The organism is Campylobacter concisus, from assembly GCF_050447445.1.
GTDB lineage: Bacteria > Campylobacterota > Campylobacteria > Campylobacterales > Campylobacteraceae > Campylobacter_A > Campylobacter_A concisus_BI.
In genome coordinates this window covers 1730145-1785816 of sequence record NZ_JALMFW010000001.1, presented here as the reverse complement: position 1 = coordinate 1785816, position 55672 = coordinate 1730145, and the positions used below count along the sequence as shown (strand labels likewise).

At 35.2% G+C, this 55672-nt stretch carries 66 protein-coding genes and 2 tRNA genes (1 of these 68 running past the window's edge); 25 read left to right on the top strand and 43 right to left on the bottom strand.

Translation table 11 applies throughout. The annotated features are described in order from the left end of the window. Positions 1-52, bottom strand: the start of a protein-coding gene (locus tag MTT30_RS09270; RefSeq protein WP_149702392.1) for a hypothetical protein. 419 nt of this gene lie to the left of the window's left edge; only the first 52 of its 471 coding nucleotides appear in the window; its start codon is at positions 50-52; the stop codon falls past the left edge of the window. Between the two features lie 68 nt (positions 53-120). Between MTT30_RS09270 and MTT30_RS09265 the strand changes: the two genes are divergently transcribed. After that, positions 121-195 (top strand) — tRNA-Glu (locus MTT30_RS09265). A gap of 83 nt (positions 196-278) precedes the next feature. Here the strand turns inward: MTT30_RS09265 and MTT30_RS09260 are convergent. After that, a complete protein-coding gene (locus MTT30_RS09260) occupies positions 279-839 on the bottom strand; it encodes a manganese efflux pump MntP family protein (RefSeq protein WP_429801752.1) in 561 nt (186 codons plus the stop codon). Between the two features lie 107 nt (positions 840-946). On the opposite strand from MTT30_RS09260, the gene MTT30_RS09255 reads away from it, so the two are divergent. Continuing rightward, the gene (locus tag MTT30_RS09255; protein ID WP_429801751.1) at positions 947-1696 is read left to right on the top strand and encodes a DUF4197 domain-containing protein; all 750 of its coding nucleotides are present in this window, start codon (positions 947-949) and stop codon (positions 1694-1696) included. Further along, a complete protein-coding gene (locus tag MTT30_RS09250) occupies positions 1693-2574 on the top strand; it encodes a DMT family transporter (protein WP_429801750.1) in 882 nt (293 codons plus the stop codon). The genes MTT30_RS09255 and MTT30_RS09250 overlap by 4 nt, the downstream gene beginning before the upstream one ends. On the opposite strand, the gene MTT30_RS09245 is transcribed toward MTT30_RS09250, so the two are convergent. Further along, the gene (locus MTT30_RS09245; RefSeq protein ID WP_429801749.1) at positions 2571-3296 is read right to left on the bottom strand and encodes a class I SAM-dependent methyltransferase; all 726 of its coding nucleotides are present in this window, start codon (positions 3294-3296) and stop codon (positions 2571-2573) included. The genes MTT30_RS09250 and MTT30_RS09245 overlap by 4 nt on opposite strands. 47 nt (positions 3297-3343) lie before the next feature. Between MTT30_RS09245 and MTT30_RS09240 the strand changes: the two genes are divergently transcribed. Next, the gene (locus MTT30_RS09240) at positions 3344-3736 is read left to right on the top strand and encodes an acyl-CoA thioesterase (RefSeq protein WP_429801748.1); all 393 of its coding nucleotides are present in this window, start codon (positions 3344-3346) and stop codon (positions 3734-3736) included. On the opposite strand, the gene MTT30_RS09235 is transcribed toward MTT30_RS09240, so the two are convergent. Continuing rightward, positions 3727-4086, bottom strand: a complete 360-nt coding sequence (locus MTT30_RS09235) for a Fur family transcriptional regulator (RefSeq protein ID WP_072594097.1) — start codon at positions 4084-4086, stop codon at positions 3727-3729. The genes MTT30_RS09240 and MTT30_RS09235 overlap by 10 nt on opposite strands. A 147-nt stretch (positions 4087-4233) precedes the next feature. On the opposite strand from MTT30_RS09235, the gene MTT30_RS09230 reads away from it, so the two are divergent. Genes MTT30_RS09230 through MTT30_RS09215 form a run of 4 tightly spaced genes read left to right on the top strand, consistent with a single transcriptional unit; the run spans position 4234 to position 8277 of the window. Next, on the top strand, positions 4234-5178 hold the full coding sequence (locus MTT30_RS09230; RefSeq protein ID WP_429801747.1) for a metal ABC transporter solute-binding protein, Zn/Mn family: 945 nt from the start codon (positions 4234-4236) through the stop codon (positions 5176-5178). A gap of 3 nt (positions 5179-5181) precedes the next feature. Then, positions 5182-6687 (top strand): nickel/cobalt transporter, encoded by a 1506-nt coding sequence (locus tag MTT30_RS09225; RefSeq protein WP_429801746.1) that lies wholly within the window; start codon positions 5182-5184, stop codon positions 6685-6687. Further along, a complete protein-coding gene (locus tag MTT30_RS09220; protein WP_429801745.1) occupies positions 6684-7469 on the top strand; it encodes a metal ABC transporter ATP-binding protein in 786 nt (261 codons plus the stop codon). Before MTT30_RS09225 ends, MTT30_RS09220 begins: the two co-directional genes overlap by 4 nt. 1 nt (position 7470) lies before the next feature. After that, entirely contained in the window at positions 7471-8277 is an 807-nt protein-coding gene (locus tag MTT30_RS09215) for a metal ABC transporter permease (RefSeq protein WP_087577230.1), read from the top strand. On the opposite strand, the gene MTT30_RS09210 is transcribed toward MTT30_RS09215, so the two are convergent. Continuing rightward, positions 8258-9589 carry an MATE family efflux transporter gene (locus MTT30_RS09210; RefSeq protein WP_429801744.1) on the bottom strand — a complete coding sequence of 444 codons (1332 nt, stop codon included), beginning with the start codon at positions 9587-9589 and terminating at the stop codon, positions 8258-8260. The two genes, MTT30_RS09215 and MTT30_RS09210, sit on opposite strands and share 20 nt — an antisense overlap. 252 nt (positions 9590-9841) lie before the next feature. Next, entirely contained in the window at positions 9842-10288 is a 447-nt protein-coding gene (locus tag MTT30_RS09205; protein ID WP_429801743.1) for a type II secretion system protein, read from the bottom strand. 141 nt (positions 10289-10429) lie between these two features. Here MTT30_RS09205 and MTT30_RS09200 point away from each other — a divergent pair, with 141 nt between their 5' ends. Continuing rightward, positions 10430-11302 (top strand): cytochrome-c peroxidase, encoded by an 873-nt coding sequence (locus MTT30_RS09200; protein WP_072594031.1) that lies wholly within the window; start codon positions 10430-10432, stop codon positions 11300-11302. Continuing rightward, positions 11292-13712, top strand: a complete 2421-nt coding sequence (locus tag MTT30_RS09195) for a bifunctional diguanylate cyclase/phosphodiesterase (protein WP_429801742.1) — start codon at positions 11292-11294, stop codon at positions 13710-13712. Before MTT30_RS09200 ends, MTT30_RS09195 begins: the two co-directional genes overlap by 11 nt. 3 nt (positions 13713-13715) lie before the next feature. On the opposite strand, the gene MTT30_RS09190 is transcribed toward MTT30_RS09195, so the two are convergent. Further along, positions 13716-14474, bottom strand: a complete 759-nt coding sequence (locus MTT30_RS09190) for an exodeoxyribonuclease III (protein ID WP_429801741.1) — start codon at positions 14472-14474, stop codon at positions 13716-13718. Between the two features lie 53 nt (positions 14475-14527). Here MTT30_RS09190 and MTT30_RS09185 point away from each other — a divergent pair, with 53 nt between their 5' ends. Beyond that, positions 14528-14893: a diacylglycerol kinase gene (locus MTT30_RS09185; RefSeq protein ID WP_429801740.1), complete on the top strand. Its 366-nt coding sequence runs from the start codon at positions 14528-14530 to the stop codon at positions 14891-14893. Between the two features lies 1 nt (position 14894). After that, complete coding sequence (locus MTT30_RS09180; protein ID WP_072594035.1) at positions 14895-15122, top strand: replication/maintenance protein RepL; 228 nt, start codon at positions 14895-14897, stop codon at positions 15120-15122. Positions 15123-15149: 27 nt separating this feature from the next. Here MTT30_RS09180 and MTT30_RS09175 read toward each other — a convergent pair whose 3' ends face one another. The 4 genes from MTT30_RS09175 to rpsT form a co-directional block, all read right to left on the bottom strand. Continuing rightward, positions 15150-15278: a hypothetical protein gene (locus MTT30_RS09175; protein ID WP_429801739.1), complete on the bottom strand. Its 129-nt coding sequence runs from the start codon at positions 15276-15278 to the stop codon at positions 15150-15152. Between the two features lie 283 nt (positions 15279-15561). Further along, positions 15562-15981 (bottom strand): TOBE domain-containing protein, encoded by a 420-nt coding sequence (locus tag MTT30_RS09170; RefSeq protein ID WP_429801738.1) that lies wholly within the window; start codon positions 15979-15981, stop codon positions 15562-15564. Positions 15982-16251: 270 nt separating this feature from the next. Next, positions 16252-17319: a peptide chain release factor 1 gene (prfA, locus tag MTT30_RS09165; protein WP_429801737.1), complete on the bottom strand. Its 1068-nt coding sequence runs from the start codon at positions 17317-17319 to the stop codon at positions 16252-16254. Between the two features lie 15 nt (positions 17320-17334). Beyond that, complete coding sequence (gene rpsT, locus MTT30_RS09160; RefSeq protein WP_009295094.1) at positions 17335-17604, bottom strand: 30S ribosomal protein S20; 270 nt, start codon at positions 17602-17604, stop codon at positions 17335-17337. A 157-nt stretch (positions 17605-17761) separates the two neighbouring features. Between rpsT and glmM the strand changes: the two genes are divergently transcribed. From glmM to MTT30_RS09130, 6 genes are all read left to right on the top strand, one after another. Further along, a complete protein-coding gene (glmM, locus tag MTT30_RS09155; RefSeq protein WP_429801736.1) occupies positions 17762-19102 on the top strand; it encodes a phosphoglucosamine mutase in 1341 nt (446 codons plus the stop codon). Next, positions 19095-19547 carry a signal peptidase II gene (lspA, locus tag MTT30_RS09150; RefSeq protein WP_429801735.1) on the top strand — a complete coding sequence of 151 codons (453 nt, stop codon included), beginning with the start codon at positions 19095-19097 and terminating at the stop codon, positions 19545-19547. The genes glmM and lspA overlap by 8 nt, the downstream gene beginning before the upstream one ends. Then, positions 19537-19899 (top strand): NINE protein, encoded by a 363-nt coding sequence (locus tag MTT30_RS09145; RefSeq protein ID WP_429801734.1) that lies wholly within the window; start codon positions 19537-19539, stop codon positions 19897-19899. Before lspA ends, MTT30_RS09145 begins: the two co-directional genes overlap by 11 nt. A gap of 9 nt (positions 19900-19908) precedes the next feature. Continuing rightward, a complete protein-coding gene (locus MTT30_RS09140; protein WP_004317437.1) occupies positions 19909-20343 on the top strand; it encodes a CopD family protein in 435 nt (144 codons plus the stop codon). A 9-nt stretch (positions 20344-20352) separates the two neighbouring features. Further along, a complete protein-coding gene (locus MTT30_RS09135) occupies positions 20353-20898 on the top strand; it encodes a hypothetical protein (protein ID WP_429801733.1) in 546 nt (181 codons plus the stop codon). A 116-nt stretch (positions 20899-21014) separates the two neighbouring features. Further along, on the top strand, positions 21015-22454 hold the full coding sequence (locus tag MTT30_RS09130; RefSeq protein WP_429801732.1) for an acetyl-CoA carboxylase subunit A: 1440 nt from the start codon (positions 21015-21017) through the stop codon (positions 22452-22454). Positions 22455-22496: 42 nt separating this feature from the next. Here the strand turns inward: MTT30_RS09130 and MTT30_RS09125 are convergent, their stop codons facing one another. The 19 genes from MTT30_RS09125 to MTT30_RS09035 form a co-directional block, all read right to left on the bottom strand. Continuing rightward, positions 22497-22997, bottom strand: coding sequence for a hypothetical protein (locus tag MTT30_RS09125; RefSeq protein WP_429801731.1), 501 nt, complete (start codon positions 22995-22997; stop codon positions 22497-22499). 177 nt (positions 22998-23174) lie between these two features. Next, positions 23175-23513, bottom strand: a complete 339-nt coding sequence (locus tag MTT30_RS09120; protein ID WP_429801387.1) for a M15 family metallopeptidase — start codon at positions 23511-23513, stop codon at positions 23175-23177. Between the two features lies 1 nt (position 23514). Then, the gene (locus MTT30_RS09115) at positions 23515-23814 is read right to left on the bottom strand and encodes a hypothetical protein (RefSeq protein ID WP_085658463.1); all 300 of its coding nucleotides are present in this window, start codon (positions 23812-23814) and stop codon (positions 23515-23517) included. After that, complete coding sequence (locus tag MTT30_RS09110; RefSeq protein ID WP_429801730.1) at positions 23789-24046, bottom strand: hypothetical protein; 258 nt, start codon at positions 24044-24046, stop codon at positions 23789-23791. Before MTT30_RS09110 ends, MTT30_RS09115 begins: the two co-directional genes overlap by 26 nt. Further along, positions 24027-24413, bottom strand: coding sequence for a hypothetical protein (locus MTT30_RS09105; RefSeq protein WP_107697867.1), 387 nt, complete (start codon positions 24411-24413; stop codon positions 24027-24029). Before MTT30_RS09105 ends, MTT30_RS09110 begins: the two co-directional genes overlap by 20 nt. Then, the gene (locus MTT30_RS09100; protein WP_103588406.1) at positions 24413-24748 is read right to left on the bottom strand and encodes a hypothetical protein; all 336 of its coding nucleotides are present in this window, start codon (positions 24746-24748) and stop codon (positions 24413-24415) included. Before MTT30_RS09100 ends, MTT30_RS09105 begins: the two co-directional genes overlap by 1 nt. 10 nt (positions 24749-24758) lie before the next feature. After that, on the bottom strand, positions 24759-25106 hold the full coding sequence (locus MTT30_RS09095; protein ID WP_103592696.1) for a hypothetical protein: 348 nt from the start codon (positions 25104-25106) through the stop codon (positions 24759-24761). 418 nt (positions 25107-25524) lie between these two features. After that, on the bottom strand, positions 25525-25917 hold the full coding sequence (locus MTT30_RS09090) for a hypothetical protein (RefSeq protein WP_072594640.1): 393 nt from the start codon (positions 25915-25917) through the stop codon (positions 25525-25527). 53 nt (positions 25918-25970) lie between these two features. Continuing rightward, positions 25971-26330: a hypothetical protein gene (locus MTT30_RS09085; RefSeq protein ID WP_429801729.1), complete on the bottom strand. Its 360-nt coding sequence runs from the start codon at positions 26328-26330 to the stop codon at positions 25971-25973. Further along, positions 26293-27102: a hypothetical protein gene (locus tag MTT30_RS09080; protein WP_429801728.1), complete on the bottom strand. Its 810-nt coding sequence runs from the start codon at positions 27100-27102 to the stop codon at positions 26293-26295. The genes MTT30_RS09085 and MTT30_RS09080 overlap by 38 nt, the downstream gene beginning before the upstream one ends. Continuing rightward, the gene (locus MTT30_RS09075) at positions 27102-27299 is read right to left on the bottom strand and encodes a hypothetical protein (RefSeq protein ID WP_103577382.1); all 198 of its coding nucleotides are present in this window, start codon (positions 27297-27299) and stop codon (positions 27102-27104) included. Before MTT30_RS09075 ends, MTT30_RS09080 begins: the two co-directional genes overlap by 1 nt. Then, the gene (locus tag MTT30_RS09070) at positions 27289-28053 is read right to left on the bottom strand and encodes a hypothetical protein (RefSeq protein ID WP_072594636.1); all 765 of its coding nucleotides are present in this window, start codon (positions 28051-28053) and stop codon (positions 27289-27291) included. The genes MTT30_RS09075 and MTT30_RS09070 overlap by 11 nt, the downstream gene beginning before the upstream one ends. After that, the gene (locus tag MTT30_RS09065; protein WP_429801727.1) at positions 28053-29249 is read right to left on the bottom strand and encodes a hypothetical protein; all 1197 of its coding nucleotides are present in this window, start codon (positions 29247-29249) and stop codon (positions 28053-28055) included. The genes MTT30_RS09070 and MTT30_RS09065 overlap by 1 nt, the downstream gene beginning before the upstream one ends. An 18-nt stretch (positions 29250-29267) precedes the next feature. Continuing rightward, a complete protein-coding gene (locus tag MTT30_RS09060) occupies positions 29268-30104 on the bottom strand; it encodes a hypothetical protein (RefSeq protein ID WP_429801726.1) in 837 nt (278 codons plus the stop codon). Positions 30105-30118: 14 nt separating this feature from the next. Next, positions 30119-30418: a hypothetical protein gene (locus tag MTT30_RS09055; RefSeq protein ID WP_072594633.1), complete on the bottom strand. Its 300-nt coding sequence runs from the start codon at positions 30416-30418 to the stop codon at positions 30119-30121. After that, a complete protein-coding gene (locus tag MTT30_RS09050) occupies positions 30406-31836 on the bottom strand; it encodes a hypothetical protein (RefSeq protein ID WP_429801725.1) in 1431 nt (476 codons plus the stop codon). Before MTT30_RS09050 ends, MTT30_RS09055 begins: the two co-directional genes overlap by 13 nt. An 84-nt stretch (positions 31837-31920) precedes the next feature. Beyond that, positions 31921-32376, bottom strand: a complete 456-nt coding sequence (locus MTT30_RS09045; RefSeq protein WP_072594631.1) for a hypothetical protein — start codon at positions 32374-32376, stop codon at positions 31921-31923. Continuing rightward, a complete protein-coding gene (locus MTT30_RS09040) occupies positions 32349-32552 on the bottom strand; it encodes a MarR family transcriptional regulator (protein ID WP_072594630.1) in 204 nt (67 codons plus the stop codon). The genes MTT30_RS09045 and MTT30_RS09040 overlap by 28 nt, the downstream gene beginning before the upstream one ends. Next, positions 32552-33508, bottom strand: coding sequence for an IS110 family transposase (locus MTT30_RS09035; RefSeq protein WP_429801724.1), 957 nt, complete (start codon positions 33506-33508; stop codon positions 32552-32554). The genes MTT30_RS09040 and MTT30_RS09035 overlap by 1 nt, the downstream gene beginning before the upstream one ends. Positions 33509-33839: 331 nt before the next feature. On the opposite strand from MTT30_RS09035, the gene MTT30_RS09030 reads away from it, so the two are divergent. Both MTT30_RS09030 and gdhA read left to right on the top strand, forming a co-directional pair. Continuing rightward, complete coding sequence (locus MTT30_RS09030; protein ID WP_429801723.1) at positions 33840-34424, top strand: SMI1/KNR4 family protein; 585 nt, start codon at positions 33840-33842, stop codon at positions 34422-34424. Positions 34425-34622: 198 nt separating this feature from the next. Beyond that, positions 34623-35981 (top strand): NADP-specific glutamate dehydrogenase, encoded by a 1359-nt coding sequence (gdhA, locus tag MTT30_RS09025; RefSeq protein ID WP_429801722.1) that lies wholly within the window; start codon positions 34623-34625, stop codon positions 35979-35981. A gap of 835 nt (positions 35982-36816) precedes the next feature. On the opposite strand, the gene infC is transcribed toward gdhA, so the two are convergent. The 3 genes from infC to MTT30_RS09010 form a co-directional block, all read right to left on the bottom strand. Further along, the gene (infC, locus tag MTT30_RS09020) at positions 36817-37335 is read right to left on the bottom strand and encodes a translation initiation factor IF-3 (protein WP_087586816.1); all 519 of its coding nucleotides are present in this window, start codon (positions 37333-37335) and stop codon (positions 36817-36819) included. Continuing rightward, the gene (gene thrS / locus MTT30_RS09015) at positions 37332-39152 is read right to left on the bottom strand and encodes a threonine--tRNA ligase (RefSeq protein WP_429801721.1); all 1821 of its coding nucleotides are present in this window, start codon (positions 39150-39152) and stop codon (positions 37332-37334) included. Before thrS ends, infC begins: the two co-directional genes overlap by 4 nt. 333 nt (positions 39153-39485) lie before the next feature. Continuing rightward, entirely contained in the window at positions 39486-40052 is a 567-nt protein-coding gene (locus MTT30_RS09010; RefSeq protein WP_429801720.1) for a YbaK/EbsC family protein, read from the bottom strand. 63 nt (positions 40053-40115) lie between these two features. Between MTT30_RS09010 and ung the strand changes: the two genes are divergently transcribed. Beyond that, positions 40116-40802 carry a uracil-DNA glycosylase gene (gene ung / locus MTT30_RS09005; RefSeq protein WP_429801719.1) on the top strand — a complete coding sequence of 229 codons (687 nt, stop codon included), beginning with the start codon at positions 40116-40118 and terminating at the stop codon, positions 40800-40802. A 7-nt stretch (positions 40803-40809) separates the two neighbouring features. Here the strand turns inward: ung and MTT30_RS09000 are convergent, their stop codons facing one another. Beyond that, positions 40810-41103, bottom strand: coding sequence for a hypothetical protein (locus MTT30_RS09000; RefSeq protein WP_429801718.1), 294 nt, complete (start codon positions 41101-41103; stop codon positions 40810-40812). Between the two features lie 79 nt (positions 41104-41182). Here MTT30_RS09000 and MTT30_RS08995 point away from each other — a divergent pair, with 79 nt between their 5' ends. From MTT30_RS08995 to MTT30_RS08980, 4 genes are all read left to right on the top strand, one after another. Further along, a complete protein-coding gene (locus MTT30_RS08995; protein WP_429801717.1) occupies positions 41183-41713 on the top strand; it encodes a pyridoxamine 5'-phosphate oxidase family protein in 531 nt (176 codons plus the stop codon). 20 nt (positions 41714-41733) lie between these two features. Then, positions 41734-42900 carry a replication-associated recombination protein A gene (locus MTT30_RS08990; protein ID WP_429801829.1) on the top strand — a complete coding sequence of 389 codons (1167 nt, stop codon included), beginning with the start codon at positions 41734-41736 and terminating at the stop codon, positions 42898-42900. A gap of 66 nt (positions 42901-42966) precedes the next feature. Beyond that, complete coding sequence (locus tag MTT30_RS08985; RefSeq protein WP_429801716.1) at positions 42967-43617, top strand: hypothetical protein; 651 nt, start codon at positions 42967-42969, stop codon at positions 43615-43617. Between the two features lie 569 nt (positions 43618-44186). Next, positions 44187-45605: an alanine/glycine:cation symporter family protein gene (locus tag MTT30_RS08980; RefSeq protein WP_429801828.1), complete on the top strand. Its 1419-nt coding sequence runs from the start codon at positions 44187-44189 to the stop codon at positions 45603-45605. A gap of 74 nt (positions 45606-45679) precedes the next feature. On the opposite strand, the gene MTT30_RS08975 is transcribed toward MTT30_RS08980, so the two are convergent. The 9 genes from MTT30_RS08975 to MTT30_RS08935 all read right to left on the bottom strand — a co-directional run bounded on the left by MTT30_RS08975 (position 45680) and on the right by MTT30_RS08935 (position 55085). Then, positions 45680-45755, bottom strand: a tRNA-Val gene (locus MTT30_RS08975). Positions 45756-46328: 573 nt separating this feature from the next. Beyond that, positions 46329-47459, bottom strand: a complete 1131-nt coding sequence (locus MTT30_RS08970; RefSeq protein ID WP_429801715.1) for a glycosyltransferase family 4 protein — start codon at positions 47457-47459, stop codon at positions 46329-46331. Between the two features lie 21 nt (positions 47460-47480). Beyond that, positions 47481-48461, bottom strand: coding sequence for a glycosyltransferase family 2 protein (locus MTT30_RS08965; RefSeq protein WP_429801714.1), 981 nt, complete (start codon positions 48459-48461; stop codon positions 47481-47483). Positions 48462-48471: 10 nt separating this feature from the next. Further along, positions 48472-49224 (bottom strand): glycosyltransferase, encoded by a 753-nt coding sequence (locus MTT30_RS08960; RefSeq protein ID WP_429801713.1) that lies wholly within the window; start codon positions 49222-49224, stop codon positions 48472-48474. Positions 49225-49233: 9 nt separating this feature from the next. Continuing rightward, positions 49234-50376 (bottom strand): glycosyltransferase family 4 protein, encoded by a 1143-nt coding sequence (locus MTT30_RS08955; RefSeq protein WP_194168590.1) that lies wholly within the window; start codon positions 50374-50376, stop codon positions 49234-49236. Then, positions 50369-51286, bottom strand: a complete 918-nt coding sequence (locus MTT30_RS08950; protein WP_429801712.1) for an NAD-dependent epimerase/dehydratase family protein — start codon at positions 51284-51286, stop codon at positions 50369-50371. The genes MTT30_RS08955 and MTT30_RS08950 overlap by 8 nt, the downstream gene beginning before the upstream one ends. Then, the gene (locus tag MTT30_RS08945) at positions 51283-52902 is read right to left on the bottom strand and encodes a glycosyltransferase (protein ID WP_429801711.1); all 1620 of its coding nucleotides are present in this window, start codon (positions 52900-52902) and stop codon (positions 51283-51285) included. Before MTT30_RS08945 ends, MTT30_RS08950 begins: the two co-directional genes overlap by 4 nt. Then, entirely contained in the window at positions 52889-54748 is a 1860-nt protein-coding gene (gene asnB, locus MTT30_RS08940) for an asparagine synthase (glutamine-hydrolyzing) (protein ID WP_429801710.1), read from the bottom strand. Before asnB ends, MTT30_RS08945 begins: the two co-directional genes overlap by 14 nt. A gap of 94 nt (positions 54749-54842) precedes the next feature. After that, the gene (locus MTT30_RS08935; RefSeq protein WP_429801827.1) at positions 54843-55085 is read right to left on the bottom strand and encodes an FkbM family methyltransferase; all 243 of its coding nucleotides are present in this window, start codon (positions 55083-55085) and stop codon (positions 54843-54845) included. Positions 55086-55672: the final 587 nt, after the last annotated feature.

The following is a 55672-nucleotide window of genomic DNA, read 5'->3' as shown; positions in this document are numbered from 1 at the left end:
CGCAACCTGTAAAAATAAAAACAGACAACAAAGTAAATAAAAAATTTTTCAAAAATTTTTCCTTATTAATCTAAAATTAAGTATAAAAGAAATATAATCCCAATTTCATAACCGACATGTGGCCCATTCGTCTAGCGGTTAGGACATCGCCCTTTCACGGCGGTAACACGAGTTCGAGTCTCGTATGGGTCACCACTTCTAAAAATCAAAATCTTATCCATATAAGCTTTAAAATATAGTTAATCTTAAATATTATTTTTAATTGTTATTTTAAATTTTTATTGGACTGCGCCGTTCTCAATTAAATGCGTTATTAAAATTTTAAAACCTAGAAAAATTAATATCGCTCCGCCCAAAAAGAGTGCCTTTTTCTCTAAAATTTCACCCATAAATTTACCGATGTAAAAGGCAGCTAGGCTTAGTGAAAAGCAGACTATGCCGATGATGAGCGCACTCTCAAATACATTAACCGCTTCAAAGCTAAGCGTGACGCCAACGGCAAGTGCGTCGATGCTTGTGGCAAATGCACCTACAAAAATGGTCTTAATATCCATGCCCAAAGAGTCGCCAGCCTCGCTACTACAGGCCTCTTTTAGCATTTTAAAGCCAAGAAAACAGAGTATAAAAAAGGCGATGAAGTGATCGATAGAGCTTATAAATTTAGCAAAGCTAATGCCTAGAAAATAGCCAAGAAGCGGCATGAGAAACTGAAAAAATCCAAGCATGAAGGCTATAAATAAAATTTTGCCAAGGGCAAGGCTTTTATACCTTGCTCCGTTTGCCATATTTAGCGCTGCGCTATCCATGCTAAGAGCGAAGCTAAGAAGTAAAAGCTGCATAAATTCCCCTCAAAAAGGGTGAATTTTAGTGCAAAAATATTAAATTTATTTTAAGTGTTTAGATATTTTTTGTATGATTTTGCTTTAAATTTAAAAAAGGAGAGAAGATGAAAAGATCTCTTGTTATTCTTTGTGGCGCACTTGCTTTAAATTTACAAGCCGCAAGCATGGACGATATGATAAATAAAGGTGTCAAAATCGCCACTCACGCATCAAGCGGCGACTACAAAAGCATGGTTAGCGAGGCGCTAAATGCTGCTGTTAGTGAGCTTTCAAAAGAGGGCTTTATGAACAACACCACAGCTAAAATCCCGCTTCCAAAAAGCCTTGAGATGGCGTCAAATTTAGCCAAAAAAGTGGGTGGCGAGAAGTGGGCGCAGGACCTTAGCAAGTCGATAAACAACGCCGCAACTACGGCCGTGCCCAAGGCTGCTGAAATTTTTAACGAGAGTATAAAAAATATGAGCGAGTCAGACGTCAAAAAGCTCTTTAACGGCGGCAGCGACAGCGTTACGAAGTATTTGCAGCAAAGCTCCAGCCAAAAGCTAAAGGTGGCATTTGCGCCTATAATTGAGAAAATGATGAGCGATAATAGCTTTGCGACTGCCTATAATGGGCTAAATTCTTTCATCGGCAACTCAGCAAAAAACAACGAAACGATAAAATCAGTAAAAAACTTAGCTAAAAATTTAGGCGCAAGCGAATATGTGCCAGATGACGGCGAGGATCTAAACGCCTACATCACGAGAAAGACGCTAGATGGGCTATTTAACGTCATGAGCGAGAAGGAAAAGGGGCTAAGAAGTGGCTTTAGCCTAGATAGCGGTAAAAAGGTGCTAGACTCGATCTTTAAATGAGAAATTTGACCGCTCAAAACAAAGCCGACATCGCTCTTATCGTAGTTGCCGTTGTTTGGGGCGCTACGTTTTTACCCATGGCAAATGCGCTAAAGACAAATGGCGTCTTTGTCATGCTTTTTTGTCGGTTTTTTCTCTCGGCTATCTTTATGGGCTTTGTCGCGCTTAAATTTGCTAAGAAATTTGACAAAAAGAGCGTGATATATGGCGTTATCCTTGGCGCGGTGCTGTTTTTGTCATTTGCAACGCAGACTTACGCCCTAAAGCTCACATTTAGCTCGAGCGTCGCCTTTATCACGGGGCTTGAGTGCGTGATCGTGCCTTTTATGACAGCACTCATTTTTAAAAATAAAATAACCATTTTTGCTATTTTTGGTGCACTTATTGCCATTTTTGGACTATGGCTTTTAAGTGGAGCCGCTCTTGCCTTAGGAGCTGGTGAGGCACTTGCCCTACTTTGTGCCATATTTTATGCACTTTACACAAGCTTAAATGGCCACTTTGTAAGAAAGTGCGAGCTTTATTTGCTTGTATTTGTGGTATTTCTCACCGTCTCTTTACTCTCATTTGTCTTTGCGTTTATTGAAGGTGGTGTGGTGCCAAATTACGATAGGGAATTTTTTATAGCAATTTTTATCACTACATTTATTGGCACCATTTTTTGCTACTTTGTACAAACCATCGCTCAAAGATATACAACGGCTAGCAAAGCAGCTTTATTTTTCTGCCTAGAGCCAGTTTCTGCTGGCTTTATCGGCTATTTTTTCGCTGGTGAAAAGCTAACACTCATACAAATTTTTGGCGCGATCTTAATAATCTTTGGAGTTATTTTTAGTGAATTTGGCAAAAAAATTTTCTCTAGATCAAAACTAGTTTAAAAGACAAAAAGCTTCATCTGCGACTCTATCTTTTCATCTATAAACTCGCCATCAAATCTCTCTTTTAACATCGCTAAAACCGCTTTTTCATCGTAGTTTTTAGCTCCATTTATCTCAAGGTGCCAGCAGATATTCTCAGCAGCCTCCTGCACGCTTCGTCTAGCGATCCTAGTTTCATTTAAAATTTCACTCTTATAAGCGATCCCTTGCTCATTTAGCCACGCTTCAAGCCTATTTACAACGTTTTTTTGAGAAAGCGTGCGACCAAATTTTTCAAAAAATGGCTCTAGCAGATCAGAGCTTCTAGGTTTATCCCAGCCAAGATAGAGTTTTTGCTTTGCAATACTATGAAATTTAGCAAAATCTTCATCGCTAGCAATCGCTGGACTCATCGTGCAAATGGCGATATCAAAGTGCTTTACGGGCTTAAATTCTCTCCAAGAGCAAACCTTGCTAGCTAAATTTGTCACGCCAAATCTTTTGGCATCTTCATTTAAAATTTCTATCATATTTTTTGAGCTATCAATACCTATTATATCTTTTGCAGTTTTTGACAAAAATATCGTCCAAACACCGGTACCACAGCCTATATCAAGAATTTCTTTACCGCTAAAATCAACTCCCCAAGCTAAGGCTTTAGCAAAAATTTGTTGCTGAATAGCACTTACTTTGCCATCAAACCTTTGATAATTTGACGCCTTTTTATCCCATAAATTTTGCATTTTAGCTCCTTATTTTTTGGTTATAATTCTAGCAAAAAAGGCTAGAAATGAAAGATTTTATCTACAAAGCAATAATCCCACCACAAGCCATAGATATGCACGGACATATGAATAATGTCTACTATTTCACGCTTATGCAAGAGGCCGCATTTGCCCACTCTGCCGCGGTTGGCGATACGGTTGAGGCGCAGTATAAAAGAGGCGAGATCTGGCTCATTAGAAAAAATGAAGCCAAATATATAAAAAGCGTAAAATTAATGGATGAGATAGAAATCCACACTTACACGCAAGCTGAGGGCAAGGCGACTTCTTGTAGATACTTTGAGTTTAAAAAAGATGGCGAGCTAATAGCAACTGGCAAGACCGAGTTTGTTTACGTTGATCTAAAAACAAATCGCCCAAAAGCCATTCCAGCTGAGGTCATCGCTCTTTACTCGTGATCACACTCATCACAAACGCCTTTTATCACGGCGCTTTTTATATTTTTAGCGACGTTTAGATGGGGCATATCGATGTTTGTGACTTTATGACAGATATCGCAGATAAAGTACGCTTTTGCCTCATTTGCTAGTTCGTAGTAGCTTTTATGATTGTTTTCAGTTTTTATGACAAGGCCTTTTTTTTCAAAAATTTCTATGCTTCTATAAAAAGTGGTTTTATTTGCATTAAGGCTTTCTAAAATTTCATCATAACTTAATGGAGTTTTGGCATTTTGCAAAATTTCAACGAGCTTTATGCGAAAAGTAGTTGCCTTGATACTATGCTCTTCTAAGAAATTTCTTGCATTCATCCTTGCCCTTTTTATTTTTTGTATATTAACGCTAAAAGTTTTAAATTTCATTTAAAAAGCACTATATTTAGGCTTTTGTTCTTTAAGTTGCAACCAAGTTGCAATTTGCTAAACTTCCGCAATATTTTTTCAAATAAAGGAGAGATGGTGAGAAAGATTTTTGTTTTTTTAGCAGTTTGCGCTTTGTCGCTTTTTGCAAAGCCAGTTGTTACGACAAGTATATTGCCTACAAAATTTTTTGTTGAGCAGATCGCTGGTGATACACTAAGCGTAAATACAATGGTTGGCAAAGGTGCTGATCCGCACACTTATGAGCCAAAGCCAAAACAGATGAAGGAGCTTGAAAAGAGCGAACTTTACTTTGCTATTGGTATTGAATTTGAAGATACTTGGCTAGAGCGTTTTTCAAAATCTTTTAAAAATTTACGCATTATAAAAACACAAGAAGGTATCGAAAAGATAGCTATGAGCGATGAACACGAGCATCATGAACATCATGAACATCATGAACATCACGAGCACAAGCACGAGGGCGAGCATAAACATGAGCATCACGAGCATCATGACCATGACCACGAAGCTAGCGAGCATCATCACCATCATCATGATGGCCTTGATCCGCACATTTGGCTTGATCCGGTTTTAGTAAAAACTCAAGCTGATAATATTGCTAAGGCATTAATAGAGAAATTCCCGCAAAATGCAAAGCTCTATGAGGAAAATTTAGCTAAATTTAAAGCTAATCTTGACGAGCTTGATAGTTTTATCAAAAATACTCTAAAAGATGTTAAAACTCGCGAATTTATCGTATATCACCCATCTTGGGGGTATTTTGCAAAACGTTATAATTTAGAGCAAATCGCTATCGAGATAGAGGGTAAAGAGCCAAAGCCAGCTGAGCTAAAAGAGCTCATCGAAGAGGCTAAAGAGCACGGCGTAAAAGTCATTTTCGTGGCTCCGCAGTTTCCAACAAAGGCTGCGAATTTAGTAGCAAAAGAGACTGGCTCAAAGGTTATAAGCATTGATCAGCTCCCAGAAAATTGGCTAGATGAGATGAAAAAAACAGCAGAAATTTTTGCCAAGAGTCTATAAAAGATGTTAGCACGCCTGATTGTCATTTGCTTATTTACTATAAATGCCTTCGGGTGTGCTCTTTGTTCGCTTTATAGCCCGACCGCTCATGTGAGCGTAAAATTTGACTCAAACGAAAACAATATCACTACAATTGCTTTTTCATGGACATTTTCGCAAAATTTCTCAGAGCTTATGAGGCAAAATTTTGACCTAAATCAGGATGAAAAGATAGATGAAAGCGAGATCAAAAAGATCCGCTTAAATTTACTTGATTATCTTGTACCAAGGCATTATTTAACGAATATTGAGTACTTTTACAAAGATGAAAATGCTACAAAACTTGAGTTAAATTTAAAAAAGTATAAACTCTATTTTGATGAGGGTAGATTAAAATTTGATGTTAGTTTTAAGACAAATTTGCTTATCAAAGATGGCTTTGTGGTGTCTGTTGAAATGGACGACAAAGAGGGATATTTTAATTTTAAATTTACACAAAATAACGCATTTTTGGTATCAGATCAGTTTTGGACGATACCAAATCCAAATGCAAATTTAATATTTTTTACATTTTCAAGTAAAGCTGCAGCCAAAGCTCATAATGAAAAACCTGCATTAAAAGAGCTTCTAAAAGAGCCAAACTCAGTAAATTTTGAAGATGAAAATTTAAGCCAGATCGATAAAATCGATGAAGCTAAGTTTGATCTTGCTTCAAAAACAAGTCTAAGCATGCTTGATAGATTAAAGCAAATTCTAAGAAATTTTGATCAAAAAAGTCCGCTAACTCTGCTATTTTTAGCGTTCATATCATTTGGTTATGGCTTTTTACACGCTGCATCTGCGGGACATGGCAAGGTGCTTACAAGCTCTTATTTTGCCGCGACTGGTGGAAACTACGCCAAAGCCTTTTTCTTCTCTTTAAAGATCGGATTTTTACATGTTGTGGGTGCGTTTATTTTTGTGCTTGCTAGTTTTATAATATTGCGTGAGATCAGTAGCGATCTTACAAAAGATACAGCAAGCGTTACGACAGCATTTTCTGGCGTTATTATCTTTTTTGTAGCGATTTTTATGCTTTATAAAAAGGTCAAAATTTATCTTTCAAGCAAAAAAGAGTTAAATAAATTTTATATTTTTAGCTCAAGTTTAAGCCAAAATTTGAGTAAAAATACAAAATTTACTAGCGACTGTGGCTGTAATATCTGTACTACAAAAAAACCAAAAAGCAAAGAAGAATGGCTGGTTGCGGCTGCTGCGGCACTTATTCCTTGTCCTGGCACGATACTTGTCTTTGTGCTAGCAAATGAGCTAGGCAGCTACTTTGCAGGCGTTATAAGCGGCCTATTTATGGCGCTTGGCATGAGCGCAGTGATATTTTTAGCGGCTGTTTTTGGAGCTAAGATAAATGAGAGCACAAATATTAAGCTAAAAAAGTTTAAAATCTATGCCGAATTTATGGCTCTTAGCATTATGCTTTGGCTTGGACTTTTTATTTTTACTACGACATTTACGCAAAAGAGTCTGTTTTGAAAGAAATTATAAAAATTAGAAATTTAAACTTTAGCTACGATAAGCAAGTGGTTTTAGAAGGTATCAATTTAGATTATAGTAGCGATGAATTTTTAGCTATCATCGGTCCAAATGGTGGTGGCAAAAGCACGCTTTTAAAGCTTATCTTAGGACTACTTAAGCCTCAAAGTGGCGATATAAAACTCTTTGGAAAAGAGCCAAGCGAAGTCAGTAAATTTATAGGTTATGTGCCTCAAAATTTTCTCTCAAATCAAAGCTTTCCGATGATGGTTTTAGAAGTAGTTTTAATGGGGCTAATTGATAAAAAAATTTTTGGTTTTTACTCACAAGCTGAGAAACAAATGGCTCTTGGTGCCCTTGAGAAAGTTGGCATGAAAGAATTTGCAAGTGCTAGAATTGGTGAGCTAAGCGGTGGCCAAAGACAGCGTGTATATATCGCAAGAGCGCTTTGTACAAATGCAAAAGTCCTCGTTTTAGACGAGCCAACAGCCAGTATCGACACAAAGGGTCAGGCTGAAATTTATGAAATTTTAAAAAATATAAATGCAAGCGGTGTTGGCGTAGTTTTGGTAAGTCACGATCTAAATATCGTGCTAAATTATGCTACAAAAATCGCCTATGTGAGTAAAAATTTACATATTCATAAAACTCATGAAGATACCGCAAAAAGAGAATTTATAGAGCATTTAGCAAAATCTCATAGCCATTTTTGCGATGTCGAGATCGCACTTGGTGAATGTGAGTGCAAAATCAAAAGTAATGTTTTTAAGCTAAAGAGATAAAATGAGTGAAATTTTAGAGTTAAATTTTATGCAAAATGCCTTTATTGCTGGTATTTTAGTGAGTATCATTTGTGGGCTCATAGGCTCGCTCGTTGTTATAAATAAAATGACTTTTATCGCTGGTGGCATCGCGCACGGAGCATATGGCGGCATAGGACTTGCCTTTTTCTTCTCGCTCGAACCACTTCTTGGAGCTAGTATATTTTCACTCTTTTTAGCCCTCATAATTGCCACTATCACCCTAAAAGATAAAACCAACATCGACTCAGTTATCGGTGCTATTTGGGCATTTGGTATGGCTATTGGTATCATTTTTATCGATTTAACTCCGGGATACAATGCCGATCTCATGAGCTATCTTTTTGGCTCTATCTTAGCAGTAAGCGGGCAAGATATAACATTTATGAGTATTTTAGATATCTTATTTTTGGCGCTCATTGCCCTTTTTTATCGTCAATTTGTAGCTATTAGTTTTGATGCAGAGTTTGCAAAGCTACGCGGTGTAAATACAACTTTTTTTCACTATTTATTAGTGTGTATGATGGCACTTTGTGTAGTAGCTACGATTCGTGTTGTTGGGCTGATTCTAGTCATCGCTCTTCTTACTATACCGCCATATTTAGCACAAATTTTTGCCAAAAGACTTGGGCTGATGATGTTAATCTCTACTATCTTTTCAGTCATTTTTTGTTTTAGCGGTCTATTTATTAGCTTTTATTTCAACCTAACAGGCGGAGCTAGCATAATCTTAGTTGCTTCACTTTGCTTTTTTGCTTTTTGTTTTAAATTTAAAAGCTTACGCCAGTAGCCCTTCTTAACTGATGAAGCGTCCAAAAGACGAAGCAAATGGCTGTAAGATAGACACTAAAAAATAGAGCTAGCCATATAAATTTTATCTCAAGACCAAAATAGAAAACTACTGCGTAAAAAAGTGATCCTTGAAGTACAAATTGCCTAAATCCATTTAGCAAAAAGATGGCCACTGGGCGTTTTATGGCCTGAAGAGTGCTGCCTGAGACATTTATCGTGCCATAAGCTACGTAAGCAAGAGAATTTATACCAAGATAAAGCCCTGCTATCTCCAAAACTGCCGGCGTATCATCGAAAATTCTTATCATATCTTCACCAAAAAATCTAATAAAAACGCAAGCGAATACACAATAAATAAGTAAAAAAAGAAGCGAAATTTTATAGCATTGTTTAGCTCTTTTAAAATTTTTAGCACCATAGTTTCTTGAAACGATACTTAAAACTGCTGCGGCCATACCAATGGTCGGCAATACCAAAATTTGCTCTATCCTCAAAGCTATACCATATCCTGCTACGGCATTTACGCCATAGTAGCTTATAAATTTTAAAAGTACAAGTGAGCCAAGTGACATCGATAGATAGTTCAAGCAAGCTGGTAGAGCTTGCTTTGTAATCTTTGCCCAAATGCTAAAATTTGGCACAAAATAGCTTAAATTTCTTGGCTCGATCATCTTAGCTTTTTTAACTTTTACAAAAAGGTAGATCATGCCCAAAAGCTGAACACTAGCTGTTGCTAGAGCAAGTCCTTTTACACCAAGACCCAAAATGAATGCAAAAAAGTAGCAAAAAAATGCATTGATAAAAAGGCCATAAAATAGCCAATTGCGGTAACTTTTTGTATCTCCAAGTGCCACGAGTACGCCATTTAGAGATTTGATAATCAAGAAAAACGGTGCAGCAAGAAAGATAACACCTGCGTAATCAAGCGCCTCTTTTAAATAGTGATGATCGGCTCCTAAAAAAGTGAGCAAATTCGGTGCTAAAAAATAGCCACAAAACCCCATAAAAATAGCAAATACTAGCACGAAGATAATTCCATTTGCCGCATAAAATTTAGCCATTTTTATCTTTCCTGCTCCAAGGCTATTGCCTATTAGCGCAGTTAGTGCTGAGCCAAAACCAAGCCCAATGCCTACAATACTTAGATAAAGTAAAAAACTCATAGCCATACCAGCTACGGCAAGGGTAGAAATTTTTGCTGCAAAAAATGTGCCGGTAACATTATAAAGAGTATTAAACATCATTGCGGTGCCAGCTGGAAGCGAAAGCGAAATGATGAGCTTATTTAACGGGTCTTTTAGTAAATCCATGGTTTGATTTTACGTTTTTTCTCTTTAAAATTTGTAAAGGATAAAAATCAATTAAATTTAATAAAAAGCCATTACTCATGAGTAATAAATTAGGATTGATATCTTTTGGTAATGTATTAAATCTTAGAAAGCTTTTATTTTTATGTGTATAAATTATTTGTATAAAAATTCGTATTTCTATCAGTCTTTGTTATATTAAAAATTTAGTAGGCCAAATATCATAAAAAGCAAGGAAAATACCTTGCTAAAATTTTATTTATATTTTATGCCCATGCCACCAAATTTAAGCGAATTAGCTGTCTTATTATCGCTACTTTCAATTAGAGTTTTAACATCTGCTAAGCCAGGTAATTTCCAAACTTGCTCACAAAGACCACCTGTTTTTACAGTAATGCCTATCTCACCACTAGTGTTATTTCCAGGACGTACCTCTAAACACTCATCATCTTTTGCTTTTACTGGTGTTTTTACATTTGACATTTTCTTGACAGCTTTGTTAATATCCGGATCGGTAGCAAATTCGCCTTGTGAAGTGTAGTAAGAACCCAAGTCCGAAATAAGTGTTTGTATATTTGAAGCAGTTTTTGATATCTCTGCATCATCCCTTGTTAAAGCTAGTTTTGGTATAGCAACCGCAGCTAATATACCTAATATAACGATCACGAAGATCAACTCAATCATCGTAAAGCCTTGTTTCATGACTTCTCCTCCCTGAAATATAAATATTTTCTAAATCGAGCGAATTGTATCATAAATTTCAAAAAAACAATAAAATAATGTACTATATAAAAAATCAAAAATTTGCCGATATAAAAAAGAAAATTAAAAATTAGGGGCGTTATGAAGGGCGTTATACTTTGTCTATTTATCATCACGATTTCATTTTGTAAATATGAATCCTATAAACCTCTTACGGTAGTAAAATATAATGAAGAAAAGGCTCTGCTTGGTAAAAAACTCTTTTTTGACAAAAGACTAAGCCCGAATGAAAACTACTCTTGCCAAACTTGTCATAACTTGTATTGGAATTTAAGCGGAAGCAACCAAGATAGCATGGAAAAAGGCACTTTAAATCCTCCAACCATATTAAATGCTGCAGCAAACTATCTATTTTATAGCGATGCAAAGATTAGCAACTTAAAAGATCAAGTAAAAGAGTCCATAACCTCTAGAATAGAACTAAACTCAGATAATGACAAGATAGTGGATTCTGTAAATAATATCTCTGAGTACAAAATTTTATTTAAAAAAATTTATAATGACGGTATTAATTTTGATAATATTGCAGATGCAATAGCTGAGTTTGAGAAGGCTGTCTTGAGTGTTGATTCGCCATTTGATCGTTTTATATCAGGTGATAACAATGCCATAGATGATAGCGCAAAGAAAGGATTTGAGATATTTAATAATATAGGCTGTGCCGCTTGTCACAATGGTAGAAATTTGGGAGGAAATTTGACACAAGATATTGGCCGAGAAAAAATTTCTGCCTTAGATACAAGCAAAAGATTAAGAAGAGTGCCATCACTAAGAAATATTACAAAAACTGCTCCATATTTATCTCATGGAGAGATAAACGATCTAAAAGAGGCTATAAGCTTTATTGGTAACTACCAGCTAGGATACGTTCTTAGCAAAGATGAAATTGATGCTTTATACTCATTTTTTCTGACATTAAATGGTAAAAAGCCTAGGATACTAAATGAGTACTAAGCGAATAAAAACCATACTTAGCGTCTTAACAGCTATATTTTTCATTAGTGCATTTTTTATATATAAAGCAAATATAGCTATTGGTGCAGCTCATAAATTTGATGACGGGATTTTAAATCTAAAATTTATAGACAATGAGATAACTTTTTCTTTGAATAATATTTATGATATCTCAAACTACGACAAACTCAATGCTGACATAAATTCTTTTGATACAAATTTGAGCAACCTTTCAATGCTTAGTGATGAGATGATGTTGTTTCATCAAAATGAAATAGCAAAAGACATACAAAACATAAAAGATACATTTAGCAAGAAAGTATTTTTTGCGCAAAGATCAGCTTATGTAAACTCATCTATAGATTCTTATATCCAAATAAGTCAATATGAGATACAAAATCTCGCACTTTCAAATAAGCTTGAGCCTATATTTTATGCGATAAAAGGTGCTTTGATGCTTAGTCCTGAAGCAATAGATGATATTTCAAAGCAAATAAAAATGTATAAAAACGAGTATAAAGATAACCAAAAAGCTCAAAATGTATTAGACAAGATACTTTATGCAGCTCAAGCTACAAAAACTTTACGTACAATCTCAAATAGTGTAAAAGAGCTACACCTTGATAATCTGATAGAAAATTTTAGAAACAAAATCCTAGAATTTCACTCTGATGAGGTGAATAAGGCAAAAATAGCTCAGAGAATTTGCTTACTTACATTTATAATATTTTGTTCATTTGGTCTCTATCAAATTAAAATAGCCTCAGAGCGTTTAAGACAGATAAAACTCTTAAGATCCACGGTTGAAAACGATCATAGCTCTATTGTCTATTGCGATAAATACAATAGAATTTCATATGTAAATAAAACCTTTGAAGAAAAAACTGGCTACAAACTAAAGGATGTAATCGGTAAAAATCCTAGAATACTAAAATCATATATGCACCCGCAAAGCTTTTATGAATCCATAAAAGATGCTCTGCAAAAATCTCTGCCTTGGGAGAGCGATGAGCTTATAAGCAGAACAAAAAGCGGTGATTTTTTATATGAAAAGGTAAAATTTTCGCCATTTTTCTTTAAAAATAAATTTGAGGGCTACATAGCTGTAAAGCTTGATAGGACTAAAGAGACGCTAATACTAAATGAACTAACTCAAAAAAATGAACAAATAAAAATACAATCTTCAATCGATAAGCTAACAGGCTTTGGCAACTACTTTGCTTTAACTGAAATTTTAGACGCACAAAAAGATGGAGTGCTCATTTGCTTAAGCATTAAGAATTTTAAAATTTTAAGATTCTTTTATCAAACTAAGATTATCGATGCAATGCTAAAAGCAGTAGCTGATACACTAAAGCTTTGTATAGATACTTCTGAGATAAAAGCAAAGCTATTTAGATTTCAAGATGACGCATTTTATATATGGTATGAAGGCGATAATATCGTAAGAGATATTGAATATATAAGAGAATATTTTGGCTCAAATAGGATAAATGTCACTATTGATGAAAAATTTGAAAATTTACCAGGCATAAAGATGGTATTTGGTGTTTCATTGCCAAATGATACCCCACAAACTAACCGCCTAATGCAATCAGTCCTTGCAAATCAGCTCGCAATAGAAAATGGTAGCAATATTTACTACTATCTAGAAAATGACGCCATTGAGATGAAATATCACAAAAACCAGCTGGCAGTTCAACTAATCGAAGATGCGTTAGAAAATGATAGAGTCATAGTAGAAGCACAAGGTATCTTTAACTTAGAAGAAAATGAGACCGAAGCAAAGTATTATGAAGTTTTGGTTCGTATAATCGATCAAAATGGCAAGATACACTATCCAGGCGAATTTTTAGATATAGCCATGAAAACGCAACTATATCCACAAATAACCAAAAAGGTGATAAGTCTTGCGTTTGATCTAGCCAAAAGATATCCAGATTATATGTTCTCAATAAATTTATCAAATACCGATATTGCTGATGCTAGTATGAGAGAGCTTATAGAAAGCAAGTTAAACGAGTGCAAAGATCCTAATAAAATTTGCTTTGAAATGCTAGAGAGTGAAGAGCTTAGCGACTACGTTGCGGTAAATTCTTTTATAAAACGCGTCAAAGGCTATGGATGTAAAATTTCGATTGATGACTTTGGCTCAGGATACTCAAACTATTACCGAATTTTGGAGCTTGATATAGACACTATAAAGATAGATGGCTCGATAATCAAGAAACTTCCATTTGACGAAAATGCTAGAGTTCTAGTAGAAACCATCGTAAGCTTTGCAAAAAAACAAGGCTACAAAATAGTAGCCGAGTTCGCAAGCTCAGAAGAAATTTTAAATCAAATCAAAAATTTTGGAATACCTTATGCACAAGGTTTCTTACTGGGCAAGCCTCGTAGAATGGAATAGTAGCTAAATTTCTATATCTATCCCAACTGGGCAGTGATCGCTGCCTGTGATCTCTGGCAAGATAAATGCGTCTTTTAGCCTATCCCTTAATCCTTGTGAGATAAAGAAATAATCAATCCTCCAGCCGACATTTTTTGCCCTTGCGTTAAAACGGTAGCTCCACCACGAGTAAGCATCCGCTACGTCGCCATTTATGGTTCTAAAGGTATCTATAAAGCCACTTTTTAGCACCTCGTCGATCCACGCTCGCTCAATAGGCAAAAAGCCTGAAGTTTTGGCATTTGCCTTTGGATTTTTAAGGTCGATCTCACGGTGAGCAGTATTTACATCGCCGCAAAATATTACCTCTTTGCCGCTTTTTACAAGCTCTTTGCAGTAAGCTAGAAATTTCTCGTAAAAGTCCATTTTATAGGCTAACCTTTCGTCATCCTTTTGACCGTTTGGAAAATAGATATTAAAAAGCACGATATCATTAAATCTATGCTCCAAAACTCGCCCTTCCGCATCGTCAAAAAAAACTGCCTTTTGTGTCGAAATGTCAAAATTTGCTAGGCTCATCACGCCAGAGTATCCGGCCCTCTCGCCTGAATTTACACTGATATCTTTAAAGCCAAGGTTGTAAATTTCCTTTGGCACGTCATTTTCTTTGACCTTGATCTCTTGAAGCGCTAAGAAATCAGGCTTTTGCTCCGCAAGCCATGCAAAACCATCTTTTGTTACAAGTGCTCTAAGTCCATTTACATTCCAGCTAATAAGTTTCAAATTTCATCCTTTTTTTAATTATAATTATGCCAAAAATCACAAAAAGGAAAATTATGAGAAACCAGCCAGAGTATAAATTTTTTAAAAATTTTGGCTACGCAAGAGAGGGTTTGGCTGAAATTTTCAAAAACGAAAAGAGTTTTAGGATAGAAATTTGCATATTTTTATTAGCGACACTATCGCTATTTTTTTGGAATTTTGACCTTGTTTTTAATCTATTTTTGATCTTTAGCATGGCATTTGTACTAGTTTGCGAGTGCCTAAACTCTGGTTTAGAGCGAGTAACTGATCTTGCAAGCCCAGACTATCACGCCCTAGCAAAGACGGCAAAAGATGCAGGAAGTGCAGCTGTGATGATCGCAAATTTTTTATGTGGCACGCTTTGGTGCGCAGCGATAGGATATAAAATTTGGAGCTAGCATGAATGAAGAAATTTACAAGGCAATCATTGGCGAGAAAAAGGTAGAAATTATAAATTTGCTAGTTAAAAGCTGTGATGAAAATGGCTTTATTGTAGTAAAAATTTCAGAAATTTGTGAAAAGCTAGATGTGAGCAAACCAACCGTAATAAATACCTTTAAGTTGCTTGAAGAGAAGAAAATTTTCGAGCGAGTGAAAAATGGGGTTTATAGATTTAAAAATTTATAGTGGCAAGCAAACGCTTACAACATCTTTTTAGCCCATAGTCTTAGCAGTGATCATGTCAAATGTCAAGCGGTCAGTTATCACGACTGACCCTAGACGACTAGCTCCGCAAACGCCACCAGTGATCTTGCCAGCTACATATAGATTTGGTATAGGCATAGCCGTTTGAGAGCTTATGACTTGGGCTTTTTGTGTTGATATTTGGCCGCCTATTGTTTGGTAAACTTTTGGCGTGCCATGCTCTGCTTAAAATGGCGGATAGGCTATAAAAGTAAAAAAATAATATAAATCTTCCTATAAAATTTTTAAGTAAATAGCTTTAAAAATATTCACTACGACTTATTTAAATTTATAACTTAGTTGATAAATTTTAGAGTATTTTAGATTTTAGTTTAAGAATAAAATTTAATTTAGAAGGAACGGAGCAAAACTGCTCCATAAATTATTTAACACCGACTATAATTTGAGTTGCTTTAATGATTGCAGTTACTTTATCGCCTGTTTTTAGAGCTAGATTACCAATAGACTCTTTTGTGATGATAGCTGAAATTTTACTACTATTTGCATCGATAATAACCTCAGCATTTACTGCACCATCTTTTATCTCGCTTACAGTACCTTTTATTTGGTTTGTGGCACTTAGTTTGATGCTATCGTCTTTTGAAACGATAACGCTTGAAGCTTTGAATAAAAATATAGCTTTTTTACCAACTTTTAGATCAAGAGCTTTCTCACTATCAACTGTAACAGTAGCTTTTAAAACTTCGCCACCTGCGAGTTTACCAGCGATCAGCGAATTTACCACACCTGTTCTTACTTCAGAAATTTCAACATTTAATTGATTTCTTGCACTTATTGACATATTTTCTCCTTATTTTAATTTAAAAGATTTTGTAATTGTAAAGGAACATTTTTAATTAAAGCTTAAAACCAGTTAGTGGAATTTATTAATATCAAAAATATAAATTTAAAATACTCAAAATACCTAAAATAGGTATTTAAGATAATTATATAAAAAATTTTAATTTCTATTATTAACATAAAAATCTATAAAAAATAATATTTAGTATTACTTGTGACCACAGATATTTTATAAGTTTAAAAGATAGAAATAGAAATTTTGAAGAGCAGTTTAGATGCCAGCTTCAAGCATAGCTTCAGCTTGATAATGCGTAATAAGTGGTTCGATTATCTCGTCAAAAAGTCCTGCTGCCATGATCGCATCAAGACGGTAAAGTGTTAAATTTATACGGTGGTCGCTTATGCGGTTTTGTGGGAAGTTATATGTTCTTATCCTGCCAGAGCGATCTCCAGTGCCGACCTGACTCTTGCGTTCACTAGTCTCTTTAGCAAGTCTCTCTTGCTCTTGTATCTCGTAAAGCCTAGCCTTTAGCACCTTCATCGCAGCTTCTTTGTTTTTGTGCTGGCTCTTGCCGTCTTGGTTTGTCACGACGAGGCCTGTTGGTATGTGTGTGATCCTAACTGCACTATCGGTTGTATTTACCGACTGGCCACCGTGGCCTGAGCTTCTCATAACATCGACTCTTATATCGTTTGGATTAATCTCGATCTCACTATCTTCGACTTCTGGCATGATAGCCACAGTCACAGCCGAAGTGTGCACCCTGCCCTGGCTCTCAGTCTCTGGTACACGCTGAACTCTATGTGTGCCACCTTCAAATTTTAGTCTTGAGTAAGCGCCTTTACCTTTTATGAGTACGATGATCTCTTTAAAACCACCAGTATTACCTTCACTTTGGCTAACGATCTCAAATTTATATCCACGAAGCTCTGCATATCTAATGTATGCGTTAAATAAATCGCCAGCAAATAGTGCTGCTTCATCACCGCCAGTACCTGCACGAATCTCTAAAAATATATTTTTATCGTCGTTTGGATCTTTTGGAAGAAGTAAAATTTTGATCTCTTCTTCAAGCTTCTCTCTTGAAATTTCTAAACTTTTTAGCTCTTCTTTTGCAAGTTCACCAAGCTCAGAGTCCTCAAGTAGGGCTTTATTTTCGTCGATGTCTTTTAAAATTTCTAGATATTTTGTTGCGGCTGTTGCGACTGGCTCGATTGATGACTGTTCTTTTGAAAGCTTTGTCATCTTTTCGATATCGTTTGCTATATTTGGATCGCTAAGAAGCGTAGAAATTTCATTATAGCGATCCAAAAATGGATGAAGTTTATCAGCAAACATTAAAATTTATATAAATTAAGCAGCTTTTAGAGTGTTTACTAATTGAGCAAGGCGACTAACGCGGCGAGCAGCAGTTTGTTTCTTTAAAAAGCCTCTACTTACAAAGCTGTGGATGCTTTTGTTAGCAACTTTTAAAGCTTCATTTGCAGCTTCAATATCTTTAGCTTCTACAGCTACACGCACTGCTTTTGTGATATTTTTAAGTCTAGTGCGGTAAAATCTATTTCTTTCTGTTCTTTTTATAGTTTGTCTAGCTCTTTTTTCAGCAGATTTATGGTTTGCCATAATATACCTTTTTGAATAATTTTAGTCGGTGATTATATTAAAGATATAATAAATTTAACCTTAATTTAAGTCATCCTTAATGAAAGTAAAATTTTAGATTTTAAATTTGCTAATTTCTGATAAAATAGTCCAATTTTATAATAAAAAGGATAAATTGATGAAACTTTTTGGAACAGACGGAGTTCGTGGTAAGGCTGGCGAAAAGCTTTCAGCTCAAACATCTATGCGACTTGCAATGGCTGCTGGAATTTACTTTAGAAAAACCTCAGCGACAAATGTGATTTTGGTTGGAAAAGATACTAGAAAAAGTGGCTATATGATCGAAACTGCCATCGTTGCAGGACTAACTGCAGTTGGCTACAACGTCCTTCAAATAGGCCCTATGCCAACACCTGCGATCGCATTTTTAACAGAAAATATGCGCTGTGACGCTGGCATAATGATAAGCGCCTCACACAACCCATACTACGATAACGGTATCAAATTTTTTGATAGCTTTGGTAACAAACTAGATGAAAAAATAGAAGCCGAGATAGAAAAAATCTTCTACGACGATGAACTCATTGCAAACGCTCAAAAGACGATGACAGAGATCGGTGCAAACAAGAGGATCGACGATGTTATCGGCAGATATATCGTGCAGATCAAAAATTCATTCCCAAAAGAGCTAAATTTAAAGAATTTACGAGTAGTTTTAGACGTGGCAAATGGCGCTGCTTACAAGGTCGCACCAACTGTATTTAGCGAGCTTGGAGCTGATGTCATTGTCATAAACGACGAGCCAAATGGTAGCAATATCAACCAAAACTGCGGCGCACTTCACCCAGAAGATCTAGCAAGCGAGGTAAAAAGGCTTCGTGCTGACATCGGCTTTGCATTTGACGGCGATGCTGATAGACTTGTCGTTGTCGATGAAAACGGCGAAGTTGTGCATGGCGACGCGATACTTGGTTCACTAGCAGCATTTTTACACGAGCAAAAGGCGCTAAAAGGTGGAGCCATCGTGGCTACGGTGATGAGTAACGCCGCACTTGATGACTATCTAAAAGCCCACAAGATCAAGCTACTTCGCTCAAACGTAGGCGATAAATACGTGCTTGAGATGATGAAAGAAAATGGCATAAATTTTGGTGGCGAGCAAAGCGGTCACGTGATATTTAACGACTACGCCAAGACTGGAGACGGTCTTGTAACCTCGATGCAAGTAGCTGCTATGATGCTTAAAAAAGGCAAAAAAGCTAGTGAAATTTTTGGCGAGCTAAAGCCGTATCCACAAATTTTACTAAATTTAAAGATCACAGAGAAAAAACCGCTTGATAAGATAGAGGGGCTAAAAGAGCTTGAGGCTAGCCTTGCAAAAGAGGGCATAAGATCGCTCTTTAGATACTCTGGCACTGAAAATTTGATCAGACTTTTACTTGAAGGTAAAAATCAAACTTTAGTTGAAAAACGCATGGATGAAGTTGAGAAATTTTTTGTAAAAGCCCTAAATGCGTAAAAGCTTAGTCAAATTTTTCATCGCGTTTTTTCTCATTTTTATCGTTGATCAAGCGATAAAGATGATATTTATAGATGGTTTTTCGTGGGACGGAGAGTTTTTTTCGCTAGTTCTTACATATAATAAAGGCGTTGCATTTTCGATGTTTGCCTTTTTAGATGAGTGGCTGAAATTTATCCAAATCGCCCTCATTTTAGGCGTTTTTGTCTATCTGATAGTCGAAAAAAAACTGCTTTGCTCGCATGCCATTTGGCTTGGAGCTTTGCTAGGAGCTGGTAGCTCAAATATCACAGATAGATTTATCCATGGCGGCGTCGTGGATTATGTCTTTTGGCATAAGTGGTTTAACTTTGCGGTCTTTAACTTCGCTGATGTGATGATCGATCTTTGCGTCGTGATGATACTTTGGCAAAGTTTTAGAAAAAGGAGAGAGAGTGGGAAATAATATCTACGTCGCATACGCGCTTTGGCTATTTACTGGCTGGCTTGGAGCGCATAGAATTTACCTTGGTAAATTTATCACTGGCTTTTTGATGATGGGACTATTTTTTATCGGTTACTCTTTACAAATCATCCTCGTTGGTTATTTATTCTTGGCTATTTGGGGCATTTGGTGGCTAATCGATACATTTTTGGTTGGCGCTTATGTCGAGAAAAATTTACAAAAGGCCGAGCTAAAAGAGAGAGTAAAACTAAAAGATAAAGAAGAGGACTTAAAAAGGCTTTACGAGCTTTTTGAGAGTGGTGCGATCAGCAAGGCTGAATTTGAAGCTAGAAAAGAGATACTTTTTAGATAAGGAGACGTTATGGCAGAATATTATCTTTACTTAAAATACCTCCACTATTTGTTTTTCATCTCGTGGATGGCAGTGCTGTTTTATCAGCCAAGACTCTACGTTTATCACGTAGAAAATATGGACAAGCCAGACTTTGTAAAAGTGGTTGAGGTGATGGAGTACAAGATGTATCACTACATCGGCTGGGTAGCACTTATTGGCTCATTTGTCACTGGTATTTTGATACTTATCGCGATGCCTGATCTTATAAAAACTGGTCACATCCACGTTAAAATTTTAGTTGTCATCTTAATGGCCATCTATCACCTAGACCTTGGACGCTACATGAAGCAGCTCAAAGAGAAACGCTGTAACAAAAGTGGCATCTTCTTTAGAGCTTACAACGAAGTGCCAACTATCGCGATGCTCATCATCATCTGGGTAATGATAGTAAATCCATTTTAAAGGAATTTGATGAAGAAATTTGTAGCATTTATCGCTTTGCCAGCGCTCTTGCTCGCAGCAACTCAGTATTTTGAGCCGATGCAGATAAAATTTGACAACAGGCTATACTCGCTAGCAGGCTCAGCCAAGCCTGTGCCAAATTTATTCACGCAGGAGTACTTGCTCCCTGGTGAGAAACTAGATAGTTTTAGCTACATGCTCTCGCTAAATACCCTTAAATTTGACGCTACGCCAGAGCAAGCAGTCGAGCAAAAGATAAATGATCTAAAAGAGCTAAAAACAAAAGGGCTAAAAGTAGCTTATAAAAAGGGCTCGCTCGCAAATGAAATTTATCTTGATATCACGATATTTTCAAACCTAAATGGCGTGCCAACAGCCGAGCACTCGATATATCGCTACACCAAACAAGGCGGAAATTTAGTCCTTTTTACCATCCAAAGGCGTGCTTATAAAAAAGAGGGCATTCAAAGATTTGCTACAAATTTCACGATCGAGTCACAAGACTTTAGCAAAAAGGCCCTAGCCATACCTTTCCCACAAATAATCAGCAAATAAAGAAATTTGAGTGTAAATTTAGCCTTTGCACTCAAATTTTAAAACCAGACTTAACAAATTTATCTAAAAATAAAACGAATAGTTATATGATAAGCAAAACTCAAAAAGGATAGCCTATGATACATAAAATTCTTATCGCAAATCGTGGTGAGATCGCAGTTAGGATAGTCAGAGCTTGTAGGGATTTACACATCCAAAGCGTAGGAATTTACACAGCGCCAGACAGCGAGTGCTTGCATGTCAGGATCGCTGATGAGGCCTATCAAGTGGGCGAAGATCCGATCAAGGGCTATCTTGACGCCAAAGCTATCGTAAAGCTTGCTAAAGAGTGCGGGGCTGACGCGATACACCCAGGATACGGCTTTTTAAGCGAAAACTACGAATTTGCAAAGGCAGTTGAGGACGCTGGGCTTATCTTCATCGGTCCAAAGGCCGAAGTCATCAAGAAAATGGGCGATAAAAACATCGCTAGATATCTGATGAAGAAAAACGGCATACCGATAGTGCCAGGCACTGAAAAGCTAAATGACGAGAGTATGGACGCCATAAAAGAGCACGCTAGACGCATCGGCTATCCAGTCATCTTAAAAGCAAGCGGTGGCGGTGGCGGCCGTGGCATCAGAGAGGTATGGCAAGAAGAAGATATGCAAGATGCCTTTGAATCATGCACCAGAGAGGCAAAAGCATACTTTAACAACGACGAAGTTTTTATGGAGAAGCTTGTCGTAAATCCTCGCCATATCGAGTTTCAAATTTTAGGCGATAACTACGGCAACATCATCCACCTTTGCGAGCGTGACTGCTCTATCCAAAGGCGCCACCAAAAGATCATCGAGATCGCACCTTGCCCATCGATTAGCGAAAATTTAAGAAAGATCATGGGTGTGACTGCGGTGGCTGCTGCAAAGGCTGTGGGCTACTCAAACGTAGGAACGATCGAGTTTTTGCTAGATGACTACAACAACTTTTACTTCATGGAGATGAACACCCGTATCCAAGTAGAGCACGGCATCACTGAAGAGATCACAGGACATGACCTAGTAGTTAGGCAGATAAGGATCGCAGCGGGTGAGATATTAGAGATCGAGCAAAGCGATATCAAGCCGCGCGGCTACGCGATAGAGGCTAGGATCACGGCTGAGAATGTCTGGGAGAATTTCATCCCAGCGCCAGGCACGATCGAGGGCTACTACCCAGCTCTTGGCCCATCTGTACGCGTCGATAGCCACGTCTATAAAGACTACACCATACCGCCATTTTACGACTCACTCATCGCAAAGCTGATCGTCAAGGCGACTGACTACGATCTCGCGGTAAATAAGCTTGAAAGAGCACTTGAAGAATTTACCATTGAAGGCGTGCGAACGATCATCCCATTTTTGCTAACGATTAGCAAAAGTAAGGAGTTTAGAAGAGGATTCTTCGATACTAGCTACGTTGAGAAAAACTTAAAAACTATCCTTGAAAATACCTACGACGATATAAATAAAGAGCCAAGCGACGATCTAGAAGAGGTCATCGTGGAGGCGATAAAAAGATATAAAAAGAAGAGATAATTTTATCTAACACTACGGCTTTGGCGATAAATTTCGCCAAGGCTAAATTTCCGCGCAAACTGCGTAAATTTTAGCTCCGTCATTTGCCACAGCATAGAGCCTGCCACCGCTTACTAGCATGATCTGATCTGCGCTAAGTCTAAATTTCTCAAACTCTATCTCTTTTAATAGCAAGCCATCTTTAGCGCTTATCAAAACTGGCCTATTTTTGCGGTTCGCGAGCAAAATTTGACCCTCGACCCAAACAAAATGCTCCGTGCCGCTGATTTTAAACTTAAACACCACTTCGCCACTTTTTGCCTCCACGCCGTATATATCTCCATTGCCGGCGGTGCCAAAGTAAAGCACTCCCTCACATAGAAAAACTAGCGTGTAGAGATATGCGCCAAGTTTTAGCCACCAGACGGTTTTGCCTATCCTTGTGCCCTGATCTTTAGGCGGCACACTCACGTTTAAAATTTCATATTTTACTCCGCTTTTGAACGCTGCGCCGTCCAAAATTTCTTTACACTCCACTATAAGTGCGAGCTCATTCGTACGCAAAAGTCCTCAAGTTCGTTGCTTTAGCGTAGTTTCAATTCTCTTTTATTGGCTACGTGGCTTTACCAAGCCAATTTACCTCATCATTAATCCTTTATAACATCTCACATTTAGTGATTGCTAGTTTTCTTAGTTATCTCTGCCAGCTTCTTAAGATTTTAAGATAGAAGTCAAGAGATTTTAACAATTTCTTTCAAAATGGGGAATATCAATAAAGCTTTTAAAATTACCGCCCCAACGATTAGAACTATTTAGGCTCTCCCAGTAATTACCAATATTTTGTAATTCTTCTTTAGTTTGCAGCCATTTACCATTTCGAAAAATATGTAAATCAATAGCACAGCGTTTTAAATGATTTGAATTCATAGTTTTACTCTTGCCACTATTATAATAAATTTCTTGCTGAGTTTGTGTCCTTTCTAATTCGCCACCCCTTATAGAGTATCCGTTAGAATGAAGATAATTTAAAAGTTTTTCAACATCTTTCATAAAAGCTTCTTGATGCTCGCCAAGTGTCATGTTAATCCTTTTCTATCCTTTTATCTAAGGCTTTATCAATTTTTGAATATATCCAATCAGTGCCACGCCAAGTTACGAAACCAGCAAGAGCAACCGAAACTCTAATATTGTTTAGAAAGAAAAAAAATATTTCATAACTAATCCAACATAAAAACATAGAACTTAAAAAACTAAGCAAATAAGATAAAATTTTATATTTGATTTTAGAAAAATCTTTAGTTTCAAGATTTAAAATCGACGCTATAAACCCAACAAAAAGAACTAAAATTAAATAATTATCGTCCTTGTTTAAATTGTCCATTTACACAGCCTTTTAATAAATCTTCTATTCGTATGCAGTAAATAATTAAATCTTTTAAACTTTCTGGATTTAATGGATCAAAAATAGGCTTATCTGGAATTGTTACGTTACATTCTATAGGCATATAAGCTTCTTTAATAGCACCTTGTGAAGATTTTGCAGAACAGCCAACAAACAAAACAAGATAAGACAGCAAGAAAAAGAAAAATAGTTTATTTGGAATAGTTACCATTGCTAAACTCTAAAAGTAAAGTATCGTAAAATTTTAGCTTACTTAAGCAGTCGTCCGTTTTAGGTGTTTCGATAGTGCTAAAACGTTTTTGTAATTTTTGATTTAAAATATTATTTTCTTTAGATATTTTTTCGCTATCTATTTTTAATTGCTTAATTTTTAAATTTTGATTATCAATAATTAAAAAAGCGTTTTTAGTATATTCTTTTTCAGTTGCTAGATGAGCTTTTAAAGTGCTAACTTTTGCATCATAGTTTCTTACTTCACCTTTTAAAAAAGATATATAAAGAAGCAAAATAGAATAAGCAAATATATGTATTAACAGCCCCCTACCAAATAGGGAGCTTAAATTTAATATTGAAAACACTATTTTACTTTTCTAGCGCTAATAACGTAAATTTCATCAAACTTAACGCCATTAAATTTTTTACCAGCTAAAGCGGTTTTGATCTGGTCTTCATCGATACTAGGCTTAGTATAAAAGCTAAAAGTAGTTTTATTGCCAGCCGTATTTTTACCAGTAATAGTATATTCAATAACGCTTGCTTCGCTTGAATTACCTTGCTCATTAGCACGAGAAAGTATTACGTAAGTTCCTTCAAGAGCATTATCACAAAATGCTTTAGCTTCAGCACCACCGCACGGCAAAGCAAAGCCATAAGTTCTATTATTTATTGTATTTTTAACTAAACATTTAGACATCTCTTACTCCTTAAAGTCTATCAAATTTCAAAGTTACATAATCGCATTTAACAGCAGTATCATAATTTGCATCTAATTTTCCAGTAAAATCAGAAAGAAAATTTTGAAACATATAACTTTGTTTAACGTGTGGAATAGTTACCATAGTAGAAATTCTACCAGTCGCAGTCTTAGCACCAACGATCACATTTTTACGATTAAGTGGATCAGGTGTTGAAGCTAAAGCAGTGCCACCATCGCCAAAGACTGAATAACTTTCAACTTTGCCAGCTAAAAGCGGAAGTAAAGCATCTTCATCACTACCACTAGAAAAAGTAAGACTTTTTGCATAAAGTCCGTCTATCGATTGTCTTAACATTTTTTTATCCTTTCTTTTGTCATTAGACTTTTTTAAATTTGCTTGTTTTTGTTAAAACGTTTTAAACAAGAGAATATTAAGCAAAAAAGAGAAAGTTAAATAATTAAGGTTAGATTAAGGACGCTTCAGCACGCTCAAAACGCTTTCGCGTTTTTCGTCCGCGTGGTGTTTGCGTGGCGATAGCTAGCAAAAAGACACAATTATAAGTTTTAAGATATTCGAGCAATCGCAGAAACTATCGCCACAACGCAAACAAAAAACAACTAAAGAAGATAAAAAGATCGAGAAAGAAAAAAGATAATAAAAAGAGAATAAACTAAAAGGGAAAAAAAGAAAACACGGCACACACCGCAGAGCGGTGGGGCGCCGTGTTTGGGAGGGGGGACAATATCTATCAAGAAGAACACAGAAAAAAAATTTAAAATTTTATCAAAGAACAAGGGATACGTGAAACTTTATTATAGCGGATAGTTTTGAGTAAATTTTTATTTGATCCATAAAATTTAACTTCTAAAGAGCCTTTAGAGTGTAAGAACGCTTTTAACTCATCATAATTACAAAATTTATAATTTAAAACGTTTTCAGCTTCAGCCAATTTTTTATCATCATAAAGAGAATAATCGACATAACAAATAGACCCCTTAAGATAAGAACGACCAGAAGCCATAACAACATAAGGATAATTTTTACAAATAAATTCAGATGCTTCAACATCTGACATATTAATAAAAGACTCTTTTAAATTATCAAAATAATTAGATCCGAAAGAAATATTAAAAAACAAACAAAAAGCAACAATTTTTCTAATCATAAGCAACTCCTTTTTATATAAAGAAATAATTATAAAGACAAATTATTAAATTTTTACTTATCCATAAAAAGCGAACAAGAAACACCCTTTACAGCAAGTCCGCCTACTTCTAAATGTGTTTTAATTAAAGCAGATATTTCAGCTTCGTTTTTAGTCTTTTTTACGTTATGAATTAAAATTTGCTTGCACATACGATTTTTATTAGATACAAAAGCTTTAAATTGCTTATTGTAATTGAAGTCATCAGACGGAAAATTAGTTTTTTGAGTTTCAAACTCGACTTTATAAATATACTTAACTTCAGCAGTAGAAACAGCATCTAAAAAAGCAATTAGATCGGAAACACTTTTGGCTTCAAGTGTTGAAGTGATAACCCTATTGCCTTGCTGTTGTGTAATTTTGTAGATAGGCATAATACTCCTTTTTTGAAAATCGATAAACTGATAAATAGTGATGTTGTAAATTAAAGTTAGTTACATCGCTATAAAATTGAGAATAAAAAGAAGATAGAGAATTTTCAAATATATTAATAAAATCAGAAAATTCATAAACAAAAGATTTATTAACAAAACTAGAAAAAATAGAAAAAAGATTAAAAGCTTCAGTATGAATACCAGCATAGTCACAATCCAAAAGACCAAGACGAAGATCACTTCTAAAAAAGGGGCTAGAAGATGAATAACAAGAAAAAGCAGAAAAGGAAAGACGGCTGGTATATTTTGCATAATTAAAAGATGCAGGAATACAAAAATAAAAGTAATCAGATCGATCACTAAAAGAAAAGAATAAATTACTATCAAAATAAGAAGAAATTTCAGAAGAGCTGGGCAAATCCGTAATATTAATCTTACCAGATGGAGTTAAAAAATCAGTGCCTACCCTATATTCATAATCGTCAGCATCATCGCTATTATAATGCATATGTAAAGGGACATTAGCCTTTTTAATGCTAGAATTAGTATAAGCAGAAAAATAAAAGCCAAGACCAAAAAGAGAAGAAATACGCTTATCACGAATACAACTATTACCAAAAAAACCGCAATCAAAAAGCGCATCTTTCTTATCATATTCTTCATCAATACTAGCATTTAAATTTTCAGTACTAGAACGAAAAAATAATACTCTCTCAATATAAAAAGTAAAATCTTTTTTCTTATTACAGCAACCACACAGCAAAGAAACCATTATTCTTTACCTACAAGATCGTGGCAAAGAATTTTTAAAAGACGATTTGTTTCATCCAAAGATGCTAAACCGCTTTTATCATCTTTTTTATCTTTTAATTTGTCAGTTAATATTTTTTCAATACGAGCAAGACAAGCACCAATACTATCAAACTTTTTCATTTCTTCTTCAAAAGCTTTTTCACAATCAAGAGCCATGCTTTTTATCCTTTCCATTAAAATAGCCTAGTCCATTCATCATAGTAATAAACATTTCACTAAGCCCCAAAACGTTACCAGCATCATCAGTAACAAACATAAAATCAGCAACGTGATTTAAAGCGTCAATATCAATCTTATCACTTCCAGTTATACGTCTAAGAATTTCTTTATCTTGCGGAGTAAAGCGAGAGCTAAAAAGCTTAAAAAGTAGGGTTTGATTTATATTATCAACCTTTGCTTTTGCATAGTTAAATTCTTGATTTTTAGTTTCTAAAATATGCTGACGTTGATTAATAACAGTATTGACATTTTGGAGGGCTGAACTATTAGAATTATTAGTATTGATAATTTGATTACCACACTCCACAAAAACTTTGGCAACACCGATACGATCAGAAAAATTACCAGTTAAAAAACCAAGCATTCTATTAAGTTTAACGCCTTTTATATTACTAAGCTTATTTTTGGCATATCTACCTAAAGGAGAGAGTAAAGCTACAACACCAGCATAAACAATACTCATAATTTTATTTACAACACTTTCTTGAAGTTGAATATACTTTACTAAAGCCGCGCTAAACATAATAGTAACACCACTATTTATTGCATCCTTTAAAATTCCATCGTCCATACCACTATTTTTTAACTTAGATAAAACTTGATCGTAAGCAACGCTATAGGTTAAGTCTTCAAACATTTCATCAATGCCAAGCTTTAAAATTCTTCCAGCTTCAGAACGTTTATCAGCCATTATTTTAAATCCTTAAGTAGAGTTTTACTAGGTAATTCAGTATCAAACAAATCTTTAAAATTTGGGATAGGTATATCAAATAAATTTAAAGCATCGCTATCTAATTCAAAACTATTTTCATCAGTTAAAACACGAGCCTGAACAGCTTGACGAGATAAAGCAATATCGCGTGGCGAAGTAGTTGCAACAATATTACCATCAAGGTCTTTAATCGCAACATCAGTTTTTTCAAAATCAGCTTTTTCCTTATAAATTTCAAGCGTTTTAGTTGAATTATCACTAAGTATTTTTTGATTATCGACATAAGAACTAGGCAAAGTAATTTCAACTGGCTTATTAATAGCTAAAGAAGCGTTTAAATTATTGTCGACAGCAACACTGGCTTTGAGTTTAACACCAGCCAAGCCATCTTTCATAGCTTGCGAATACTCTTTTGAATTAACAACAAGCTTTTCTAAATTTTGATTATATACTTTTTGATTTTCGCCAATAGTTGAGATATATTTAGAAATTTCACTATTAATTTTTTCTTGAGATTTTAACACTTCTTTAAAATCTACACCAGTAGAAACAGCGGAATTACTACCAGTATTTGACGAAGCATTATCGTATATACGATCGCCAGTATAAGGATTATAAAGCGTTTTAGTAGTAGGATCAACCCAATATCCAGTTTTTCTATCAAATGTAACACGCCCTTGAATTTCTGGAGATTGATTATATAAATTATCTTTTTTAGCGCTAGCTTGTTTATCAAAAGCATTATTTTTCACAGCTCCTAAAACAGCTAAATTTAAAGACATAAGCTTTAATATATGATTTTGCTGATCTAAAACACCAAGTAAAGTTAGGGGGACACTACTAGGCTTATCATTATCAGATGGCTTAGGTAAATTATCTTCTTTAGGTTTTTCTTTTTCTTTTTGTGCGTCTATTGCTTTAGCTTCACGTTGTTTAGCATAATATTCACTAAGCTCTTTTATATTTTTATCAACATCGACACTTTCTTTTTTATCAAAAAAACTATTATAAACATTTTTTAATCCCCAAATACCAAGAGCAGTTATATCAGTAACGGGGTTATCTTTTAAATCAAAATTAGCACCAGCACCAATAGCACCAGCAACCCCACCAGCTTTTAAAGCGCTATTAACTTGACTAACTTTACTAATAGCTTGAGTAATACCAGAATACATTATTTAAAATCCCTTTCTTTATAAATAAATAGGTGGCTCATTACTTTCGGATTTAGCTTGCTTTTCAACAGCTTCATTACGTAATCTTAAAAATAAACTAAATAAATCTTCTTCGCCAGAATATTCAAAAATTTGTTTAACGACATCAGATAAATCAAGAGAATTAACGGCAGAACTCTTAAAAATATAAGCATATAAAGCAATCACATACTTATAAAATGTTTTATCAAACTTAAATGGTCTAACTAATCCAGCTGGAACAAAAATTCGGCGAACACTAAAAACACCAAGTTTTACTAATTCATAATCAAGACAAAAAACATCATAAAAAAGAATAAATTTATTAAGACCAAGTTGCAATAAAGAGCAGCCTAAAACATAAAAAGGCAAGCTAAAATCTTTAATTTGAACGATTTGACCTTTAGAAAAAGCTCCTAAAGTAATATCACTTTGTATAGTTGAAAATGGTAAATCAAGAAGAGCAGAAGAAAAAATATTAGCTAGATTAAAATCAGAAGAGAGAAGTTTATGCCCCTTTGGTATATCTTTCTTTTCAATTTCAACGTAAAGACCAGAGATAGCAAAACGTATATCAGAAACATCTAAAGGATTTAAAATACAATCGCAAATAAAAAATTCATCATCGCCACCATAAACCAAAAAATCAAACAATTTAACGAAAATTTGATTAGAATAAATATCTTTAAGATATATCGGATCATTAGCATTACAACGATGAATGGTTTTAATATCATCTAAAGAATAATTGCAAGGCTGATACTGACTAAGACTATTTATTAAAGAACCGCTATCACTTAAAGAGAAAGCACCTAAATTTTTAATAATATTTAACATTTTATAACCCTTTTTTAAAATAAATCTAATCTAGGCTGTTTAACAGCAAAAATATATTTACGACCATTTCGCAAGGAATAACCTTTGCTATCTAATAGCTTTTTCAAATTTGTTTGAATAAAAAGAATATTTAATTCATCAAGAGCCGAGTAAAAAGCCTTTCTACTACCAATAACAATATCAGCCCAAATAAAACCAAGCTTTTTGGCGTAAAGCCTTTTAACGATAGGACATTTAATATCAATACAAATAACATCCTTGCCACTATCTAATAATTCACACACCAAAAGACCATAAGCGTTTAATTTTTGCATTGAAACCCCTTTAAAGCATTCGTTATAGGATGGATATAATCATCATTTCTTATTTTGCTAATGGCAACAAAAAAATCATTTAAAGAAGCGTTAAAAACATCAAAAAGGGGATTATCTATATCTAAATTTTGATTTTTTATAGTTTTTTCATTTTTCAAAAAATTGCCTGCAAGCTTTGATAAGCCGTATTCGTGAAGAGTTAAGCCATCATTTTCAAGATCTTTAAGCGTTTCAGTAAAAACATATAAAAAATTCTCACCGCTAACACCCAAATTAGTATAAACAGCACTTACAAAGGCTTTTAAAGCCATTTTTGCTTTTTTAATATCCTTTGACTGAATAAGATCGTGCATAGTAAGAGCTTTAAATTTATCATCGCCCCAAGGCAAGAGCATATCCCAAAATTTAAGCCTATTATCATCAAAATCGCATCTTTGATAAATTTTTCTTGCACTATCACTTTGAATAGTGCCAGCAGTTAAACGATTAATTTCATCATCAGTTAGATCATACCATTTACAAATACTAAGCCCTTGCGACCAAAAAGCCCCCAAATGATTAAAAATATAAGCAATTTCATCACTTTCATTAATAGGGATTAATCTTTTTATTGCAGATCGCCCAAACTCCGCTTCATGTCTAAATACAAACATATCAACAGCGGGGTTAAAGCCGTTTATTTCCCATTTTGTAAAAATTAGAGTTGAAATATTTTTGCTTTGAACTTGTTTTATTTTGTCATAAACCCTAAACATATGCGGATTTTTTCCGAAGCTTACACCTTCGAAGCGAGTAAAACGCATAAAATTATTAACATTAATTTCAGTTATATCATTAAAAACTGGCGAATTTTCATCAATTATTAAATCATCGTCATCTTTTTTATATTGATCTGAATAGTTAGAAACCCTTTTTAAACTTCTAAATTGTAAAAAATCTTGTGGAGTATATTTTATGCCAGTTACATCAGTTGCAAGGTCGAGCCTTAAAACACTTATTTTAAAATGCTCTTTAAATATATCACTTAAAAATTTATTTACAAGCTCATAGGCTCTAACGTGTCCATATTTAAGTAAAAATATGCTTCTAAATTGAATTTTTAAATGATATAGCCCTTTTGGCTTAAATTTAGTATCTGAAATGGTGCAAAATATATCATCGTTTGAAAAATATCCAAAATATTGACCTAAGCCTTTACTTGATACTTTAAATTTTCCGTAATCAAAGCCCAAATCATCCAAAATATACTTTTCGCCAAATGTGCGTAAATTTTGTGCTTGTTGTTTTAGTGTAGCTATCTTACGAATAAAGCTTGAAAAAGTTGTATTAAAAAATTTTTCATCAATACAATTTACGCCTATAACTAAAGTATCGATACCTTGATGAAGTATTTTAAATCTATCGTCTTTATATATCATTTTTAAACCTTTAATAAAACCCAGCTTGTCCCGCCTAACCTTGCTGATAGTCTAGGCACGGGGCTAAGTTTTAGCCCCTATTTTTCAAGCGTTTGAGCCATTTTTAAGTGCTTCAAGTTTTAGCATTGCCGTGACAAAACTATCAATTGCAGGGACAAATTTATTAAAAACAATAACTGGAGTTGAATTATAAGCGTCCTTATAAATTCTATATTCGATCTTACCACTAGCGATATAAACTTCGTCATCTTTTAGATCAAGGTATTGCTCTTGCGTTATCCTTGTGGTATGCTCACCACCGCTATTTAAAGCGACAAAAGTCAGAACATAGCTATCATCCCACTTTTCAAACTCTCCAAGCTCGTTTACAATGGGATTGTTATCTTTATCTAGCTTTTGCTTACCATCGATCTTTTTAGTCTTTAAGACTTTAATCTTTTGCTCGAAACAATCTAAATTTTGGTTGAGAGATTGATAAATTTCTCTATAAAGATTTTCGCTTGTGCTGTCCATTAATGGAGCTGTTGCATTTTTTGCCATTTTTTTATCCTTTTTGAAAAAATTTGATTTTTTATTAAATATCTATTACTAATAATTTGAGAAAGATAAGCTTTGCTAATCTTTAAATGATCGCATATATCAGCCCTTGTTAAAGAATTTTTAGATGATAAGATTTCAAGAACTGAAAAGATTAGCTTATAATGAATTTTTTTCATTAAATAGCCTTTATTTCTGGATTAAATGGGAATAAGCTTTTTAAATAGCGGACTATCGCACACATAACAGCAACGACAGCAACCATTTTCTTTTTACCATTAGCTAGCAAACGCTCATAGCGTGTTTTAAATTTAGCGTTAAAACGAATTGCACATAATGCAGTCATAAAAAGAATACGCCTTATATTAGAATTACCCATTTTATTTATCTTCTGGCTTTTATGAACGCTTGAGCCACTTTGAAAAATTCTAGGACTAAGACCAATAAAGCTTATAAATTGTTTTTCAGATTTATCCCTATTAAAGTGTAATTGTGGAAATAAATTTAAAGCGAGATCAATGCCGAAGCCTTTATTTTCTTTAATGATCTCTTCTGTTTCTGGAATAGCTTTTTTAACAAGATCAAAAGCTAGTTTTTGAAGCATAGCTTGAAGTTTTGCAATCTCTTTTATAAGATTTGCGATAACGTCATCAATTATTTTATTATTTAAAGTTTTTTGAGAGCTTTTAAAATTTTTAAGTTGAGTATTTATTTTTTGGAGCAAATTTAAGGTTGAATTGTAACTTTTTATCTCTAAATACTCGGCATTATACTTATCAGGTGCGATCTCACTTTTAAAAGTCCTAGCATAAACAGCCAAGCCATAACTATCGCTTGTATCAGTTTTTATAGTGCTAAGATGTTTTAAAAATAAAGATGATTTATAGGGGTTTGTAACACAATATCTAATACCTAAATCAGATAAAGCCTTTTGAAGTGCCAAATGATAATTTGAAGTTGCTTCAAAAACAACTAAAATTTCATCATTTTTAAAACTATCAAAATAAACTTTGATAAGCTCATGGTTATTAGGCAATGTTTCAAATTTAGCTTTTTCACTCGTGATAGAAGTTAAAAAACAAACGTCGATTTTATCTTTAGAAACATCAACACCACAAAAAAACGCTTTTTTCATTTTTGATACTCCTGAATAAAATTTAGGTTATGTTTCTTTCTTGTATTCAGTGTCAAGCACTAAGATTTTTAATCGAAACATTAACCCATAAGCCCTAAATCTTAAGAACAGTGTAAAACACTTTTTTATGAAGCAGGGGCTTATGGAAATTTTATAAAATCAAAAGAGAAAAACGAAACAAGACAAGGTAAATTCTCTTTGATTTTATGGAAGTATCATACAAATTTATGAAGATCATGGTCTAAATTTGGCGACAAATGGGTCAAAATTAAAAGCGCACCGAGTTAAATTTGATAAAATTTGCCAAAATCCAGCAGATTAAAGGACTGATATGTTTTTAAAGCTAGATGAAATCGCTCAAAAGTTAGATCAAATTTTCTTGCCACTAGAGCAAGAGGGTATGACTGGCATGAGACTCTTGCTTCAAAATGATGTTAAAGCCACCTCACAAGCACTTAAAAACGCACAAGAAGCTCTTGGCATAAATTTCCCAGCTAAATTTACAAAGCTTTTAAGCAAATTTGATCTTGGAAATTTTGAAATTTGCAATGTCAAATTTGGCTCCAAAGGCGATTACGCGAGTGAGCTAGTACGGCTAAATAGCGTAGATGAGTTTGGTGGAAAATGGTGGAGTGGTGAGGCTCGCCCTTTAAATTTGATAGTCTTTGCCGTGGGTGATCCGTGGATATTTTTGCTTGATTGCACGAGTGGCGCGATCTATGCATGGCTCTTTGGAGATGAGGAGCTTTGCGGTAGATGCATCGCAAGCGACTTTAAGAAATTTTTCATAGCACTTGCTAGCATCGATATAGCAAGGCTAAATGAAGAAACCCTGCCATCAACAAAACAAATCCTAAATTTTGTCCAAGTAGACGACACAGCACTTGATTTTTGGCAAGAGATGGCGCAAATTTAGTAAATTTAGGCTCCACTCAGCCTAAATTCTCTTTTATAAATTTTTCCCAGCGATCGAAACAAAAATCACTTTTTATAAATTTAGTTTCGATATGTAACGCTCATTGCCTAAAATAAAAATATAAAAATAAATTTAAATAAAAATTTTTTCTAGGAGAGTTAATATTCAACTACGAAAATTTTACGAATAGGAGCCAAAATGAGCGAGTACATCGAAAAAACGATGGAGTGGATAAAAAAGACCAATCCGGGTCAAGGCGTCTTTGTCCAGGCTGCGACCGAGGTTTTAAACAGCCTCGAGCCGCTTATAAAAAAAGAGAGTAAATACCAAAAACACGCGATCCTAGAGCGTATCGTGATACCCGAGCGCACGGTGATATTTCGCGTTACCTACACGGATGACGACGGCAGACCGCAGGTGCATAACGGCTACCGCGTGCAGTTTAACTCAGCCGTGGGCCCCTATAAAGGCGGCATCAGACTCCATCCTAGCGTGGATCTTGGCGTGCTTAAATTTTTAGGGTTTGAGCAAATTTTTAAAAACTCGCTCACGGGCGTAAATATCGGCGGCGCAAAGGGCGGCAGCACCTTTGATCCAAAGGGCAAGAGCGAGGGCGAGATAATGCGCTTTTGCCAAGCATTTATGGCCGAGCTATACCGCCACATCGGCAACACTGTGGACGTGCCCGCAGGCGATATCGGCGTGGGCGCGCGCGAGATCGGCTATATGTTTGGACAGTATAAAAAACTCACGGGCAGATTTGACGGCATACTAACGGGCAAAGGTCTAAACTGGGGCGGCAGCCTAGCGCGCACGGAGGCGACCGGATACGGGCTGGTATATTTCACGCAAAATATGCTCAAAAGAGCGGGCCTTGGGCTAGAGGGCAAAAAATGCAGCATAAGCGGTAGCGGAAACGTCGCCATATACACGGTAGAAAAGCTCTATCAAGTAGGCGCGCTACCTATCACGGTTTCTGATTCAAACGGGTACGTTTACGACGCGGAGGGCATCGATCTAGCGGTGCTTAAAGAGCTAAAAGAAGTGAGACGCGCGCGCCTTAGCGAATACGTTAAATTTAGACCGAACGCAAAATACGTAAGCGTAAGCGAGTACAAAGAGGGTAGAAACGGCGTATGGGACGTGCCGTGCGACGGAGCGTTTCCGTGTGCGACGCAAAACGAGCTTCACCTAGCCGACATAAAGACGCTCTACGCTAACGGCTGTCGCTTCGTGGCTGAGGGGGCAAATATGCCAAGCACGCTTGATGCGATAAATTTCATGCTAGCGCAAAAGGATTTTTACTTCGCTCCGGCAAAGGCCGCAAACGCGGGCGGCGTGGGCACGTCGGGCCTTGAGATGATGCAAAATGCCGGCATGACCGCGTGGAGCTTTGAGGAGGTCGATCGCAGACTGCACGGCATAATGAATCATATCTTTGAGCTTAGTTACGAGACGAGCAAGGAGTTTGGCGACGAGGGAAATCTGGTACTTGGCTCAAATATCGCGGGCTTTAGAAAAGTGGCGGACGCGATGATAGATCAAGGGTATGTGTAGGGCTGATTTTGCTCTTGGCTCTATAAATTTACGTCCAAGTTAAATTTGGACGTAAATCAATACGAAGTTACTTTGGCTTTTCAGCTAAAAGAGAGTTTTCTTTTAACAAGAGATAATTAAAAATTTTATAAAATTAAGCTATAAACAAGCGAATTTTTTAGCAAATTTATACAGCTACTAGGCGAAATCTAGCTTATAACACTTGAACAGGCACTATGAATTTACAACTCGAAAGAAGTTATCAAATTTACTCTTTCAGGCGAGCTCTTGCCTAGTCGAATTTCAGCAAAGTGCCCATGTAATGTGGTTGGCAGAAAAAGGATGGAGCAAATTCTAGTAAGCAAGAATTAAAATTTGCTACATTTAATCCACGAACAAGCCAATTTATCGTCAAATTTGGTCGCCACATAAAAACCAAGAGTAATCAAAGCTTTTTGTAAAAGTATTATTAAAGCGATATCCCATTACCAAATTTAGCTAGATATTAGGCAAAATTTGGTTTAAAAACACTCACGCAAGCACTAAAAATTTATAAGCTCGCAAGAGAAAGTCGATTTGCCTAGATTATTTTCAGCACAACACCCATGCGAGCGATAACAAAGCGAATAAATCCAAAAACCCAAGCAAGTAAAGATCAAAAATTTACCAAATTTAAGCCACTCCTAAATTTCTTCTACAAAATTTAACCGCAAGCCACATCAACCCAGCAAAACGCCCCCAGCGTAAATTTAGCAGATATAAAAATGATAGAATTTTTGAAAATAGTTATTTATGAGTTTTTGTATTAAAAAATTTAATAAAAAAGAGCAAGCCCTAGCCTGCTCTTTGTGAGAATTTAACCCTTTTTTGGAGTTACAAGCATATTTACATAACGACCTTCTATTATAGGCTCTTTGTCGCGATCAGCCTCATCTTTGATCATCTCCCAGACTTTCTCAAGCATGGCTACGCCAGCCTCTGGGGTGCTCATCTCGCGACCCTTTAAAAATACACGAAATTTAACGTGTTTGCCATCTTGCAAAAACTCGCTTGCGTGTTTAACCTTATAGTTTATATCGTTTTGGGCGATCTTGACAGAGAGTTTTATCTCTTTTATCTCGATGGTTTTTTGCTTTTTCTTGGCTTCTTTTTGCTTTTTCTCTTGCTGATAACGGAATTTACCATAGTCCATTATCTTGCAAACTGGCGGCTTCGCATCTGGCGCTATAAGCACTAGATCAAGCCCAAGCTTATTTGAGATCTCTAAAGCCTCTTCTCTTGAGATGACACCGTATGCCGTGCCATCATCCCCTACACATCTTACCTCTCTCGCCCTTATGTCCTCATTGAGCAATACTTCATTTTCCTTACTCAAAAATGTACCTCACTAAGTTTCTCCTTCGTTAAATTTATAAATTCCGCCAAGCTCATATCGCTCTGCGTCCTAGCCTGTCTGTCGCGTAATGCAACGCTTTTATTCGCTACTTCGTTGTCTCCTAGCACGACTATCATAGGCACCCTTTGTTTTTCTGCCGTTCTTATTCTCTTATTTAAACTCTCATTTTTACTTGCAATCTCACTATCGACGTTGATCTTTCTTAGCTCGCGTGAAATTTCTTTTGCGTAGTCTAGATGCGCATCGCTAATAGGCACGATGACGACTTGCGTAGGAGCTATGAAAAATGGCAACTCACCAGCAGTGTGCTCAAGTAAAATTCCTATAAATCTCTCAAAACTACCAAGTAAAGCTCTATGAAGCATCACAGGGCGCTGTTTTTCGTTATTTGCGTCGATGTAGCCTAGGTCAAAACGTTCTGGCAAGTTAAAGTCCACCTGTATCGTGCCACACTGCCATTTTCGCTTAAGCGCGTCGGTGATTTTGATATCTATTTTTGGACCGTAAAACGCGCCGCCACCCTCGTCGATGCCGTATTTAAAGCCATTTTCATCAAGGGCTTCCTTTAGCGCTCTTGTGGCAGTTTCCCAAATTTCGTCCCCGCCGATCGCTTTGGCTGGCTTGGTTGAAATTTCCATCTCGTAGTTAAAGCCAAAATTCTCCATTATCTTGCCAGCAAATTTTAAAATTTCTAGGATATTTTCTTTGATTTGGCTTGGCATACAAAATATATGCGAGTCGTCCTGGGCAAATTCTCGCACTCTGAAAAGTCCGTGCAAAACGCCGCTTTTTTCATGGCGATGCACGACGCCGTATTCGAAAAATTTAAGTGGTAGATCGCGGTAAGACCTGATATCACTTTGATAAACTTTGATGTGACCAACGCAGTTCATCGGCTTTATGCCATACTCTGCGTCATCGATCGTTGTAAAGTACATATTTTCTTTATAGTTTGCGTAGTGACCACTTTTTTTCCACACGTCAGCCTTTAAAAGCTCTGGGCCACGTACTGGCTCATAGCCACGGTCGCGGTGGGCTTTGTATAAAATTTGCTCTAACTTCGAGCGCAAGCGTCCGCCGTTTGGTAGCCAGATCGGTAGGCCGCCGCCAACCTCTTCGTCAAATGTAAACAGCTTCATCTCGACGCCAAGCTTCCTGTGGTCGCGTTTTTTAGCCTCTTCGATGATTCGGATGTGCTCTTTTAGGCTCTCTTTATCTGCATAAGCTGTGCCGTAAATTCTAGTTAGCATCTCACGGCTCTCATCGCCTCCAAGATAAGCCCCAGCCACGCGTGTAAGCTTGAAAAATTTTAAAAATTTAGTATTTGGCAGGTGTGGTCCGCGGCAAAGATCTTCAAAATCACCTTGCGAGTAGCTGCTCACTTCACCATCTGGGATTCTTTTTAAGACCTCTTGTTTTAGGTCGTCATCTTTAAATTTCTCACTCATATTAGCTTTGGTTGAGCAGGTTTTGACGATGTCAAATTTCTTCTCAGCAAGCTCTTTCATCTTATCTTCGATCGCTGCTAGATCGCTCTCGCCTAGTTTCGTACCCTCATCATCAACTCTAAAATCATAATAAAATCCATCTTCTACGTTTGGTCCGACAAAGAATTTCGCCTTCGGATAGAGTGATTTGATAGCTTGTGCCATGAGGTGTGCACAGGAGTGTCTGATAACGTGTAGTGCCTCTTTTGAGTTGTCAAAATAGACAGGCTCGGCACCACTTTCACGCCCTGCGATACTTTGAGTATCGACTATTTCGCCATTTAGTTTGTATGCGATGATATCGCTCATTGTTTTTCCTTATATCAAATTGTCTTTTTTACGATAAAAGAACGATTAAGGATTTTATCTAAATGGGCTTTAAGCTAAACTTAATATTTACTAAGCAAATTTTTATAAATTCTTTTTAAATCCACAAGCTTTGATATATAAAATTATTTATATTTAAATGTGTAAATCCCTAGATTTAAAGCTTTTTATTTATATAATTTATTATATTTTAAGATTATGTCTGATAATATTTGTTCTTGAAATGAATTTAGCAATTTCTCGTCTTTGCATTATTTAAATTCATTTTTCTCCCGACAATATTTAGTGCTAGGAAGTGGTTAGCCTAGCATTTTTTCATTCTGCAAAATTTATTAGCGTTGGTCGTACTATCTTTGTATAATCTTTTGTATTTAAAATGATCGATCTATCAAGTAGTCCCGCATTAAATGCGATCTCATCGTTTCTTTGTAGCAACCTTTCATCAACTACGATGTGTAAATTTTTATGAAAGCTAAATGGTGGTACTGAACCAAAAACACAATCTGTCAATGCCAAAACTTCATCTGGACTAGCTAGGCTTGCCCTTTTGCCGTCAAATTTTTGTGTCAAAGCTTCAAGATTTGCTTGCATATCGGCTGGCAAAACAGCCAAAATATAAATTTTACCAGCCTTCATCGCTGGATTTTCATCGCTTAGCAAATAATCATTTAGCACATTTTCATCTTTAAAAATTTGCCTAAATCTCTCCTCGTTCACCCCTTTTATAGAGCAAACTAGAGCCTTTGCGCCTTGACTCATCTTTGTGCCCCTTATCTTCGCAACCTCCTCTGAAGTCCTCGCACTCTCATGCTCTATCACTCTAAATTTAGCCCCATTTTTGCTAAGAAGATCGTGGATTTTATTAAAAATTTGCTCTGACACAGCTCTTTCCTTTGGATAAATTTAGTTAAAATTATACCGCTAAAACTTACAAAAGGCAGGAAAATGCAGATAAATTTAGATGATATAAAGATCGAGCCAAGCTGGAAAGAGGTGCTAAAAGATGAGTTTTTGAGTGAAAATTTCGCACGTATCAAAGAAAATTTCTTAAAAGCAAAGAGTGCTGGCACCGTCTATCCACCAAGTGCGCTTATATTTAATGCATTTAATCTAACGCCTTTTCACTCTGTCAAAGTCGTCATCCTAGGCCAAGATCCATACCACGGTGCAAATCAAGCCATGGGGCTAAGCTTTTCAGTGCCTAGTGGCGTGAGAGTCCCGCCAAGTCTTGTGAATATTTATAAAGAAATTTGTTCCGATCTTGGCATAAAAGAGCCAAATAGTGGCGATCTCACAAAGTGGGCAAAGCAAGGCGTGCTTTTACTAAACTCTACCCTTAGCGTTAGCGCAGGAGCGGCAAATTCTCACGCTAGCTTTGGCTGGCAGGGCTTTACAGACGCTGTCATAAAAAAGATAAGCGAAAATTTGCAAAACGTAGTTTTCATGCTTTGGGGCAATCCAGCCAGAGCCAAAGCACCGCTAATAGATGCCAGCAAGCATCTCATTTTAGAGGCAGCCCACCCAAGTCCGCTAGCTCGTGGGGCATTTTTTGGCTGCCGTCATTTCTCAAAGGCAAATATCTACCTAGCAAATCACGGTAAAACGCCCATTGAGTGGGACTTAAACGCTTAAATTTTAGCTATTTTTTAAGCTCAGCAAGAAGCTTATTTACCTTTTCTAGCTCGCTTTTGCAAAATTTCTCATCGTTATTTTGCATTATCATCGCTTCTTGGCCGATTTGCCTTTGCTTAAACTCGTCAAATTTAAGCTCAAAAAGCCTTAACGCCTTTTCATCATTTGCGAGTCGTTTGCTCTCTTTGGCATAAAACTCGTCAAGATAGAGCCTACTTTGTTTGATATATTCATTGCAAACATCATTTGCATGGACTAAATTTACGCCAAGCAAAATGGCAAAAATAGCTATTTTTTTCATGTTTTTCCTTGAAATTTTTGCGTTATACTAGCCTTTAAGCACTTAAATTTTAAAATGCTCTTTCAAAAAAAGGATAAAAATGAGACGAAAAGATAGAGAGCTAAGCCGTGAAGATGGCTTAAAAATCATAGATGAATGCGAATATGCGGTAATTTCATGCGTGGATGATGAGGGAGAAATTTTTAGCGTGCCTATCTCGCCTGTTAGAGTTGGTGAAAGCATTTTCGTCCACGGAGCGACCGCTGGTAGCAAGGCAAAGCTGCTGCAAAATGGGCGAAAAGTGGAGTTTGTCTGCGTTAGTTTCAACAAAGTCCCGCGCCTAAATGATAGCGAGCTAGAGGCGATAAAAGATGACGGCAAGGCACTTGGCGGCAAGGTCTTTACTACTGAATACAAAAGCGCTATCGCAAAAACTAGAGTTTACGAGATCACAGACGAAGCTAAAAAATATGAAATTTTAAAAATTCTCAGCCTAAAGTACACAGCTTATGCGATGAATACCTTTGAAACAGCGGCGCAGTATGGGCTAAAGATCATGAAAATTTACGAGCTAAAGATAGAGAGCCTTAGCGCAAAGGCCAAAATTTTACCAAAAGTGGCAAAGGAGTAAATTTGAGCTCACTTGCACTGATGTTTAGACCCAAAAACTTAGATGAAATTTGCGGTCAAAGGGCGGTTAAAGCGGCCTTTTTAAAATTTATAGCTACACAAAAGATCCCGCACTCCATATTTTACGGTCCAGCAGGCTGTGGCAAGACGAGCTTTGCAAGGGCTGTGGCAAGTGGGGCAAACTACGACTTTTACGAGTTTGACGGCGGAAATTTAAAGATAGATGACTTTCGTAAAATTTTAAAAAACTACGAAAACGCCTTAAATAAGCCACTCTTTTTCATAGACGAGATCCACAGGCTTAGCAAAACCCAGCAAGAAGCACTGCTCATCCCCATGGAAAACTACAAAGCCCTAGTTATCGGCGCTAGTACGGAAAATCCCTTTTTCACGCTAAGCTCAGGTATCAGAAGCCGCTCGATGCTCTTTGAGTTTAGGCCGCTTAGCAGTGGCGATTTTGAGGAGTTACTTGGCAAGATCAGAGAGCAAATTTCTTTTAGTATAGATGATGAAGCCAAAGAATATTTATTTAAAAGTAGTGGCGGTGACGCAAGAGCTATGCTAAATTTGCTCGAATTTGCCATCACGCTTGATGAAAATGTGAGCCTAGAAAATTTAAAAACACTTCGCCAAAACGCTCTAAAAGAGGGAGCGAAAGAGGATGACACGCACTATGAGCTAGCAAGTGCTTTTATAAAAAGTCTTCGTGGAAGCGACGAAAACGCCGTCATATACTACCTTGCAAGACTCATAGACTCTGGCGAGAGCGCGGACTTCATCGCAAGACGCATGGCGATATTTGCCAGCGAAGACATCGGCAACGCAAACCCAAATGCACTAAATTTAGCTGCAAGCACGCTAAGTGCGGTAAAAGAGATAGGCTTTCCAGAAGCTAGGATCATACTAGCTCAGTGCGCCGTCTATCTAGCCAGCTCGCCAAAGTCAAACTCCAGTTACAACGCGATAAATGCCGCCCTAAGATACGTGCAAAGCGAAGAAATTTTAAAAATTCCACCATATCTAAAAAATCACACAAAAGAGAGCAAAGAATACCTTTATCCGCATGATTTTGGCGGCTGGGTCGAACAAAAATATCTAGAAAAACCGCTTGTTTTTTACAAAAGCAAGGGCATAGGCTTTGAAAAAACGCTAAATGAGTGGCTAGATAAAATAAAATCCAAGGGCTAAATTTTGGGCTTTACTCTGTCAGATTTATTTATGCCAAGCATAAGAGTAAATTTTAAAGATATGTAGATGAATGAGCAAAATTTAGCATACATCACAAATTTAAAGATAGAAGACGTGCCTTGGAGTAGATTAACGACGACTTATGGCAGAGCAAGCGGATTTCCAGAAATTTTTAAACAGCTTTCGGCAGCGATCGGCGAGAAAAATTTGACACAAAGTTTGACTACCAGCAAGTCAAATAGCGGACAAAATACGGCAAATCCAGCAAATAACAATGAAGCAAAATTTAACGCCAAAGCTGCTTGTGACGTGCTTGATAAAATTTTTAAAGAAATAGAGCATCAAAGTACTTTTTGGCACGCTACGCCTTTTGCACTTGTATTTTTGGCGAGAATTTTTATGCGGGCGAAGTTGGTCGCTGATAACGGCGATAAAAACGAGGTGGCAGAGCTTATCGTATCCCGTCTGGGTGAATTTTTCGCGTTTATGCTTATGGTTTGTGACGATGCTGATAAAATTAATCACGCCGCACCACTGGGCAGCTTTGCTGATATGCTAGCCGAAAAATACCTGTGGCCACAAAGCGACGAAAACGACGAGGAGCTTTGGGAAGAACGCTTTTATGATGATGATTTATTTTATAGTTTTTACTTTTATTCGCGTACAGTCCTTGACACGACCGGTGTGGATTTTAAGCAGTTTAAGCCTATAGAATAGCGTTAAATTTGTGCGGTAAGACTAGAATTTACCATTAAATTTATACTAGAAAGCAAACTTATTGGTAGTCTATAAGGCATTACTAGCTTGCTTAATTTTATAAAAATCGGCGCAAAGCGGTAAATTTAACCCAGTTAAGAAAAGGCAGGCAAATTCTGACAAAGGTGGCTAAGCATTTTAACGTCAAAGTCTTTTAAACGCCTTTGATAAAATTTTTAGCAAAACTAATAATCAAATACGTTTTGCCAAGTTATATCCGCACAAGAAAAATTGCAAATTGCTCAAAAAAGTCATCTAAAACATACAAAAACATAATTTTAAAAATTTAAATAATTTTAGCCTTCTTAAATCTTCATTGTAGGATAAATTTAAAAATTATCAATCAAAAAACGACTTAGAGCGTAAAAATATCTGCCGTAAAACCTGGCTAGTAAAAATGCGCTTGCCACGAATAAGCCGAAACTAGCACGAAATTTTAAGCCAAGCTAAAAAATTTTTCTTATTTATTCTAATTTTATATTTTTTTAAATATACTCGCTCTCTAAACTACACCAATGAAAGTCAAGAAAATGCCTACAAATTTTGCTGAAATTTTAAATAATTGTGTTGAAAGTATAAATTCATTTCTTTGGGGGCCATACTTCCTTATCACCCTACTTTGCGGCACTGGACTATTTTTTACTATTAGGCTTGGGTTTGTTCAAATTTTTAAGTTTAAAATGGGCTTAAAAGAGCTTTTTGGGAATTTCTCGCTTCACGGCGAAGCTGCTGGCAAGGCCGGTATGAGCCAGTTTCAAGCAGTTGCAACTGCGATCGCCGCACAAGTTGGCACCGGCAATCTAGTAGGTGCGACAACAGCTCTTATCATGGGTGGTCCTGGAGCGATATTTTGGATGTGGTGCGCTGCGTTTTTAGGCATGGCTACAAATTTTGCTGAAATTTGCCTAGCTCAAATTTATCGCACAAAAGACGATAGCGGGCACACGATAGGCGGACCAGCGTTTTATATAAGCCGCGGTCTAAAGGGTAAATTGGCAAAAATTTTAGCTGGATTTTTTGCTATCGCTATCATCATTGCACTTGGTTTTATCGGCAATATGGTTCAGGCAAACTCAATCTCAGATGGCTTTAGTGGTGCTTTTGGTATACCGCAGTGGCTAACTGGAGTCTTTTTAGCGATCGTTTGTGCAGTCATCTTTATAGGTGGCGTAAAGGCAATCGCAAGAGTAGCTGAAAAGATCGTGCCTATCATGGCGCTACTTTACGTAGGTGTGGGACTAACTATTATATTTTTAAATTTTCAGCAAATTCCAGAAGCGGTCTCGCTCATTTTTAGAGCCGCATTTGATCCTTCAGCGGCTTGGGGTGGGGCGACTGGAGCTAGCATCGCAGCTGCCATGAGATACGGCATAGCAAGAGGTCTTTTTAGTAATGAAGCTGGCATGGGCTCAACTCCGCACGCACACGCCGCAGCTAATGTCAAACACCCGGTCGATCAAGCAGTACTTGGCATAATGAGCGTATTTGTAGATACTTTTATCGTTTTAAATATAACCGTTTTTGTAGTACTTACCGCAAATGTCATCAGCTTTGAAAACGGCAAGGCGGTCTTTACAGGCATAACCTTAGTACAAGAAGCCTTCTCATCGCATATCTTTGGTAAGGTTGGCGGATATAGTTTCGTAGCTGTTTGCCTATTTTTCTTTGCATTTACAACGATTCTTGGATGGTACTATTTTGCTGAAATCAACGTAAGATACCTTCTTGGGGCAAAAGCGGTCAGAGCTTTTCAAATTTTAGTAGTCGTTTTTGTATTTTTGGGAAGCTTGCAAAAGGTTGATTTTGTATGGAGTCTAGCAGATATGTTTAATGGTTTGATGGTCGTACCAAATTTAATTGCCATCATCATTTTAAGCCCTATCGTGGCAAAACTTTTAAAAGATCACGATGCTGGCAAAGAGTATGATGTGAAAGATTATTTGAAATAAATCTTTACCACATCTTTAGAAAATTTACTAATAATTATTTTTTAAATCTCTTGTTTGGGATGTTTTGTTAGAAGTGGTGGCCCCGAATGGACTCGAACCATCGACCACTACCATGTCAAGGTAGTGCTCTACCAACTGAGCTACGGGACCAAGATTTGGGATTATATTTTATTTTCTATTTTATTTAGCTTAATTCTTTAGTAATTAAAATTGTTTATAAGCAGTAAATGCAATGGATAAATTTAGAATTAGCTAACGCTTGCTTCGCAGTTATCGGCAAAGATGAAAACTACCAGGTCAATATCGGCAACTCACACATCGTCATAAAAACTCCTTGATAGCGACAAAAAGCTAAAATGTGTAAGCTGTCTCTATGATGCAGGACATAGCGCTAGCTTTGGAAATTATCTTAAATACTGGAAGCTAACATATAAAAATTTACAAAGAGAATATCTAGAGTAAAAGATTGATGCTAAAAATTCTTCAAAGGTGAGTATAAACCTACAGAAGATGAATAGGAATTTTTAAAACAAAAAGTCGATAAGAATAATACAAAATCAGTTAGTGGGCTAACGGGGTAGAAGTCTAGCCTAGAAAACTAGTGAGCTTGTTTTGGATTTATTATTTAAATCATGATAAACCCGCTAAAGATAAGTCTAAATTTTTAAATTAAATCTTTAATGCTATAAATTAAAAAGTAAAAATTTTAAAAATAGCAATGTGCTATTTCCCAATAATAATCTTTGCAAGTCTTTCATTCTTTTCATTTATATTAAATTTTACTTCAGCTATCTTTCTGCTTTCTATACCCATTTGGACTATCATTTCTGGGTTTTGTATAAAATAAATCATCTTTTGTGCCAAAATTTTACTATCAAATGGTGGCACCAAGAATCCATTTACTCCATCTTCAACAGTTTCTCTACATCCTACGCTATTTGTGGTTATTACTACCCTTCCTATCGCCATAGCTTCCTGCGTACTTCTTGGCACACCTTCTCTATAATACGAAGGCAAGACAAAAATGGAACTATTCACTATCCGTTCTTTTATATCATTTACGAAGCCAGGATATATAACTACGCCACTATCAAGATAAGGTTTTAGCTCTTCTTGCGTTAATCCAAATGGATTGTGCTCATCAAAACCACCAAATATATAAAACTTTACATCTTTATATTTTTCTTTTACGATTTTAGCTGCCTCTAAATACTCAAATATTCCCTTTTCTGCAAGAAGTCTTGCTATAAAAATAAAACTTATAGGATCAGTAGGTGCTTTAGTATATGAGAATTTATCAAGATCAACACCTATACCGCCTAATATATTTATAGACTTTACTTTTATATTGTATCTATCGATCAAATCCTTTTTATCGTCATTATTTAAAAATATAAGCTCGTCAAGAGATGGTAGTGAAATTTTATATAAAAGAACTTGTATAGTTTTTATAATTTTCACCTTTTTTGTTTGCCCATTTTTATGAACTGTAAAAGCTCCGCCAAGCCCTTCTATCATACCTACTATTCGTGGTACTCTTGCTATTTTTGCGGCTATAGTTGCAAAAATAACTGGTTTAACAAAAAAAGAAAAAACTACATCTGGCCTATGCTGCCTAAATAATTTAACCAAATCATATGTAGCAATGATATCTTTAAATGGATTTAGCCCTTTTGCATTTAAAGTGTGATCAAGTGGTTTTGCACCCAATGAGATTATTTTTTTTCTACTTTCTTCATTGTAGTCACTAACTAAACAGTAGACATCATGCCCTTTTGATACAAGTAGTTTTATAAACTCTTCTCTGAAATTTATCATCATAGACGAGACATTACCGATTATAAAAATTTTCATAGTAACTCCAATCATACGAATCTAAAAATTTCTAAGCCTAATAAATACTTTTTTTGCAAAAACAAAAATTTGCGGGAACCCTATAAAAACTGTGCTATATAAAATTTTATAGATTATATTTCTATTGATTTGAAAAACATATTTTATATTATTTGCTTCTGGGCATATAGCATTTATTTGTTTTTTGAAGTCACTTTCAGAATAATCCAAAGTGAATTTTAAAATAGTAGGAATATGAAATTTAAAATATTCATCAAAAAGATCTTTTTGTATCAAAAAATTCTTTACGGCTCTGCTAAAATCAGCAAAATCATCAAGAGCTTTTTTATTATTTGAAAAACTATTAGAAAGCGAGTCGGGATTTGTTCTATAATGATAAAATGGTTTTGCAATATGAGTAATTTTTTTTGCCCAATAAAAAAGCTGTAAATTTACAAAACTATCTTCACAATGTGAAAAATGTGGAAATTCAACATTTTCATAAAGCTCTCTTTTAACCAATTTATCACACATGGAAACAGAAATTTCATGAGATAAAATAGCTTTTACGAAGTTCAAATTAGACTTTGGATGATTTTTTGTATAAAAAAAACTTTTTACAACGCTTTTTTTATTAAATTCTTTAATATAGTCAAAACAAACTATGTCTGCATAACTTTTTCTAGCTTCATTAATCAAAGAACTTACCATATCTTTATCGACCCAGTCGTCACTATCTACATGTAAAATGTATTTGCCACTTGATATTTTCAACCCACTTTTTCTAGCTTGCGGTAAGCCCTCATTTTTTATTTTATTAATAATTTTTACATGGTTTTTTCTATTTGGGTATCTTTCAATAATGTCCTTCAAAATTTTCATAGAACTATCTGGAGTGCAATCATTTACAAAAATATACTCTATATTGTTATAGTCTTGCTCTAAAAGCGTAGTTGCACACTTTTCTATATATTTCTCCACATTGTAAATAGGAACTATTATAGAAACATCGTAGTCTTTCATTTATATATCTTTATAATTTTCTAAAATTTTTAATAAGTCTTAAAATAAATAGGACGGTTTGTAAAAATTTATTTTCGCCCATCGCCACCTGAACTCTGTAAAATTCACAAAGAGTTCCTAATATATCAATACTACTAACTCCATCATTTGAAAATTTACCGACAACACTTTTTACAACTTTTATCTTTGCTCCATAATTTGCAGCAGTTAGTACAAATAGCTGATCTGCTGCTATTGGAAATTTTCTTGAATAGTAACCAAGTTTTTGATGAAGACTTGTGCGGTATATTGAGCCTACAGCATGCCCAGAGATATAATGAGCTTGTGCCTTTAGCCATCTTGGTCCGCCATTTGGCTCAATTTTGCCATTATCAGTATCAATACAAGCTGTTATTATGTCTACACCATCTTCCATAGCTTTCTTATAATCTTTAATGGCATTTGGATAAAGCTCATCATCAGCACCGATAACAAGGTAAAATTCTCCATTGCAAGCTTTTATGCCTCTATTTAAAGCATCATAAATCCCAAAATCATCGCCATAAATAACTTTTATATTTATCCCATCGGTACTTTTTAAAATTTCTAAAGTCTTATCGCTAGACGCTCCATCAGAAATGATCCACTCAAAATCTTTATCGACTTGATTATGTAGACTTTTTATCAATCTAGGCAAGAATTTTTCTGCATTATAAGTTGCGGTAATTACACTAAGTCTTGTGGGTCTTTCTTCATAATTTTTATAGTAGATATCTTTATTCATTGTTACGCCCTAGTAAGTTAAAGCTTCTCTACAAATTGAAGAGTAAATATTTGCAAATTTTTTTGTCCTTGCTTCTAATGGCTCTACATTACTCTCATTTTCTGTCTTATAAAATTTTAGTACTTCCTTTAAAGATTCAGCACTATCTCTTTCAAAAAAAACCGCACTTGGATATTGTTCTTTATGCACATCCAGGTCAGATAAGATCATATTTTTTCCTACACTTTTACACTCTTCAACTGTAGAGCTCCAACCCTCAAACAAAGATGGATTTATCACCGCTTTTGAGAATTTAATTAATGTAAAAACATCTTCATAATCCACAAGACCCAAAAGTTTTATATTATCTTCAAGATTATTTGATTTTATAAATTCCCTTGCATCATCAATATATGTTTTATTTCTATAATCACCTAGATACCCAGTACAAACAATATTAATCTCAATGCCATCTTTTTTTAATTCACTAATGGCCTCAAATATCATCATGTGATTTTTATGCTTCCAAAATTGATTTGGTATATAAAAAAAATCATCTTTTATTTCATACTTTTGCAATAACAAACTTTTATCATGTTCATCTAGTTCAAAATATCTACTATTTGGTTGCGAAACAAATTGCAAAACTCTTGCCTTATCCTCATAATTGGGTGCAAATTTTTTCATATCTTTTAGTGCATCAAAACTACTAAGAACAATTAAGTCACTATTTCGTATTAACCATAAGAAGTTTCTATTCCTACCTTGTATCTCTTTTTCAGAAAACATTTGAGGCAAATGAACATGTTGAAAATCAGGTATCCAATTTATAGTTTTTATCGTTTTTAAATTTGTTATAGATGCGTGAGAAAGTATTTGTATACTATGTTTTTTAAGGATATTTTCAAGTAAAATATTTGTTTTGAATATTTTTTGTTCTATTTTACTAATAAACCATTTTATACTTTTCCTATCAAATATGCTATCTTCTATTACAGTTGCATACTTTTGAAACATTCTTTTTGTTTCTATATCTATTTTTTTACCAACAAAAACAAATACTTCAAGCTCTTTTTTTTCTATAGAATTTATAGCGAAAAGCAAGTTTTTAAAATAGTTTAATCCACCCATCCATTCTTTTGACACACTACCTATAAATCCAACTTTAATCATCCAGTCCCTTTATCCACTCTACATAGTTTATTATCTCTTGTTTTAAATTTTTATCCGCCTTAAAACCATTTTTTTCTAGCTTGTGTGTATCCGCCCAGTAGTATATTGGATTTCCTACATTTGCTTGATTATTAAATTTTATATTAATATTTGGATTTACTAGATTTCTTATCATTTCTACTACATCTTTTATGGTATGCTTTACACCAGTTCCGCCGTTTATGATATAAAATTTTTCATCTTTTTTTAACAACATATCAACTAAACGCAAAACATCACTTATGTGTATAAAATCCCTTGTCTCCTTCCCCGTGCCCCAAAAGACGGCCTCATCACTACTATCTAATATTTTTTGGCAAGCATCCCAAAGCAACTGCTTCTTAAGACCATTTCCGTATACTGAAAAGAGTCTTATTATAGAAATATTTAAACCAAATTTTTCACTATAGCTCTGACATAGATCCTCGGCTATTTTTTTATGATACCCATAAGGAGAAACGGGTCTTCCAAAATACTCTTCTACGATCGGCTTATCCTCACATTCACCCTGCACTGCTGGACTTGATGGGTAGATAAGATGGGAATTATTGTTATATACCCTTATATATTCTAAAACTTCAAGTGTACCATTTACTGTTTTTTTAAAATCTTCGTATGGGCATTTAACAGAAAAACCGACAGAGCCACTGCCGCCACAATGCACTATAACATCAAAAACTTGTTCGAATTCCAAAATCGATCTTATCGACACATCATCCTTTTTCCAGTAGTCAAGTCCAATATCTTTTGACTCTTCTATTGATAATCCACCGTGCCCTATGCCATAAGTTTGATACCCCAGTGTTTTAAAATGGCGTGCCACGTTTGAACCTAAAAAACCCTTGGCTCCAGTAATTAATATTTTTTTCAAAACAAATCACCTTTATTTTTTCCACATGCAACAAATGGAATGATAACATTTGGAAAATTTTGTTTTAATTTATTTGCATACTCCTCTTCTGTTGGAATCAATGAATCATTGTTGAAATCATATTCGTCTATTCCTACCCATTTTCCGGCACCAAAGTCATATCTTTTTATAACTTTACAAGGGCTCCCAACAGCAACACTAAAAGGCGGTATGTCTTTGTTAACCAAGCTTCCAGCACCTACTATAGAGCCTCTACCTATTGTTAAATTTCCAATAACACTCACTCCAGCGCCTAGCCATACATTGGTTTCAATAATAATTTTTTTTTCCATAGTTGTTCCAGTGGCAATATATGGTATAAAAGGATTTTTAAAAACATGGTCGCTTCCCATAAATTTACAATCAATGCCACTCATAAAATAATCTGATACTTTTATTAATAATCCTGAGCTAAAAAAATTCCTTCTGCCAATATAACAGTTGTTGCCAATTATAATATGCTTATTGTCTCCCAGCCTTTTATTTACATTTATCCAAGTGTATTCGCTAATGCCAGTGTTATTACCTATTAAGATATTTTTCCAACCTGTTACATGCACTGTCTTATCAATATATGTATTGTTGCCTATATTTTTTTTATGAAAGAGCAGTTGTGCCTTCGAAAACAGTATTAATAAAATCTGTTTTTGTTTTTGAGATAAATGTTTTTTTAGTTTATTTATTATTTTGCTTTTTATGGTTATTTTATTTTTTTCTCTTAATATACTAGACACTATATTTCTATTTATTGTTTTTTCAACAATATCTTTTGTAAAACTAGGATAAAAATTTACTAGTTCGTCCTCATGTTCTGAGAAAGAACAGTGAGTTCCACTTCCATCAAATCCAATATTTTTCACTAACTTCTTAGCAGGATATAGTGTAAGTCCATTTTGTTTAAATACACACAGATACCAATAAATCGCCCATGAATCTATTTTACCATCAATCTGCATCCTAGCCATACTAATACAATCATAAGAATTATCGAAGTTAAAAAGATTTTTTTCTTGTTTTGAGCTACTGATGATTTGCTCCAGATCTTTTTTATCTCGTTTAAATTGTTGCCATCTATCCGACCAAGTACCCCAGCTCCAAGAGCTAGTAAGTTTCAAAAAATAGCTACTTTCGATATCCGATATATTATCAGTAAAAGAATATCCAGTAACACTGTATACTTTGTCCTCATTTTTATAAATTTCCAACGCCTCGTTCATAAATTTTAAAAAATTTGGACTTGTTATTAAGTCATCTTCAAGAACAATTATTTTGCCATATTCATTTACGATTTTTGTAACGCCGTCTATGATACTATTTGCAAGACCATAGTTTTTTTCTCTTTCAATGATTGTAATATTTTTAAATCCATTTATACTTTTTATATATTCTCTTACCTCTGCTACTTTTTGTTTTGACCCTTCGTTTTTAGCCGCATCAGAATATATAAAAAGATCACTTTTGTTTGAAATTTCATTTTTTTGCAAAGCTTCTATAGTCTGCTTTGTATGATCTAATCTATTATAGACAAATAGCACTATTGGTGCTAAATTATACGATTTTATATCAATTTGTTGCATTATTGCCGGCTCCAAATTTTTTAATTGCTTTTTCCCAAATATATGGTGTTAAATTCTTCCAAGAATTTTCAGCCAACACATAGCTATTTGTATTTTTATTTACGATACTCAAAATTTGACTTTGAAGATCAGATGGATTGTCTATCAAGCTAGATTCCATAAAGCCTTTTTCGTGAACCGTATCCAAAAACCATTCCTTTAAATCACCCTGCATCCAATCAACTATTGGAGAGTTAAATCCGATCTTAGACTTTCTCCAGGTTATCTCTTTTGGCATATAAGGATCCATGGCATCTCTTATGAGCTTTTTGGTATAGCCGTTCCCAAATTTACTAGAATATGGCAAAGAGGTTACAAAAGAGACGATCCTATGATCCATAAAAGGCATCCTTATCTCTACGCTATTTGTCATAGAATACCTATCATAATTCCTAAGCAAGGTTGGCAATATCGTTTCATGAAAAATTATATATAGTTGCTGAGAAAAGCTATCAAGTTTCTTAAAATTTTTATGATTAGTATCTTTAGACCTAACTTCTTTCCCAAAAATTATTTTTGCTATTTTTTTTATCATAAATTTAACATATATATTAAAATTACTTTTTCTATCAAACTGTAATCCATTTCCCAATGTTTCTTGATAGGTATTAAGTATGTCGATACTATTTTTTATCGAAAATTTGGTATTCCATAAAGCTTCAATTAAATGCCCATAGCCACTAAAAAGCTCATCTGCTCCATGCCCATCTAACGTTACTGTCGTTCCATGTTTTTTTACAGCTCCGTATGTAGCCATCATTGGAATCGGACTAGTTATATATAAATCCTCAAACATATAAAAATATTTTTCTAGATTATTCCAATATTTAAGAGGTTCAATATTTATATAAGTGGCTTCAATCCCTATATGATCAACAACCATTTTTGCAAAATGCGATTCATCAAGTGGAGTACCTGGGAAAGATGCAACAAAAGCATGTTGCCAGTCGTTCTTGCCATAATCAACATGAGATTTTGATAGATGAGCCATGGCTGAAATAGTTACACTACTATCAAGCCCTCCACTAAGGGCTGTTCCTATAGGTACATCTGCTCTCATCCTAATCTTACAAGCATCTAAAAACAATTCCCTAAAACGCTCTACTTGAGCATCATATGTTTTGGGTGGGTCCACAATATTATCAAGCGTGTTCCAGTATCTTTTTATTGTTAAATTCCCATTTTTATAAATTCCATTATGTCCAAATGGAAATCTTTTAATTCCGTCTATCAAACATTTTTCGGTTGCTTCATATGAAAAAATATTATCTTTCATCCAATGAAAATCTTGTGATGATCTTATTTCTTTTAAAAATGGATAAATGGCCTTCATTTCTGAGGCAAATATAAATTTACCATCAGTTACGGCATAAAAAAGTGGTTTTTTGCCAAATCTATCTCTGGATAAAAAAAGCTCTTTTTTTTGATTATCCCATATAGCAAAAGCCCACATTCCATTAAATTTTAAGACACACTCTTCACCCCACTCTATATAAGAATAAAGCAAAACTTCTGTATCCGATGATGAACAAAATGTATGTCCTTTTGTTTCTAGCTCTTTTTTAATTTCCAAAAAATTATATATCTCACCATTAAAAATTACATAATATCTTTTTGTTTTATCATACATTGGCTGATGAGCACCGTTTGACAAATCCACAATAGCAAGTCTCCTATGTCCCAATGTAATACTATTTTCAATTGTTTCTATCCCAAAACCATCGGGACCTCTATGCTCTAATCTATTTAAGGCGCTTTTAAATTCAGTTTCATTTGAAGATGGTATTGTTCCTAATATTCCACACATATATTTTTAAAGATCCTTCACATAATTACTTTATAGACCAATACAGATATTAAGTCATAAGACTACAAAAACCTATCTTTTTTAAAACTACTATTTATAAAAATACAGTATTAATGGTCTCTGTAAAGATAGAGTAGCCGTATTGATTTAAATGATCAGCTATTTTATTGTTTTCAATTTCACTAAAACTATTTCCTAAAATTTCTATCAAAACTATTTTTAGTTTGTATTTTTCAAAGTTATTTGATCTTAAAACCATAAGATCCAGTCCTTCAACGTCTACCGATAAAAAATCTATATCCTGGTTTTTACAAATTTCTTTTAAGAATATCCTCAAGCGCTGTAGTTTCAATATCTTTTGTAAATTTTATAAAATAATTTTCTTTCTCATGCTCTACTGCTAACTCCTTTGAAAAAGTATTTAAAGCAGGTTCATTAAAGGCGCAATAGGTAAAATTTGTTTTTTATCAGATATTGGCCTTTCTATATTCATATCTCTTGGACGAAATTTATCAAAAGCAATTATACTATATTAATACCCCTCCATCCTTTTTTATAAAAATAATATATTTGAAGAACGCTTGGGATGATGAGTACCCACATCTACATAAAACCAAATTTTGTTCTACAAATAATCTTTCCAAAATTATATCTTCACTCTCTTGGGAATATGATTTTGTTGCATATCCATCTAAATTATTATTTCCAAACTCAATAATTTTTCTTTTAATGTTTTAGGTAAAATTTTTTTAAGTATTTGTTGTAGCAATATTTATTCTCCACTATATTTGATAGCTGATACAGAAAAAATAGGCTGTATGTTACCAATTGGTTTGAACCTAAAATTTCTTGTTATAAATACAGAAGTCACATTTATAGGGCCGAAGCCATGAAAATCAATCTCCAAGAAGTCTAGTTTTTCTC

Bases quoted from the DNA above. Each gene is read 5' to 3' on its own strand.
- MTT30_RS08960 (WP_429801713.1), bottom strand. From the start codon at position 49,224: ATGAATAAAGATATCTACTATAAAAATTATGAAGAAAGACCCACAAGA.
- MTT30_RS09075 (WP_103577382.1), bottom strand. From the start codon at position 27,299: ATGGCTCTTGATTGTGAAAAAGCTTTTGAAGAAGAAATGAAAAAGTTT.
- MTT30_RS09100 (WP_103588406.1), bottom strand. From the start codon at position 24,748: ATGTCTAAATGTTTAGTTAAAAATACAATAAATAATAGAACTTATGGC.
- MTT30_RS09240 (WP_429801748.1), top strand. From the start codon at position 3,344: ATGAAAGATTTTATCTACAAAGCAATAATCCCACCACAAGCCATAGAT.
- MTT30_RS08955 (WP_194168590.1), bottom strand. From the start codon at position 50,376: ATGATTAAAGTTGGATTTATAGGTAGTGTGTCAAAAGAATGGATGGGT.
- MTT30_RS09235 (WP_072594097.1), bottom strand. From the start codon at position 4,086: ATGAATGCAAGAAATTTCTTAGAAGAGCATAGTATCAAGGCAACTACT.
- MTT30_RS09035 (WP_429801724.1), bottom strand. From the start codon at position 33,508: ATGAAAAAAGCGTTTTTTTGTGGTGTTGATGTTTCTAAAGATAAAATC.
- MTT30_RS08995 (WP_429801717.1), top strand. From the start codon at position 41,183: ATGAGACGAAAAGATAGAGAGCTAAGCCGTGAAGATGGCTTAAAAATC.
- MTT30_RS09000 (WP_429801718.1), bottom strand. From the start codon at position 41,103: ATGAAAAAAATAGCTATTTTTGCCATTTTGCTTGGCGTAAATTTAGTC.
- MTT30_RS09050 (WP_429801725.1), bottom strand. From the start codon at position 31,836: ATGATATATAAAGACGATAGATTTAAAATACTTCATCAAGGTATCGAT.
- MTT30_RS09135 (WP_429801733.1), top strand. From the start codon at position 20,353: ATGAAGAAATTTGTAGCATTTATCGCTTTGCCAGCGCTCTTGCTCGCA.
- MTT30_RS09170 (WP_429801738.1), bottom strand. From the start codon at position 15,981: ATGTCAATAAGTGCAAGAAATCAATTAAATGTTGAAATTTCTGAAGTA.
- MTT30_RS09045 (WP_072594631.1), bottom strand. From the start codon at position 32,376: ATGGCAAAAAATGCAACAGCTCCATTAATGGACAGCACAAGCGAAAAT.
- glmM (WP_429801736.1), top strand. From the start codon at position 17,762: ATGAAACTTTTTGGAACAGACGGAGTTCGTGGTAAGGCTGGCGAAAAG.
- lspA (WP_429801735.1), top strand. From the start codon at position 19,095: ATGCGTAAAAGCTTAGTCAAATTTTTCATCGCGTTTTTTCTCATTTTT.
- MTT30_RS09260 (WP_429801752.1), bottom strand. From the start codon at position 839: ATGCAGCTTTTACTTCTTAGCTTCGCTCTTAGCATGGATAGCGCAGCG.
- MTT30_RS09095 (WP_103592696.1), bottom strand. From the start codon at position 25,106: ATGTTAAGACAATCGATAGACGGACTTTATGCAAAAAGTCTTACTTTT.
- MTT30_RS09090 (WP_072594640.1), bottom strand. From the start codon at position 25,917: ATGATTAGAAAAATTGTTGCTTTTTGTTTGTTTTTTAATATTTCTTTC.
- MTT30_RS09195 (WP_429801742.1), top strand. From the start codon at position 11,292: ATGAGTACTAAGCGAATAAAAACCATACTTAGCGTCTTAACAGCTATA.
- MTT30_RS09130 (WP_429801732.1), top strand. From the start codon at position 21,015: ATGATACATAAAATTCTTATCGCAAATCGTGGTGAGATCGCAGTTAGG.
- MTT30_RS09210 (WP_429801744.1), bottom strand. From the start codon at position 9,589: ATGGATTTACTAAAAGACCCGTTAAATAAGCTCATCATTTCGCTTTCG.
- MTT30_RS09225 (WP_429801746.1), top strand. From the start codon at position 5,182: ATGTTAGCACGCCTGATTGTCATTTGCTTATTTACTATAAATGCCTTC.
- thrS (WP_429801721.1), bottom strand. From the start codon at position 39,152: ATGAGCGATATCATCGCATACAAACTAAATGGCGAAATAGTCGATACT.
- MTT30_RS08945 (WP_429801711.1), bottom strand. From the start codon at position 52,902: ATGCAACAAATTGATATAAAATCGTATAATTTAGCACCAATAGTGCTA.
- MTT30_RS09245 (WP_429801749.1), bottom strand. From the start codon at position 3,296: ATGCAAAATTTATGGGATAAAAAGGCGTCAAATTATCAAAGGTTTGAT.
- asnB (WP_429801710.1), bottom strand. From the start codon at position 54,748: ATGTGTGGAATATTAGGAACAATACCATCTTCAAATGAAACTGAATTT.
- MTT30_RS08985 (WP_429801716.1), top strand. From the start codon at position 42,967: ATGAATGAGCAAAATTTAGCATACATCACAAATTTAAAGATAGAAGAC.
- MTT30_RS08970 (WP_429801715.1), bottom strand. From the start codon at position 47,459: ATGAAAATTTTTATAATCGGTAATGTCTCGTCTATGATGATAAATTTC.
- MTT30_RS09110 (WP_429801730.1), bottom strand. From the start codon at position 24,046: ATGGTAACTATTCCAAATAAACTATTTTTCTTTTTCTTGCTGTCTTAT.
- MTT30_RS09085 (WP_429801729.1), bottom strand. From the start codon at position 26,330: ATGCCTATCTACAAAATTACACAACAGCAAGGCAATAGGGTTATCACT.
- MTT30_RS09030 (WP_429801723.1), top strand. From the start codon at position 33,840: ATGTTTTTAAAGCTAGATGAAATCGCTCAAAAGTTAGATCAAATTTTC.
- MTT30_RS09205 (WP_429801743.1), bottom strand. From the start codon at position 10,288: ATGAAACAAGGCTTTACGATGATTGAGTTGATCTTCGTGATCGTTATA.
- MTT30_RS08980 (WP_429801828.1), top strand. From the start codon at position 44,187: ATGCCTACAAATTTTGCTGAAATTTTAAATAATTGTGTTGAAAGTATA.
- MTT30_RS09185 (WP_429801740.1), top strand. From the start codon at position 14,528: ATGAGAAACCAGCCAGAGTATAAATTTTTTAAAAATTTTGGCTACGCA.
- MTT30_RS09175 (WP_429801739.1), bottom strand. From the start codon at position 15,278: ATGCCTATACCAAATCTATATGTAGCTGGCAAGATCACTGGTGGCGTT.
- MTT30_RS09040 (WP_072594630.1), bottom strand. From the start codon at position 32,552: ATGAAAAAAATTCATTATAAGCTAATCTTTTCAGTTCTTGAAATCTTA.
- ung (WP_429801719.1), top strand. From the start codon at position 40,116: ATGCAGATAAATTTAGATGATATAAAGATCGAGCCAAGCTGGAAAGAG.
- MTT30_RS09250 (WP_429801750.1), top strand. From the start codon at position 1,693: ATGAGAAATTTGACCGCTCAAAACAAAGCCGACATCGCTCTTATCGTA.
- MTT30_RS09120 (WP_429801387.1), bottom strand. From the start codon at position 23,513: ATGACACTTGGCGAGCATCAAGAAGCTTTTATGAAAGATGTTGAAAAA.
- MTT30_RS09080 (WP_429801728.1), bottom strand. From the start codon at position 27,102: ATGGTTTCTTTGCTGTGTGGTTGCTGTAATAAGAAAAAAGATTTTACT.
- MTT30_RS09070 (WP_072594636.1), bottom strand. From the start codon at position 28,053: ATGGCTGATAAACGTTCTGAAGCTGGAAGAATTTTAAAGCTTGGCATT.
- MTT30_RS09060 (WP_429801726.1), bottom strand. From the start codon at position 30,104: ATGTTAAATATTATTAAAAATTTAGGTGCTTTCTCTTTAAGTGATAGC.
- gdhA (WP_429801722.1), top strand. From the start codon at position 34,623: ATGAGCGAGTACATCGAAAAAACGATGGAGTGGATAAAAAAGACCAAT.
- MTT30_RS09215 (WP_087577230.1), top strand. From the start codon at position 7,471: ATGAGTGAAATTTTAGAGTTAAATTTTATGCAAAATGCCTTTATTGCT.
- MTT30_RS08965 (WP_429801714.1), bottom strand. From the start codon at position 48,461: ATGAAAGACTACGATGTTTCTATAATAGTTCCTATTTACAATGTGGAG.
- MTT30_RS08990 (WP_429801829.1), top strand. From the start codon at position 41,734: ATGTTTAGACCCAAAAACTTAGATGAAATTTGCGGTCAAAGGGCGGTT.
- MTT30_RS09255 (WP_429801751.1), top strand. From the start codon at position 947: ATGAAAAGATCTCTTGTTATTCTTTGTGGCGCACTTGCTTTAAATTTA.
- MTT30_RS09180 (WP_072594035.1), top strand. From the start codon at position 14,895: ATGAATGAAGAAATTTACAAGGCAATCATTGGCGAGAAAAAGGTAGAA.
- MTT30_RS09065 (WP_429801727.1), bottom strand. From the start codon at position 29,249: ATGTATTCTGGTATTACTCAAGCTATTAGTAAAGTTAGTCAAGTTAAT.
- MTT30_RS09055 (WP_072594633.1), bottom strand. From the start codon at position 30,418: ATGCAAAAATTAAACGCTTATGGTCTTTTGGTGTGTGAATTATTAGAT.
- MTT30_RS09115 (WP_085658463.1), bottom strand. From the start codon at position 23,814: ATGGACAATTTAAACAAGGACGATAATTATTTAATTTTAGTTCTTTTT.
- MTT30_RS09140 (WP_004317437.1), top strand. From the start codon at position 19,909: ATGGCAGAATATTATCTTTACTTAAAATACCTCCACTATTTGTTTTTC.
- MTT30_RS09200 (WP_072594031.1), top strand. From the start codon at position 10,430: ATGAAGGGCGTTATACTTTGTCTATTTATCATCACGATTTCATTTTGT.
- rpsT (WP_009295094.1), bottom strand. From the start codon at position 17,604: ATGGCAAACCATAAATCTGCTGAAAAAAGAGCTAGACAAACTATAAAA.
- prfA (WP_429801737.1), bottom strand. From the start codon at position 17,319: ATGTTTGCTGATAAACTTCATCCATTTTTGGATCGCTATAATGAAATT.